Raw genomic sequence first — 57671 nt, forward strand, 5'->3', positions numbered from 1 at the left:
GTTGGATCAATGTTCCATTTTGTACTTGCCATATTTTTTATTTTATATGTTAATGATTAATTACAGCACAAATTTACAGGCACAGTTTCCCGTGACCAATGACCTATGATAATAAATGGATGTGATCTATGTCACAGTTTTAATAAAAATCACTGATATACAACAGTTTGGTATTTCTTCGGAAGAAGATTTGCCAAAAATGACCTTCTAGAGAGGTATTTACGAACCCGAAGTGATCTGGCTGCGAATACGACTAAGGGTTTCCCGTGTCACCCCAAGATAAGAAGCGATCATATGAAGCGGCACCCGCTGAATAACATCGGGGAATTCCTTCAGCATTTTTTGATAACGCTCCTCGGCCGTTGTACTAAAGGTGCCCATCAGTCGCCGCTGGGTGGCGATAAGGTTATTCTGAATGAGGATACGGAAATAACGTTCAAAGGCAGGAACTTCTTTCAGCAGTTGATCCCAGGACTCTTTGGTAATGAGCAGCAATTCACTATCCTCCAAAGCTTCAATATTATATTCTGAAGGTTCTCCCGTTAAAAAACTGTAGAGATCCCCACTCCACCAGCCCTGCATGGCAAACTGCAAAATGTGCTCACTTCCCTTTTCATCAATTGTATAGCTCCTTAGAAGACCTTTTTCGACAAAAGTGGTATAAATACAAGGTTCCCCCTCTTCAAATAAAAAACGTCTTTTTCGTAGTTTCTTCGGAAGGAACAGCGTTTTGGCATATTCAAATTCCTCCTCACTAATTGAGATAGTTTCATTGACTTTTTGCTGCAGAAAATCGAACATGGAAAAAGAAAAATTTAGATCATAAAGATAGATATTATTACTGAAGCCTTTTAACCCGCCTATCTCTTCCTCTTATTGCAGAATAAGCTTCTCAAATGATTTTTTAAAAATTCTCTGCACTTTAAAACTAGACCAACACTAAGATTTTTTCAGTTTTCATTTCCCCCTTCCCGGAAGCTGTGGCGGAAAAAAACCTGTATTTTGGTTTTTGTGTCGGTACCACGTGCTACAACCTGAAGGCCTGATTCTTTTCCCGGACTTTGACAATTAAGAATCTTCATTAAATTCTTATTATCTTTGAATTTCCCTTTTTGCGAGGGTCTCAATCCATGATAACATTTTTAAGATGAAAAAACTTTTTATACTTAGTCTCGGCCTTAGCCTTGTCGCCTGCGGAGAAAATGGCAAACAAGCCGAAAATATCGAACAGGTAACAGAAAACGATACTGTAGTACAAAATTCTCCTGTTACCATTCCCGAAGAGGAATTGACCACAGAAGAATACGAATATGAAGTCGTAGTTCCCGATCTTGACATCGCATGGGGGATGGACTTCCTGCCCGATGGCAGCATGCTTATTACAGAGAAAAACGGAGATCTTATCCACTTTCACAACGGTCAAAAGCAACTGGTAAAAGGAGCTCCTCAGGTATACAACCGTGGCCAGGGAGGATTTCTTGATGTAGCCGTAGGTCCTAATTATGAGAGCGACGGCTGGATATATTTTACTTACGCTTCTGAAGAAGGCGAAGGCGAAGGAGGAAACACTGCTTTAATGCGTGCAAAACTGGAGAACAATCAACTTACTAGTAAAGAAGTTCTTTATAAAGCCACTCCCAACACCACCCGCGGACAACATTTTGGTTCCCGGATTTCTTTTGACGGGCAGGGGCATTTATTCTTTAGTATTGGGGACCGTGGGGACCGCGATGTGAATCCACAGGACCTCACCCGTGACGGCGGAAAAGTTTACAGACTCAACCTTGACGGCAGCATCCCACAGGACAATCCTTTTGTGGGAAGGGAAAATGCAGTAGAAGCAGTTTATTCATACGGCCACAGGAATCCGCAGGGGATGATCTACAATGAAGAGACCGGCGAGGTATGGGTGCATGAACATGGTCCACAGGGAGGTGACGAGATCAATGCTGTAAAAAAAGGAGCAAACTATGGCTGGCCATTGGTAAGCTACGGAATTAACTATGATGGAACTTCCTTTACAGATGAAACTTCAGGACCAGATTTTGAAGATCCGCTTTATTATTGGGTTCCTTCTATTGCTCCAAGTGGTTTTGTACATGTAACATCAAATAAATATCCCGAGCTGCAGGGAGATCTTTTGGTTGGCTCGCTTAAGTTCCAGTACGTGGAACATTTAAAGCTTGACGGAAAAACTGTAATTGCACGGGAAAAGATCCTGGAACAAATTGGCCGCGTACGTGATATAATTCAGTCGCCTGCCGGGGACATTTATGTTTCAGTTGAAGGTAAAGGTATAGTTAGAATACTTCCGAAGCAGTCGTAATGAAGAAACTTTTAATGACTTGCCTGCTCGTAGTGGTTTTGAGCTGCAAGAATAATTCAGAAGAAAAAACAACTGCGATCTCACAGCAGGAATTTACACCCGAAATGAAAGAGAGTATTTCCAGGGGGGCACAACTCTATAACAACTTTTGCGCCTCCTGCCATCTATCGAGTGGCGAAGGAATTCAAGGCGTATTTCCACCCCTTCAGAACTCCGACTGGCTGGTAGAAAAGCGGAAAGAATCCATCCATGCCGTTAAATTTGGTCTTCGCGGTCCAATTGAAGTTAACGGGGTGGAATATGATAACCTCATGCCTCAATTGGGGCTTAGCGATCGTGAGGTTGCAGATGTTATGAACTACATCAACAATGCCTGGGGTAATAACGTGAGAGAGCCTGTGACAGAAGAAGAAGTGGCTGCCATAAAAAAATAAAACATACTTTTTACAACGGTAAATAATTACCTTTGCCGAAAATTTAGAATATGTTGATCATTGGAATCGCCGGTGGCACCGGTAGCGGAAAAACAACTGTAGTTAATCAGATCATCGAAGAGCTGAAGAACGAAGAAGTGGACGTCATATCCCAGGATTCTTACTACCAGGACACCAGCCATCTCACCTATGAGCAGCGTACTAAAATAAATTTTGACCACCCTAAATCGATAGATTTTGATCTTCTGGTATCCCACCTAAAAGATCTAAAGGCGGGAAAGAATATTCAGCAGCCGGTTTACTCGTTTAAGCAGCACAACCGCACTTCAGAAACTATTACCATTGAACCGCGCAAAGTGATCATAGTGGAAGGAATTCTTATCCTTACCCATCCCGATATTAGGGAAATGTTTGACATTAAGATCTACGTGCATGCCGATAGTGATGAGCGGCTCATTCGTCGCCTCAAACGCGACATCGCCGAAAGAGGTCGCGATCTGGAAGAGGTTCTAAACCGCTACCAAACTACCTTAAAACCCATGCATCAGCAGTTCATCGAACCAACAAAGGAGTTTGCCGATATCATTATTCCTACAAATCGTTACAACACAGTGGCTGTTGATATTGTTCAAACGATCATTCGCCAGCGTTTACTCTAATTTTGTATATTTCGGGATATGAAATGGAAAGACATCCGCAATAATAGATGGGTACGCATCATCGCCAACAAATATACATTGGTGCTGCTGGCCTTTAGTTTTTGGATGCTCTTCCTGGACAGCAACTCCTGGCTTATTCACCGTGAACTCGATCTTGAGATCGAAGATCTGAACAAAAACAGGGAATATTACCTCAACGAGATCTCGGGTGACCAGGCCATTATGGAAAATCTCAACGATTCCCTTGAACTTGAGAAATTTGCCCGGCGCGAGTACTTTATGAAGAGGGATAATGAAGAGATCTTTATCATTGAGTATAAGGAGGCAGAAGAGTAGTTTCTAAAAATTCGGTTTTGAGGTCCTTTTAATTTTATGAAAATGACAGAGAATTTATTCAAAGAATTTGAAGAAGTATCGGCCAAACAGTGGAAACAGAAGATACAATACGACCTAAAAGGTGCCGATTATAATGAAACTCTGGTTTGGAAATCGCTTGACGGGATCAACGTAAAACCTTTTTACCACCCCGATGAATCTCCCGAACCAGTACAGTTAAGCACTCCGCTTAAATGGAATATCACCGAGCAGATCTATGTTACTTCTGCTGAAAAAGCAAATAAAAAAGCTCTTGATGCTCTTAAGAAAGGTGCCGAAAGCATTTGGTTTATTCTTCCGTCGGAAGATGTTGATGTAAAAGGCCTTTTTTCGAACCTTGATCTTTCCAGTTTTCCTGTCTACCTGAAGCCTGAATTTGCTTCGGAAGAATTTTTTTTTCGACTGGATGAACAGCTAACTCCGGAATCCCGGGTTTTTCTTCAGTTTGATATTGTAGGAAACCTTGCCCGCAGCGGAAACTGGTATAAAGATCTGAAAGAAGATCACAGGGTGCTCGATTCACTGCTCCAAAAGTGTCAAAATTTGAAGTCTTTTCTTTCAGTTGACATGGCACTTTATCAAAATGCCGGGGCGACCATTCCGCAGCAACTGGCCTACGCATTAGCACATGTAAATGAGTACTTCAATCACATTCACGAAAAACCTGAAGTGTCAAAAAGGGCAAAATTTCAGTTTGTTGTTTCGGTGGGGGCAAATTACTTTTTCGAGATCGCCAAACTTCGAGCCCTTAGGCTACTGTTTTCTACTTTAAGCAGCGAGTACAACCTTAAAACCGACTGTGATATACTTGCACAGCCTTCCCGTCGTAACAAAACCTTATACGATTATAATGTCAATCTGCTGCGCACCACTACCGAATGTATGAGTGCGGTACTTGGCGGCGCAAACAGCGTATGTAATATGGCCTACGATGCCATTTACCATAAGAACAACGACTTTGGAAGCCGCGTTGCCCGTAACCAACTGCTGGTACTTAAGCATGAAAGTTATTTTGAAAAAGTGGCAAACCCGGCTGAGGGCAGTTATTATATCGAAACGCTTACCCACGAAATGGCCGACAAGGCTTTAGACATTTTCAAGAATATTGAAAATGGTGGAGGATTTGTTACTCAGTTAAAGGAAGGAATCATTCAGAAGAAGATTTCTGAAAGCGCTGCGAGGGAACAGGAAGAATTTGATGCCGGGAAGCTGGTGCTGGTTGGCACAAACAAATATCCAAATCCACAGGACAGGATGAAGGAGGAGCTGGAGCTGTATCCTTTCGTAAAGCAAAAGCCGCGAAAGACTTTGCTACAGCCTGTGATAGAAAAACGTTTATCAGAAAAAACCGAACAGGAAAGACTTAAGGAAGAGGAAAGTATTAACAGCGAAAAATAGAATATGAGAAGAAAGGATCTTCAGCATTTAAAGCTAAAAACTAAGGTAGAAAACGCAGTTAAACCTGAAAATTCTTATGCCTTTCAAGATCTGCCTCATTTAAAATTTGCTGCAGGTATTCCTCCATATTTACGGGGGCCATACAGTACCATGTATGTTACCCGCCCCTGGACCATTCGCCAGTACGCCGGATTCTCAACTGCTGAAGAAAGCAACGCCTTCTACCGCAGGAATCTTGCTGCCGGTCAAAAAGGACTTTCTGTTGCCTTCGACCTTCCCACTCACAGAGGTTATGACAGTGACCATGACCGGGTAGTAGGAGACGTGGGAAAAGCAGGAGTTGCAATAGATTCGGTGGAAGACATGAAGATCCTGTTCGACCAGATCCCGCTGGACAAGATGTCGGTTTCCATGACCATGAACGGTGCCGTACTGCCTATTTTGGCTTTTTATATTGTTGCAGCTGAAGAACAGGGTGTAAAACCCGAACAACTTTCAGGAACCATTCAAAATGACATTTTGAAGGAGTTTATGGTACGAAACACCTACATCTACCCTCCTACTCCTTCTATGAAGATCATTTCGGACATTTTTGAGTATACTTCCAGGAACATGCCTCGCTTCAATAGCATAAGTATTTCGGGATATCACATGCAGGAAGCGGGTGCCACTAGCGAAATAGAACTGGCATATACCCTGGCAGACGGCCTGGAATATATTCGCAAAGGCCTTAAAGCCGGAATGGACATTGACAGCTTCGCACCAAGACTTTCTTTTTTCTGGGGAATAGGCCTGGATCATTTCGCTGAAATCGCAAAAATGCGAGCTGCAAGAGCGCTTTGGGCAAAAATGGTAAAGCAGTTCAATCCCAAGAATGAAAAATCTCTCGCACTAAGGACCCACTGCCAAACCAGTGGCTGGAGCCTTACCGAGCAGGATCCTTTCAACAACGTAGCCCGCACCTCGATTGAAGCCGCAGCCGCAGCCTTTGGAGGAACACAAAGTTTACACACGAATGCATTAGATGAAGCCATTGCTTTACCAACAGATTTCTCTGCCAGAATCGCAAGAAATACGCAGTTACACCTGCAACAGGAAACCCAGATCACAAAAACTGTGGATCCATGGGCAGGAAGTTATTATGTAGAAGCTTTAACAGATAAAATTGCTCATAAAGCCTGGGAACTTATTGAAGAGGTAGAAAACCTGGGTGGAATGACCAAAGCCATTGAAGAAGGTATCCCAAAACTAAGGATTGAAGAAGCAGCGGCAATTAAACAGGCCCGGATCGACAGTTCACAAGACATTATTGTGGGGGTCAATAAATTCCGCAGGGAAAAAGAAGATCCTATAGTAACCATGGAAGTAGATAACCAAACGGTGCGCAGGCAACAAGTAGAGCGCCTAAAACAATTAAGGGAAGAAAGGAACCAGGAAGAAGTTAGGTCGGTCCTGGAAAAATTAACTTCTGCAGCCAAATCGGGCGAAGAAAATTTATTGGCTCTGGCCGTAGATGCTGCAAGGAAGAGAGCTACTCTTGGAGAGATAAGTGATGCACTTGAAGAAGCTTTCGGCAGATATAAAGCACAAATAAAATCATTTAGCGGCGTGTATTCAAAAGAGATAAAAGACGACTCTGCCTTTAAAAAGGCAAGAGAAATGGCTAATCAATTTGCCGAGCAGGAAGGCCGCCGGCCAAGGATCATGATCGCCAAAATGGGTCAGGATGGTCACGATCGCGGAGCAAAAGTTGTAGCCACAGGTTATGCCGATGTAGGTTTTGATGTGGATATAGGTCCCTTATTTCAAACTCCTGCCGAGGCTGCAAAACAAGCTGTAGAAAATGATGTACACATTCTGGGGGTTTCTTCCCTGGCTGCAGGTCACAAAACATTAGTGCCGCAGGTGATCGAAGAACTAAAGAAATATGGAAGGGAAGATATCATGGTGATCGTGGGCGGAGTGATCCCGTCCCAGGATTATCAATACCTTTTCGATGCCGGTGCAGTTGCGGTATTTGGCCCGGGCACAAAAATAAGCGAGGCAGCCATTCAACTATTGGAAATTCTAATTGATGAGAATTAGATAGGAAGGTTTAGGTTGTAGAGTTTAAATTTTAAATTTACATTTTCGGCTCTTTTTTCAGTTCTTACTTTAGGACATTTTACTTTAAACACAACTAAAAACTAAATAATGGATTTTACTCAAAAAATGCTTAGGGATGATGCTCTCAAAGGAAAAAACATAGTTGTAACCGGTGGTGGTAGCGGTCTTGGCAAGGCCATGACCAGATATTTTTTGGAGCTTGGCGCTAAAGTTGCCATTACCTCAAGAAACCTTGAAAAACTTGAGACCACCGCTAAGCAACTTGAAGAAGAAACTAAAGGGGAATGCCTGCCCCTCCAGTGTGACGTTAGACATTATGATCAGGTTGAGAATATGCTGCAGCAAACCGTCGAAAAATTTGGTTCTGTGGATATTTTGCTGAACAACGCTGCCGGAAATTTTATTTCTCCCACAGAACGGCTAAGTGCCAATGCCTTTGACACTATTATTGACATAGTTTTAAAAGGCAGCAAGAACTGCACTTTAGCTTTTGGAAAGCACTGGATCGACAAAGCAGAAAAAAACAAAACGGTTTTAAATATTGTCACTACTTACGCCTGGACAGGCTCTGCTTATGTAGTGCCAAGTGCCACCGCTAAAGCCGGGGTGCTTGCAATGACCAGGTCTCTGGCTGTGGAATGGGCAAAATACGGCATAAGAATGAATGCCATTGCTCCCGGGCCCTTTCCAACTAAAGGTGCCTGGGACAGGCTACTCCCGGGTGACCTGAAGGAGAAATTCGACCTCGCAAAGAAAGTTCCTCTCAAACGGGTTGGGGAACATCAGGAACTGGCTAATCTTGCTGCTTACCTTGTGTCAGATTTTTCAGCTTATGTAAATGGAGAAGTGATCACAATTGACGGTGGCGAATGGCTAAAAGGTGCAGGACAGTTCAACCTTCTTGAAGCTATTCCGGAGGAAATGTGGGATATGCTGGAGCAGATGATAAAGTCTAAAAAAAGTAATTAATTATCACTTTCTGAATTACTTTAAAAGGTTCTCAGAAAATAAATTTTTGGGAACCTTTTTTGGATATTATCGCCAGAATATTCAATAAAGAAAAAATCATTTAAACTATTAAGTCATTTTAATTACTATATTGAAAGCTTTAATAATCCTTTAACAAATAACCAATAATGAAAAAGCTCATTTTAGGAGGGATATTAGCCTTCTTATCTATTCCTTATGGAAATTTAACCGCTCAGGAAGCCCAATTGCAATCCACCACAATTCCCACAGATCCCTCTGTTAAAACCGGAGTTTTGGAAAATGGTCTTACCTATTACATCAAAAATAACGGTAAACCTGAGGATAAGCTTGAACTGAGGTTAGCGATCAATTCCGGTTCTCTCCTTGAAGATGATAATCAACAGGGACTTGCTCATTTTGTCGAGCACATGAACTTCAATGGAACCAAGAATTTCAAAAAGAATGAGCTGGTAGATTATCTCCAGAGCATTGGAGTAAAGTTTGGTGCAGATTTAAATGCTTACACCAGTTTTGACGAAACAGTATATATCTTACCTATTCCAAGCGACAATCCTGAAACTCTCGAGAAAGGTTTTCAAGTTCTTGAAGACTGGGCTCATAATGCAACCCTAACCGAAGAAGCAATTGATGGAGAGCGAGGAGTAGTTCTGGAAGAATACCGTCTTGGGTTGGGTCCAGACAAGAGGATGATGCAGGAATACCTGCCCAAACTCATGTACAATTCGCGATATGCAAACAGACTTCCTATTGGTAAAAAAGAAGTAATCGAGGGAGCAGATTACGAAACTGTGAGAAACTATTACAGAGACTGGTACAGACCAGATCTTATGGCAGTGGTAGCAGTAGGTGACCTCGACATAAACACAATTGAAGCTAAAATTAAAGAACATTTTTCCAGGCTGAAACCGGTGAAAAATCCCAGGGAAAGAAAGGTATTTAATTTACCAAATCACGAAGAAACTTTTATTTCTATAGCTTCTGATGAGGAAGCTCCGTTTAGTCGTGTGCAGGTTTATTATAAAGATTTAGAGGAAGCTAAAGATATTGTTACAGTTGCAGATTATAAGGCTCAAATGGTAAAAAGCCTATTTTCTACAATGATAAACAACCGTCTCAATGAACTTCGTAATAGTCCAAATCCACCTTTCACCTATGGCTTTTCATATCATGGCGGAACATTTGCCCGAACAAAAGACGCGTACCAGTCTACTGCTATGACGGGTGAAGGTAAGCAACTTGAGGCATTAAGAGCTTTGTTGGAAGAAAATGAAAGGGTTAAGCGATATGGCTTTAACCAAAGTGAATTAGATCGTGCTAAAAAAGAATATGAGGCGCGTTTGGAGCGGCAATATGAAAACAGAGACAAAGAGGAAAGCGACAGATTGGTAAATCAATATGTAAGTCATTTCCTGGATAACACTCCAATTCCGGGAATAGAATGGCAGTATGAGTTCACTCAAGAAAATCTTCCTGAAATTGACCTTCAGGATGTTAACGGACTAATCTCCAGTTTTCTTCATGACGATAATCGGGTAGTAATCTTAACCGGACCTAAGAAAGAAGGTCTAGAGCAAGTAAAAGAGGAGCAGGTATTGGCTCTACTGAATGAAGTGCAGACCGCCGATCTTGAAAAATACGAAGAAGAAAAACTCCGTGAAAATTTGATCACAGAAGCACCTCAACCGGGAAGCATTGTAAAAGAAATAGAAAATGAAAAAGTTGGCTTTAAAAAATTACAACTAAGCAATGGCGCTACAGTAGTTTATAAAAAAACAGATTTTAAGAACGACGAAGTGCTTTTTTCTGCATACAGCCCGGGAGGTTCATCTCTAATGTCCGATGAAACCTACCTTTCCACTGCACTAGCTAACAGCGGGTTACCTGAAGCAGGAATTGCCGATCTGTCTTTAAATGACATGAGCAAGATGCTTAGTGGTAAGATTGTATCCGTTCGACCTTCCATCTCCAGCTATTCCGAAAATTTAAGTGGTTCTTCAACTCCTAAGGATATGGAGACCTTATTTCAACTGGTACATTTATATTTTACAGACCTCAATAAAGATGAAGAAGCCTACAATTCCTTTGTATCTAAACAGAAAGGTTTTCTCGGAAATCTAATGGCAAATCCAAACTTTTACTTTCAGAACGAATTAGGGAAAATAAGGAACGAAGGAAATCCACGTTACATGGGATTCCCAACTGCTGAAAAATATGATGAGCAGAATTATGACCTTGCATATAAAAATTATCAGGAAAGATTTGCCAACGCAGCAGATTTTACCTTCTACTTCGTAGGAAACATAGATGAAGAAAAATTAAAAGATTTTTCCAAAACATATCTGGCAAGCCTGCCATCTTCAGGAGCAAAAGAAGAGTACCGGGCACCGGATTTTCGTCCTGATAATTCTTTTCAAAAAGCTATAGTTCATAAAGGTACAGATCCAAAAAGCCTGGTAAACATCAGGTGGAGTGGTGAAACCTCTTACGAATCATCAGAAGATTTTGCCATTGGAGCATTGGGGGAGATTCTTACAATTAAACTGGTAGAACAACTCCGGGAAGAAGAAGCGGGAGTATACGGTGTAGGGGCACGAGGAAATCTAAGCAAAATACCATACGGTTCGTATAGCTTTAGTATCTCCTTTCCCTGTGGGCCGGAAAACGTTGATAAATTAACAGAAGCAGCTCTAGCAGAGGTGAAAAAAATCAGGGAAGAAGGACCGACGGATAAAGACATGGCAAAACTGAAAGAAACATATACTGTAAAGCATAAGGAACAGGTTAAACAAAACCGTTACTGGTTGCAACAATTAGAAACTGCAGAGCGTGAAAACAGAGATATTGCCGAAATTCTGGAGTTCGAAGAAAAATTGAAAGCACTTTCCTCTAAAGACATTCAAGAGGTAGCACAGGAATATTTGAATGAGGATTACTTGCTGGGAATTTTAATGCCCGAAGTGGCGGAAAATGAACAGTAGATTTTTAGGCTAAACACATTCTATTCTAAGGTTTTAAACCGGCAGCAGCTCTCCAGAGTTACTGCCGGTTTTTTCTTTTATAACCTGTTAACAAAAGAATTTTATATACCTGCAATAAATTGTATTTTTACCCTTTAAATCCAAAATAATTGAATGGGTAAGATCATTGCCGTTGCAAATCAAAAAGGAGGTGTAGGGAAAACTACAACTTCGGTAAATCTGGCTGCATCCTTAGGGGTGTTAGAAAAAAAAGTTTTGCTCATCGATGCCGATCCTCAGGCGAATGCCACTTCGGGATTGGGAATAGATGTGGAGACAGTCGAGCTGGGCACTTACCAGTTACTGGAGCATTCCTGCAAGGCCGAAGAGGCCATCATGAAAACAGAATCTCCGAATCTTGATATCATTCCGGCGCATATCGATCTTGTTGCAATAGAAATTGAACTGGTTGACCAGGAAGAGCGGGAGTACATGCTTAAAAAAGCCATTGGGCACCTTCGGGAGAAATATGATTATGTTATTATTGATTGTGCGCCTTCCCTGGGTCTTTTAACTCTAAATGCCCTTACGGCAGCCGATTCTGTTATTATACCAATCCAGTGTGAGTATTTTGCTCTGGAAGGTCTGGGAAAGCTGCTTAATACGATCAAAAGTGTTCAGAAAATCCACAATGCCAAGTTGGATATTGAAGGCTTATTATTAACAATGTATGATTCGCGTTTAAGACTGTCCAACCAGGTAGTGGAGGAAGTGCAAAAGCATTTTGATGAAATGGTATTCAAGACAATCATTCAGCGAAATGTACGTTTAAGTGAAGCCCCCAGCTACGGGGAAAGTATAATAAACTATGATGCCGGCAGTAAGGGAGCAAGTAATTACCTTAGCCTGGCACACGAGATCATAAAGAAAAACTCATAGGAGAAGATGGCGAAGGCGACAAAGAAACAAGCTTTGGGACGGGGACTTTCAGCATTGCTGAAGGATCCTCAAAATGATATTAAATCGGCTGAAGATAAAAATGCCGATAAGCTGGTGGGGCATATTGTGGAATTGGAGCTGGACGCCATTGAGGTAAACCCTTTTCAACCCCGAACGAGTTTTAATGAAGAATCTTTGCGCGAGCTGGCATCTTCCATCAGGGAATTGGGAGTCATTCAGCCTATTACGGTAAGAAAGCTGGATTACAACAAATACCAGCTGGTATCGGGAGAAAGACGTTTTAGAGCTTCCAAACTGATTGGACTGGAAACGATTCCCGCGTATATCAGGATTGCCAATGACCAGGAATCGCTGGAAATGGCTCTTGTTGAGAATATCCAGAGACAGGATCTTGATCCCATCGAGATTTCACTTTCATACCAAAGGCTCATTGATGAAATTAATCTTACTCAGGAGCAATTAAGTGAACGAATTGGAAAAAATAGATCCACAATCGCCAATTACCTGAGGTTGCTAAAACTCGACCCAATTGTGCAGACGGGAATGCGTGACGGCTTCCTTAGCATGGGACATGGAAGGGCACTCATCAATATTGAAGATCCACAGGTCCAGTTGGAGGTTTATGAAAAAATTCTCGCTAACTCACTTTCTGTTAGAGAGACCGAAAAACTGGTAAGAAACCTGCAGGAGGGAAAACCTGAAGCGAAAACAACAGCCTCCACTCCCGTAGTTTCCAGGGATGTCAAGAAAAGCATCAAAGAGTTTTCAGAAAAACTTGGTGCAAAGGTGGATGTAAAGGTGTCAAAAAAGGGAAATGGAAAGCTAATTATTCCCTTTACTTCTGAAGAAGACCTAAATCGTATTAAAAAGATCATACAGGGTGAAGATTAAAAATCTCATACTACCCATAATATTTTCCCTGTTTTTCCTGAAGCTTTCTGCACAGGAGGATTCCCTGCTCATAGACCCGCAGCTCGTCATTGAGGAACCCGCATATAAAGCTTACGATCCACTCTCCCCTGCCCGCGCCGCATTTTATTCGGCAGTACTTCCGGGACTAGGTCAGGCCTACAACGGGAAATACTGGAAAATCCCTATTGTTTATACTGCTTTAGGAGTGGGAGTATATTTCTACCTGGAAAATGACCGGCAATATGACCGGTATCGCAGTGCATATAAAAGCAGACTTGCAGGAAATACCGATGATGAGTTCTATGATGAAAATGGTCAACAAAGGGTTTCGACAGACGCCCTGATTGAAGCCCAACGTTTTTACCAACGAAATAAAGAGGTTTCTGTAATGGTGACCCTGGGGCTTTATGCACTTAATATAATTGATGCAAACGTCGACGCGCACCTGCAACAATTCAATGTGAGTGAAGATCTTTCACTCCGGCCAAACCTGGATTACGATCAATTTACCGGTACCACAGGCTATGGTCTTACTTTAAATTTTAATTTTTAATGAAAATAGCTCTTTTAGGCTACGGAAAAATGGGTAAGACCATTGAAAGATTGGCTGTAGAACGCGGTCATGAGATTGTTCTAAAGATAAGTGACGACATTGAAAAAGCAGATCTTCAAAAAGCAGATGTCGCCATTGATTTTAGTGTGCCCGATGCTGCTTTTAAGAACATAACGACCTGCTTTGAAAAACAGGTTCCGGTAGTTTCGGGAACTACAGGATGGCTAAAACAGTATGATAAGGCCGTGGAAATTTGCAATGAAAATGAGGCTGCTTTTATTTACGCCTCCAACTTTAGCCTGGGTGTAAACCTGTTTTTTGAATTGAACAGGAACCTTGCGAAGCTAATGAGCAAATTTCCGGAATATAAGGTTGCTATTGAAGAGATCCACCACACTCAAAAACTGGATGCTCCAAGTGGTACTGCCATTACTCTAGCAGAACAGATCATGGAAAATTCAGAAAAAACCGGATGGCAGCTGGATAAAGCGGCGGACAATGAAATTCCTGTTACCGCTAAAAGAATTGAGAATGTTCCCGGCACCCACACAATTTCCTATAATTCTGAAGTTGACACGATTAAAATTGAGCATATAGCCCACTCCCGTGATGGTTTTGCACTGGGTGCTATTATAGCTGCCGAGTGGCTTCAGAATAAAAAAGGGGTTTACAGCATGAAAGATGTGCTGTTTAATGTAACAGATTAGCCATACGGTATACCAATAAATAAACTACGCTCATGACTTTTACAAACTGGATCCTGTTTGTCGCTTTAATTCAGCTAATTCATTTTGCAGGAACCTGGAGACTCTACAAAAAAGCAGGACGCAAAGCCTGGGAAGCAGCTATACCCGTATATAATGCCGTTATTTTGATGAAGATCATTAACCGGCCATGGTGGTGGGTTCTCCTGCTATTCATCCCAATTGTGAATCTTATTATGTTTCCTGTTATTTGGGTGGAGACAGTGCGTAGCTTTGGCCGCACTTCCACTACAGACACGGTACTGGCGGTGATCACCTGTGGGTTTTACATCTATTATCTTAATTATGTAAGTGATGTAAAATACCGTGAGAATCGCAGCCTGCACCCGGGCAGTGCTGCAGGTGAATGGATAAGTTCGATCCTGTTTGCCATTGTCGCTGCAACCATAGTTCACACTTACGTGATGCAGCCTTTTACAATTCCCACCTCCTCCCTTGAAAAAACTTTACTCGTGGGAGATTACCTGTTTGTGAGTAAATTCCATTATGGAGCACGTACGCCAATTACTTCGGTAGCGTTCCCGATGGTCCACGACACCATTCCTGTACTTGGGATTAAATCATATTGGAACAGGCCTCATATTCCCTATTTTAGAATACCGGGGTTTCAGGATATAGATCGCAATGACATTGTTGTTTTCAACTGGCCGGTGGATACCGTACGCCAGTTTAGGGATACTTCAGGAGAGCGTTACGATAAACCGGTAGACAAAAAATCTAATTATGTGAAAAGAGCAGTTGGTCTTCCCGGAGATTCCCTGGAGATCATTGATGGCAGGATCCATATAGACAATCAACCCTTGGAATTACCAGACCGCGCTAAACCGCAGTATTCATACACAGGGACTACAAAAGGCCAGGGATTTGATCCTTATACCCTGTACAAAATGTATGATATTACAGATGCTTTTTACCACGATCCAAACACCAATCAATTTTACATACAAGCTTTAACCGAAGAAACTTACGAAAGACTAAAGAACCATCCAAATGTAGCCTCGATCGAAAGGATCGTTAATCCTTCGGGACAGAAAGATGCGGGTATCTTCCCGAATAATAAAAGGTTCAACTGGAATCAGGATAATTTAGGCCCAATATATATTCCTAAAAAAGGAGCTACTGTAAAGATCACTCCTGAAACGGTAGGTTTTTACAGGCAAATTATCGAAACCTATGAAGGGCTGGAAATGGATAGACAAAGAAAGCTCACATTTAGTGGAGACAAGGTTCTTCTCAATGGCGCAGTTATAGATTCCTATACCTTTGAGCAGGATTACTATTTCATGATGGGTGACAACCGCCATAATAGTGAAGACAGCCGTTATTGGGGATATGTTCCCGAAAATCACATAGTGGGAAAACCGGTTTTTATATGGCTAAGTCTTGACCCCAATGCTTCAGGTCTTAGTAAGATTAGATGGGATAGAATGTTTACAACAGTAGGCGGACAGGGAGAACCTGTTTCTTATTTGCCTTACTTTCTGGTAGTTTTAGTGGGATTATTTGGATATAGTTTCTTCAGTAAAAAGAAGACCAAAAAATAACTTTTTTGATGCAGAAGCTCCTGTTACATCCCTCCTACTTTGGACCTGTTTCTCAATTTGTGGCAATGGTCAATGCAGAAGAAATTGTTTTTGAGAACGAAGATAATTATCAGAAACAGACTTACCGTAACCGCATGTACATCTATGGCGCAAACGGCAAATTACTACTTAATATACCTATTAAACATACCGGTGATAAATCTGGGCATCAAAAGTACCGGGATTTAAAAATTGAAAATGATTTTCCATGGCAAAAACAGCATTGGAAATCAATAGAAACCGTTTATCGTACCTCCCCGTTCTTTGAATTCTATGAAGATGAATTCTACCCGCTATACCATAAAAAGTTCGACTTTCTGATGGATTTTAATTACCACAGCCTTCATCTTACACTGGAGTGTTTGCAAATGGACCTAACCTATCAAAAAACCCGGGAATACTTTAAAACACCTTTAGAAGTAAAGGATGCACGTTTTCTTATAGAAGCTAAAAAAAAGCAAACCCAATCCTTCGAACCGTATAACCAGGTATTTCAGGAGAAATATGGTTTTCTGAATGACTTGAGTATCGTGGACTTAATCTTTAATGAAGGTCCTAACGCGCTGAATTATCTACAGCGGCAGGAAATTTCATTCCCCTAGCCTAAGAGTCGCAGTGATTGGAAAATGATCTGAATATGGAACCTCATAATTTCTAAAGGTGAGGATCTCCAATGACTCCTCCGGCAGAATAAAATCGATGCGCAGCGGAAATATCCCATATAGCTCAAAGGTCTTTCCGAAGCCATTTCCCGCTTCTTTATAGGCATCATTATGCCCAATATCCCTAAGCTCCTGGTAAATGTATGAATAAGCCGTATTATTGAAATCTCCAAGTATTATTGTGGGATATGGGCTGGAGAGCACAACATCTTTAACAAGTCTCATTTGTCGCTGCTGTCTCACGAAAGTTTGCCCCATACCAAGAAAGACTTTTTTTGACTGCTCCTTCTCAATAGTTCCCAGGTCGGGCTTAATTCCGAAAGACTGGAAATGCACATTCACCACTCTAATTGTATCTCCGTTTTTAACAATATCGGCAAAAGCAGCATTATTATTACTCTTAGTTGGAAAGTCGAGCGAACCGGAATTTATAATAGGAAATTTGGAAAATATTGCGAGCCCAAATTCGGCGTTCTTTTCTTTTAGTTTTATATACTTGTGAGGGAAGCTATTAGCAATATCCAACTCTCCTTTATAGTACTCCTGCATTGCCACCACATCTGCATCCTCCTTTTTTATAAAAGCTGCTATCTTCTGCGGAATATCCACATCTTCTGCCCAGCCATATTGATTGAACTGTCGCACATTATAGGTAAGGATCTTCAGCACATTGTCATCTACCAGGCCATCTTCATCTGAAGAAATCTCATATACCGAAGTGACGTGGTTAAAACCAATCAACAGGACCAGAAAAGAAAGAAGCGCCTGAGGCTTTAATCTAAACACCCAGAACAGCAGGCAAATGACATTAATAATGATCAAGAGCGGTACACCCAGACTAAATACCGAAAGCAGGGCAAAGCTACTGGGAGGAATGTAAGGCAGTAGATAAGCAAACAAAAGTGCTACCGCGAAAAGTATGTTAAGCAAGAACAAGAACCTGTCAAACCAGTTGAGACCTTTCATCAATTGTCTTTTCCTGCGTTGAATAAATAGTCCTTTTCCTGCTTGGTAAGGCTGTCATAACCACTTTTACTAATCTTGTCTAAAATAGCATCTATTTTTTCCTGTTCCTCTCTTTTGTTTCGGGCGCGAGTATTATAACCGGGAGAAGTATTCCCTGTAGTTTGCTTTTTGTGTACAGTCTTAAGATTGCTCTTTTTCTTTTGAGCACTGCTAGAAGAAAAAAGAGAACCTACCCAGTCAAGCAATTTTTCAAATCCTGCGGCGATATTATTGCCTTTTCCTAATTGTTTGGCGTAGAGATAACCAAAACCTGCTCCTCCCAGGTGAGCGAGATGTCCCCCTGGATTAGAAATAGGAATTTGGATTACATCCAGAACCACTAGGAAAGCGGCTATCCACCAAAGCTTGATACTACCAAGTAATATAAGTCTAACCCTCATGTGAGGAATATGGGTTGCAATACCAACAAGAATGGCCATTACAGCCGCAGAGGCACCTATAAGATAAGATCTTCCGGTTCCCTGGAAAGCAGGAAACAAATTGTAACTCGCCATGTAAACCAGGGCACCAAATATACCTCCCAAAAAGTAGAAATTCAGCAACTTTTTTGGCGAGAAATAATTGAGAAAATAGATACCCGAAAAATACAGGATCAACATGTTTGACAGCAAATGCCATATCCCACTGTGAAGAAAAGCATAAGTTATGATCGACCAGGGCTTAAAAAGGAATTCTCCCGGTTCTTTAGGAAAAACCAGCCACTCTAAAATAAAGTCTGCTTCAAAATTGAACAGAAAAGCGAGGGTTTTAAAAAAGAAAAACAGCACAAAAGCAAGAACATTGACCGCAATGAGCTTTTCGCTCACTGTAGCCATCTCGATCTTTGCTCTTATATTATTACTTCTCCTCATTAATCCCAGCGGTTTTGGTTAAACTGGTTCTTTTTCCAGTACCACATCATTATAAATCCAAACAAGGCACCTCCAATGTGTGCAAAGTGAGCGATCCCTCCTCCAAATATAGAATATCCAGTCAACCCGGAAAAGAGGTCAAGTGCAATTAATGCCGGAATAAAAAACTTTGCCTTAATAGGTACCGGTACAAACAGCAGAAACAGCTCTACATTAGGAAACATCATCCCAAACGCTACCAGTATACCATATATTGCGCCCGATGCTCCTACTACCGGGGTAATATAAGTTTGAAACATGGTCCTCAAAACATTCTGGTCCACCCCTTCGGGAATACTAAACTGGCCGTTGCTGACTATTGAAGCATAAGATTCACGCAAATACTGCTCTACCTCTCCGGCTCCCATTCCTGCGTCCAGCAGTGCACTGTATCCCGCCTGGAAGTGATAATAATTTACCAAAGTATGAATAATGGCCGCCCCTATTCCTGCCGAAAAATAGAAAAACAGGAACCTGTTCTTTCCCAGCACCTGTTCAATGGGACTTCCAAATGCCCACAGAGCATACATATTAAATAAAATATGGAATATGCTGCTTGGATCATGCATAAACATATGCGTGATCACCTGCCAAAATTGGAAATTATCATTTTCAATGAACCATAGGGAAAAAAGCTCATAGGCTTTATCTCCCAAAACCTGGCTCCCTATATAAACTATGACATTAATAATTAAAAGAACCTTTACGGTTTCGGTCATTCTTCCCATTTACATGAACTTTTTATCTAATTCGTCTACAGTTAAAGTAATAAATACAGGTTTATTAAACGGCGATAAAGTAGATTCTTTACAGGCAAAAAGGCTATTTACAATATTTTGTTGTTCTGCACTGTTTAACACTGTCCCCGATTTTACAGCCATTCCCCTAGCCAGGGATTTTGAAAGAGTGTCTACCTGTGAAAAACCCGATCCCGGCACTTCATTTTCCAGGTCCAAAAGCAGCTGTTCCAACAAGATCTCCACCTCACTTTCTGAAATTAAAGTAGGAATCCCGCTAATTTCTACTGAATCCTTTTTTACTTCTGAAAATATAAAACCGGTTTGCTCCAGGGAATCCTTGATCTCCTTGAGAAGCTCCATTTCATTGGTAGAAAACTGAATTTTTAACGGAAACAACAACTGTTGGCTAACTGCCGAAGTAACCGTAATATTTTTAAGTAATTCCTCATAAAGAATCCTGGTGTGCGCCCTTTGTTGATCGATTACCAGAATTCCGCTTTTTAAGGTGGTGACTATATACTTTTTGTTTAGCTGAAATGTAGTACTTCCGGTTTCTCCTGCATCTCCCAATCCAAATAGATTACCGGTGACCTCATCGCTTTCAAATTCCACCTGGGTAATTCCTGAAGAAGTTTCGTTCCCTTCCCCCTGTAAACCATTATAGAGACTTTGCCAGCTACCTGCAGCTTTTTCTCTACGAAAATTTGAAGAGTTATATCCACCTCCCGATCTTTCTGTGCGAAAAGGGTTAAAATTTGGGTCCACCTCTACTTTGGGAGGGGTTATTCCCTTCTGAGAAAACTCATAAGGGGTATCCAGGCTGGAATCCCTGTCAAAGTCCAGAACAGGCGCAACATTAAATTGCCCTAGGCTATGTTTTATTGAACTGCGTAAAATGGTATAAAGCGCATGCTCATCATCAAATTTGATCTCTGTCTTTGTGGGATGGATATTGATGTCGATACTCTTTGGATCAACATCCAGGTACAGGAAGTAACTTGGATAAGCTCTATCCTTTAACAGTCCTTCAAAAGCCGCAGTTACGGCATGATTGAGGTATGGACTTTTAATAAACCTTTCATTTACAAAAAAGAATTGCTCGCCCCTGCCTTTTTTGGCAAATTCAGGTTTACCCACATATCCGTGGATTTTCACTATTGCGGTATCCTCTTCTACAGGCACCAATTTTTCATTGGTCTTCCCGCCAAAAATGTTGACTATGCGCTGCCGGTAATTGGCTTCGGGCAGCTGGAATAATTCACTCCCATTGTGGAAAAGAGAAAACTGGATGGATGGATGCGCGAGGGCCACTCTTTGAAATTCATCAATAACATGTCGCAACTCTACAGTATCACTTTTAAGAAAGTTTCTGCGGGCAGGAATATTGTAAAAAAGGTTCTTTACACAAATTGTAGTTCCTACAGGAGTTACACAAACTTCCTGCGACACGACCTCACTACCCTCTATTTTTATACAGGTTCCTACTTCATCATCTTCCTGTCGCGATTTAAGCTCCACATGGGCAATCGCCGCAATAGACGCAAGGGCTTCCCCTCGAAAGCCTTTGGTTTTAAGACTAAAAAGATCTTCGGCTGTATTTATTTTGGAAGTTGCATGTCGCTCAAAACAGAGTCGGGCATCAGTAACACTCATTCCATTCCCATTATCGGTAACCTGGATGAGCGTCTTTCCTGCTTCCTTAACTAAAATCTTTATGTTAGTACCACCAGCATCAATGGAGTTTTCGAGTAGCTCCTTAATTACGGAAGCCGGCCTCTGTACCACTTCACCTGCTGCTATTTGATTGGCGACATGGTCGGGCAGGAGATGAATAACATCTGTCATTTAATAAGGATTGCTAAATATTGATAAATCAAAGTCTATGAACCACAGGAAAATAAGAACCAGGATGGCTATAATTACGAGTACCGTCTTATTGATCTCCCTGTTTCCACGGTGACGGCTACTTTCACGAGCCTGCTTCCATTGGCTGCCAAAATCTATGGCATTGGTAGCTTCTCTATACTTATTGAATTTGGAATCAAAATTAAAAACATTTCCGGTGTCCTTACCTTTATAGTAACGCGGCGTATAGTTATACCGATTGTTTTTCTTTCGAGCTGAAAAAATATTGAGTTTAAGCATTACTGTTCTTTATTTCCCGGAAACATCAAATTTACTTAAAAATGCTCAAAATTTCCGAAGATTAGGCGAGCAAACTCAACAACACAAAAACAGTGCCTTGATAAAAGAAGGATTACAAGCGGGAATCTTTGCGAAGTTGTGCCATTTTAATAGCCGCTACAGCCGCCTCAGCACCTTTATTCCCGTGCTTCCCTCCCGAGCGGTCAATAGCCTGTTGCATATTATGATCTGTCAAAACACAAAAGATCACAGGAATGTCGCTTTGCACATTGAGATCTTTGATCCCCTGGGAAACAGCTTCACAAACAAAATCAAAATGTTTGGTTTCCCCTTCGATCACACTACCAATTGCAATAATAGCATCGAGCATGTCGTAGGATTCCTGCATTTTTTTACACCCGTAGATCAATTCAAAACTTCCGGGAACATTCCAGCGAACAATTTTTCTCTCCAACACCTCATTTTCCAGAAGCACCTTTATAGCGCCCTGGCACATGTTTTCCGTGATATTTTCATTCCATTCAGAAACAACAATCCCAAACCTGAATTCCTTCGCGTTTGGGATTTTGTTCTTATCGTAGTTTGAAAGATTTTTTCCTTCTGTTGCCATAGTATTTTTTACTGTTGCATTGCCTGTGCCTGTCCCAGGTAAACCGCTACTCTGTTTGCTTCAACAGATTCGGGGTACTCATTCTGTATTCTCTCAAGATATTTTTCTGCAGTTGCACCATCTCCCAGTTTGATCGCTGTAACTGCAGCTTTCATAAGAAATTTAGGAGTAGTGAAATTGTTGTCTCTCATTGTGGCAGCCTCTTCGTAATATCCAAGAGCTTCTTCCGGCTGATCCAACTGAAGGAATGCATCTCCAATTCCACCTTTTGCAAGGGGAGCAAGGATCTGGTCATCACTCTCATAATCATCAAGAGCTTCGATCGCCTGTTGGTACTGGTTGGTATTAAGATAAGCCATACCCGCGTAATAGTGAGCTAAATTACCCGCATTTGTAGACCCGTAATTATCAATAATATCTACGAAACCATATTTACCCTGTCCTCCTGTCAAAGCCAGGTTGAAAAGAGAATCACTTTGTGCGCCAGATGCCTGCAGGGCATTGTCAAAATACTGCTGTGCCATGAACATCTCATTGGCAGCTTCGGCCTCTTTAGGTTCCTGGATGAATTCTTCATAAGCAAGATATCCAAGGATCGCCGCAGCAGCAACTCCAATAATTACAAAAATATATTTTTGGTTGCGAGCTACCCATGCTTCGGTCTTACTGGCCCCTTCATCAAGCGTATTAAATACCTCTGCAGTTGTTGATTCTTCTTCAACAGCATTTTGTCGCTCTTCTTTGTTATCGGGCTTATATCCTCTTTTCTTGTACGTTGCCATAAATAAACGTTAAATGAAGGGCAAAAATAGAATATTTCTTTAAAACTAAAAGGGAAATAAATTGTTTATTTGTGCTAATTTGCACTGTCTAAAGCCGCATCTGGCTTACGTATTTATTCTTCTGAATAGCAGTATCTTATGTTTCTCAAAACCCTTTCTTTACTCAACTACAAGAATTTTGACGCGGCCGATTTTGATTTTGACCCCAAGATCAATTGTATAGTAGGAAATAACGGAATGGGAAAAACGAATGTTTTAGACAGCATTTATCACCTTTCCTTCGGAAAAAGTTACTTCAACCCAATTACCAGCCAAAATATAAAACACGACGCCGATTTTTTTGTTGTAGATGGCATTTTTGAGAAGCAGGAGAGAGAAGAACAAATCATAGTAAGCGCAAAACGCGGACAAAAGAAAGTCATAAAGCGGAACAACAAACCTTACGAGAGATTCAGCGAACATATTGGTTTTATTCCCACAGTTATCATTTCCCCGGCAGATCGTGACCTTATAATTGAAGGTAGCGAAACCCGGCGCAAATTTCTCGACGGTGTCATTTCTCAAAGCGACAACAAATACCTCAATAACCTTATTGACTACGGAAAGATCCTCGCCCAGCGTAATTCCCTGCTGAAGTATTTTGCAGCCAACAACAGCTTTGACCGCGACACACTTTCAGTTTATGATATGCAATTGGAGGAACTGGGAAATAACCTGCACAAAAAGCGAAAGGCTTTCCTTGAAATCTTTATTCCAATATTTCAGAAGCGATATGCGGTTATTAGCAATGGCCGCGAGGAAGTAACCATCAGCTATAAAAGTCAGCTGGATGATGGGGATTTTAAAAATCAGCTTGAACAAAATCTTCAGAAGGACATGGCCCTGCAATATACAGGTGTGGGCACCCATAAGGATGACCTCATATTTGAAATTGAGGGTCATCCTATCAAGAAATTTGGATCCCAGGGACAGCAAAAGTCTTTTCTCATCGCTCTTAAACTTGCACAGTTTGATTTTATAAAAGAATTGAGTAAAGTCTCCCCTATCCTACTAATGGACGATATATTTGACAAGCTTGATGAGAACCGTGTAGCTCATATTGTAGACCTGGTTGCTACAGATGAGCTGGGACAGATCTTCATTAGCGACACCCATGACGACCGTACCGAAAAAGTTGTAAAAGGAACCGGACAAACCTATAAAATGTTTAACCTGTGAAAAAGGCCATTTTAATTCTCTTTTTAGGGATCACCTTAATATCATGTAGCAATTCCCCTCAGGAAAAGATCGACAACCTCAATGGATATTGGGAAATTACAAAGGCAGAACTGCCTGAAGGAATCACAAAGGAGTTCAAGTATTCCGAAATAGTAGATTATATTGAGGTAGACAGTACTTCAGGATTCAGAAAAAAAGTACGACCACAAATTGATGGCGGTTTTATTACTTCAAATGATGAAGAAATCTTTCAGGTAAAGCTTGAAAATGACAGTATTAATTTGTACTATTCTACTCCCTACGCAAACTGGAAGGAAACCCTACTTACTTCCGAAGAAAACAAACTAGTGGTTCTAAATCCCGATGGGATCATCTACACTTACAAACGATTTACCCCCTACTCCGGAAACTATGGCAAAGAGAATTAACGATCATATTAGCATAAGCGAAGCTCTCCAGGAATTTGTAAGCGACAACAAACTGCAAAAAGGCCTGGATAAGGTGCACGTACGGGAGGTTTGGAACAGCCAGATGGGTCCTGCCATCGAAAAATACACCACTTCCATCAAATTAGATCGCGACACTCTTCATGTACAGCTTAGTTCTTCTGTGCTTCGCGAAGAGTTAAGCTACGGAAAAGAAAAGATCGTAAAAATGCTCAACGAAGAGCTGGGAAAGGAGCTTATAAAAAAACTCATCCTGCGCTAGAATTTCGAGGTTTTAGGTTTTAAGCTGAATTCCGGTTACGTCATTCCGGCGAAGGAGGAATCTCTTTCTTATGACCTTATAATTTGAACTTCCCCTCTTAATTCCCCGAAAGTGACTCTGTAATTTCAATTGCTCCTGCCTTCTATCCACTGCCTTATTTAAATAAAAGAATCTTCTCATAACTTTTCAAAAAGGTCATTTTTTCCTTAACTTATTGAGCCTCAAAACAAAGTGAATAGGAATGGCTACCAAACAAGACATGATAGAGAATCAATTGAAAGGCCGCGGCATTTCAGACCCCAGGGTGCTCCAGGCGATGAAAGACGTTGATCGCTCCCTCTTTGTGCCCGAAGATCAACAGAATAACGTCTATGAAGACCGGCCGCTTCCTATAGGAAAAGATCAAACAATAAGTCAGCCGTACATTGTAGCTTATATGGCCGAGCAATTACAGTTGAAGAAAGACGAAAAAGTATTGGAAGTAGGTACCGGTTGTGGCTACAATGCCGCTGTGATCTCCAGGCTCACAAATCACGTTTATAGTGTTGAGATCATTAAATGGCTGGCAGATCTGGCCAAAGAAAACCTGGTAAAGACAAACTATGACAATATAACTACAAAACACGGTGACGGGTATTCGGGTTGGGAAGAAGTCGCTCCTTTTGATGCTATTTTTTTGACGGCCGCACCACCGACCATTCCCAAACCTTTAAAAGAGCAATTAAAAGTTGGGGGGCGTCTTTTAGCTCCCGTGGGGCGGCTAAACCAGAAATTGGTCATGCTGTACAAGACGGGTGAAGACACCTTTGAGAAGAAAAATTTGCTACCTGTACGTTTTGTTCCGATGACAGGAAAAGCAGATAAAGGTGGAACTTACGGAAAATAAAAAAACCACCCAAAAAGGTGGTTTTTCAATATAATTTCTAAAAAGGTCTTAGAACATTTCCCTTCCGGCAAAATGGAAAGCACCTTCTAATTGTGCATTTTCATCGCTATCACTTCCATGAACGGCGTTTTCACCTACAGAAGCAGCATATTTTTTTCTAATGGTGCCTTCGGCAGCATCTTCAGGATTTGTAGCCCCAATAAGAGTTCTAAAATCTTCAACAGCGTTCTCTTTTTCAAGAATAGCGGCAACAATTGGCCCACGGCTCATAAATTCAACCAATTCCCCGTAAAATGGACGCTCACTGTGCACTTCGTAGAATTTTTCGGCATCGCGACTGGTCATTTGCGTTAGCTTCATCGCAACAATTCTAAATCCTGAAGCAGTGATCTGCTCTAAAATAGCTCCAATGTGTCCTTTTTCAACTGCATCGGGCTTAATCATGGTGAAAGTTCTATTTCCTGCCATTTGTTCAATTTTTTAATTCGGGTGCAAAAATAGTCAAAACAATGCCATTTACAAGGCGCTTAGGCTTTTATTGAATAAAGCTCTTAAAACTGTCATTTTTGGAATCCGTTCAAACTTTTCGAATCTTCAAATATTCGGTATCTTCGCCCTCTATGACAAATAAAGATATTTCACGGGTAAAGGAGTTGCTAGAGGGGAACAAAAAGATAGTTATTGTCCCTCACAAAGGACCCGATGGTGATGCTATGGGCTCTACCCTGGCACTTAAGATCCTGCTTGAGCACCTGGACCACCATGTTCAACTTATAGCACCTAATGATTATCCAAATTTTCTGAAATGGATGCCTTACCAGGATGAGGTCCTAATCTATGACAGGGATCCAAAAAAATGTGATGATTATATTGCTGAAGCAGATGTTATCTTCACCCTTGATTTCAACCACCTTTCACGGGCAGGTGAAATGTATAAGCCACTAAAGGAAGCAAAGGCTTCTTTTATCATGATAGATCATCACCAGCAACCCGATGATTATGCCGAGGTTACTTATAGCGATGTAAGCATGTGCTCCACCTGCCAAATGGTGTACCACTTTATTGAGAATATAGGTTTAGACGAAAAGATCACTCCACAGATCGCCACCTGTCTCTACACCGGGATCATGACCGATACCGGCTCTTTTAGATATCGATCCACTACCAGCCTCACCCACCGCGTGATCGCCGATCTTATTGAAAAAGGTGCAGACAATACTTCCATTCATGAGAATATTTTTGACACAAGTTCTTACGGCCAATTGCAGTTACTGGGTTGTGCCCTACAAAACCTCAAAGTAGTTGAAGGTTTGAGAACCGCATATATTACCCTGTCACAGGAGGAACTAGACAGACATAACTTCAAAAAAGGAGATACCGAAGGCTTTGTAAACTACGGACTTTCTTTGGAAGGGATCGTCTTTGCTGCCATCTTTATAGAAAATGAAGCCGAAAAGATCGTCAAGATATCTTTTCGTTCAAAAGGTACGTTTTCAGTCAATGATTTTGCCAGGCGTTACTTCGATGGCGGCGGTCATATCAATGCCGCGGGAGGGAAAAGCGATCTCTCTCTGCAAGAGACAGTTGATAAATTTATTAGTATCTTGCCCAACTACAAAACGAACCTGGCACTATGAAAGTGAAATTTTTAATGCTGTTGGCAGGCCTGCTGCTATTTTCCTGTAAATCGCCTGAAGCCAGAAGGCCGGTAATCCAAAAATCGGGTTCCTATATAAATGAAGCTGTAGAACGCAATCGCAAGATCGTAGCCCAAGAGGAATCCCGTATTCAAAAGATCATTGAGAAAGATTCCACAAGGGAATATTTATCCTCACCTAACGGTTTCTGGTACTACTACAACACAAAAGATACTACCTCAACCAGGACTCCCCAGTTTGGTGAGGTGGTAGAATTCGACTACAACCTTAAGACCCTTGACGGCCAGAATATCTATAGTGATGAAGAGATCATTCCCCGTACTTATACCATTGACAAAGAACAGCTTTTTAGCGGACTGAGACAGGGGCTTAAACTCATGAAAGAAGGAGAAACAGTTACCTTCCTCTTCCCTTCTCACAAAGCCTTTGGGTATTACGGCGACAAGAACAGAATAGGAAAAGATGTGCCGGTGATCTCCACCGTGACCCTTATCGATATTTCAGAAGAACCTGAAACCAATCAGATTAATAACAACTAAATCAATAATCCAGAAATGAAAAAAATCAGTTTTTTGCTTTTTTGCAGTGCCCTTTTTGCCTTTACTTCCTGCAATGAAGAATACCCCGAACTTGAAGACGGTATGTACGCCGAATTTAAAACTAACAAAGGACCTTTTGTAGCAGAACTATATTATGAAGCAACGCCAATGACCGTTGCCAGTTTTGTTTCCCTTGCCGAAGGGGAAAGCACCATGGCCGATGAGCAGTACCGTGATAAGCCTTTTTATGACGGGCTTGTTTTTCACCGCGTTATTGGTGATTTCATGATCCAGGGAGGTGATCCTGAGGGAACCGGAACAGGTGGACCCGGGTACAAATTTCCAAACGAGATCGTAGATACTTTAACTCATAATTCCGCAGGAATACTTTCCATGGCTAACTCTGGACCCAACTCGAACGGAAGCCAGTTTTTTATCACCCTTAAAGAAACTCCCTGGTTAAATGGTCTTCACACCGTTTTTGGTGAGGTAGTAAAAGGTCAGGATGTAATTGATGCCATTGGGAAACTCGAAACAGGACCTAACGATCGTCCTTTGGAAGATGTGGTAATGCAGGAAGTGAAGATCATTCGCAAAGGAAAAGGCGCTAAAAACTTCAATGCTTCAGAAGTTCTTTCTGAAGAACTACAGGTATTCCAGGCTGAAGCCGAGGCCAAGAACAAGGAAATGGAAGAAAAACGTGCTGCTAACCTTCAGCATTATGAAGAGATAAAAGCTGAAGCAAAAGAGCTGGAAAGTGGTCTTAAGTATACCATTCTTGAAGAAGGAGAAGGTCCTCAACCACAACAGGGGGACACTGTTCGCGTAAACTATAAAGGCTATTTAAGCTCCGGTGATCTTTTTGACACCAATATCGCTGAAGTAGCCGAAGAAGCGGGAACGCTTAATGAAAGAAGGCAGCAAATGGGAGGTTATGCTCCTATGCCTATGCTATACAGCAAAGATGCACCTATGATTCCCGGGTTTAAAGAAGGAGTTCAGCAAATGCAGGTAGGAGACAAAGCAGTTTTATTCATTCCTTCTCATTTAGGATATGGAGACCGCGGTTCTCCGCCGGTAATCCCACCATCTGCCGACTTAATTTTTGAAGTTGAGCTGGTAGATATTAAGGAATAAGTAATAAAATTTCCACCAAAAAAACCTCCCAAAAATGATATTTTTGGGAGGTTTTTTCCTTTAGAGCTTCCGGTATTTATTTCTTCTCCGGAATATTTTTTAAAACTTCCAGCACATATTTCCAGTACTTCTGTGCAGAAGAAATGCTTGCTCTTTCATCGGGAGAGTGAGCTCCACGAATCGTTGGTCCAAAGGAGATCATATCCATTTCGGGATAATTTTTTCCGAGGATCCCACATTCAAGTCCGGCGTGACAGGCGGCAATATCGGGCTCATCGGTGTTCATCTTTCTGTAAAGATCATCCAGTACCTTCAAAATGGGAGAGTCCATATTTGGTGCCCATCCCGGATAAGTGCCTGAAAGTTCTACTTCAAAACCGGCAAGTTCAAAGCCTGCACGTAAGCTGTTGGCAAGATCTATTTTTGAAGATTCCACAGAAGAACGCGTCAAACAAAGCACCTCTATTTTGCCATTTTTGACAGTAACACGGGCTACATTATTAGATGTTTCCACCAGACCTTCAATATCGGGGCTCATCCTGTACACTCCATTATGTGCAGCATAAACAGATTTTAGCAATAACTCCTGAACTCCAAGTTCCATCACTTTCTGAGGCGCTTCAATTTCAGAAACTTCTATATGCAGTTTTGGCTCGAGCGACTTATATTCCTGCTGAATTTCCTGAATAAGTTTTCCAATTTCAGAAGTAAAATCTTCCTTTTGAATTTTATCTACCACCACTACAGCCTTACTCTCCCGCGGAATGGCATTTCGAAGTCCGCCGCCGTTGATCTCTGCCAGCCTCATTCCAAATTTTTCATAGCCTCCGAAGAGGATTCGGTTCATCAACTTATTGGCGTTTCCAAGACCTTTAATAATATCCATACCGGAATGTCCACCCTGAAGGCCTTTCACCACTACGCTGTAGGCAATAGTGTCCTTAGGAACAGGCTCTTCCTTATAATTGCGAGAGGCAGTAATATCAACTCCCCCGGCACAGCCAATACCTATTTCATTATCTTCTTCGGTATCAAGATTAAGCAGGATGTCACCTTTAAGAATACCGGGTTTTAAACCCATAGCGCCTGTCATTCCTGTTTCCTCATCTATAGTAAAAAGAGCTTCAAGGGCAGGGTGTGCGATCTTGTCACTTTCAAGGATGGCCATCATTGTTGCCACCCCCAGGCCGTTATCGGCACCAAGGGTTGTCCCACGCGCACGTACCCAGTCACCGTCCACATACATTTCAATTCCCTGATTCTCAAAATCGAAATTGGAATCGCTGTTCTTTTGATGCACCATGTCCAGATGAGACTGCAGCACTACCGCCTGTTTATTCTCCATTCCCGGAGTAGCGGGTTTTCTAATAATAACATTTCCAACCTCATCAACTTCAGTTTCCAGACCGAGGTCATTCCCGAATTTTTTCATGAACTCGATCACGCGTTCTTCCTTTTTTGAAGGCCTGGGAACAGCGTTGAGATCGGCAAATTTATTCCAGAGTGGCTTTGGCTCCAAAGCTCTTATTTCTTCATTCATTTTATTGGTTTTTAAGTTTGAGAACAAAGATAGGAAGAAATGAGAGTTTACTTTGTTTTGCTACAAATCCACGAATGCACTTTTGCGTGGGCAGAGAGAAAGTATGGATTATTTTTGCCACGATTTAACAAAAGATCTTTCCCTTTAAAAAAAATCAATCTTCTAATAAGACATTTATTCCGGGAATAAAATGGTTGTATTTTAACTCAAAATCCGCTCTGCGAAATCAGCGGGAAAGCAAGTAATTCATGAATTCGTGGCATCTTATCATCCTAATCTCACTACTCCATTCTCACTACTCTCTACTATCACCTAAAAAACCTATTTTTGAAAGGTGAAGAAAAGAGCAGCAATAATCCTCGCATTGTTTTTACCTGTCCAGATCATTCTAATAGAGATCCTGGGCAACTATCCTCTTTTTGTGGAGAATTGGTATAGTAACTGGGTTTATCCTATTACCTCTGCCCTGCTTCGAAGAGCCCTCGGGTTTCTTCCTTTTTCGCTGGGAGATTTCCTTTATACCTTACTCGTGATCATGCTAATAAGGTGGATAGTTCTACGCATCAGGCAAAGATTTAAGGAGCCTAAGCGCTGGATCCTTAACTCTCTGGCTATGCTTTCCCTTATTTACTTTTGCTTTAATCTCTTCTGGGGTTTTAACTATTACCGGCTACCACTACACACTGCGCTGGAGATCGACAATGATTATAATACAGAAGAACTTGTAGAACTTACCAGGGATCTAATAGCTACCTCCAACGAACTACATTTCTCTATTACCGGCAATGATTCTGTAAAGGTGGATATCCCTTACTCAAAGGGGGAGATTCTCAAGCTATCGGTTGAAGGATATAGCAATATAGAGGATGATTTTCCAGAACTCGATTACAATATCCCCAGCCTTAAACGCTCTCTTTACAGCATCCCGCTCACATATATGGGCTTTAATGGTTATCTTAATCCGCTTACGAACGAGGGACAGGTGAATACGCGAATAGTTCCTTATAAGATTCCTACTACTGCCAGTCATGAAATAGGTCACCAGCTGGGTTTTGCCAAGGAAAATGAAGCTAATTTCCTCGCCTGTCTCACTACTATGAACCACCCCGATAAATATTTCAACTATTCGGGTTACACCTTTGCCCTGAGTTACTGCCTTAGCGAACTTTACCGACGGGATCCTGAACTTGCTGAACAACTTGCGCAAACATTGAATTTCGGGATCAAGGAGAATTACCGGGAAGTTCAGGAATTCTGGGAAAGGCATAAAAATCCTTTTGAACCCATTTTCATGTTCACCTATAACTCCTTTTTAGTGGCTAATAATCAGCCCGAAGGCATGCGCAGTTACAGCTATGTGGTGGCGCTTTTGGTGAATTACCACAAAAGCAGGGGGAAATTATAATTAGTTTGTTATTCTCATTTTTTTGCTAACTTACCTGCTCAAAATACCAATCCTATAACAATTTTATGAGAATTAAACTTTTATTCTGCCTGCTGCTTAGTGCCGTAACGGGGCTGCAGGCACAGGAGTATTTTCCAAAAAATGATGCCGTAAAGGCACAGGAAAACACCAACTTCACCGTCCTTAAAAATGCCAACATTTATGTAGATCCTTCCACTGTTGTTCAAAATGGGATGCTAGCCATTAGAAACGGAAAGATCACAGCAGTTGGAAAAAACATTAAAATTCCTGAAAATTCTGTAGTCATTGATCTTAAAGGAAAAACAGTTTACCCTTCCTTTATTGACCTTTACTCAAGTTTTGGGATCGAAAAACCAAAGAGCAATGGTGGTAGCCCCTACAGCGGGAATCCGCAGTACGATGCCGACAGGGAAGGTTATTACTGGAATGACCACATTAGGCCCGAAACTTCGGCTTTGGAAAGCTTTGAATACAATAAAGAAGAAGCCGAAAAGCTTAGAAAATTAGGCTTCGGAGTGGTGAATACTCATATGCCCGATGGAATTGTTCGCGGTACGGGAATGCTGGTCGCTTTAAATTCCGAAGGAACTGAAGGAGACAGGATCCTGGATCAGGAATCTGCTCAATATTTTTCCTTTGAAAAAAGTGCTAAATCCAAACAGGTTTATCCCTCTTCCAAAATGGGGGCCATGGCTTTGCTAAGGCAAACTTACCTCGATGCCGACTGGTATGCGAAAGGCAATGCAGATAATAAAGACCTTGCCCTCGAAGCTTTTAACGGGAATAAAAATCTGTTACAGATCTTTAAGACAGATAACCTGCTTGATGAATTACGTGCCGATAAAGTAGGTGACGAAGTGGGGGTGCAATATGTTATCGTGGGAAGCGGAAAAGAATTTGAGCGCCTGGATGCGATAAAAGCAACCAATGCCTCGTATATAGTGCCGGTAAACTTCCCCGAACCTTTCGACATGGAAGATCCTTACCTGGCAAACTACGCCACTCTTGGGGATATGAAAGAATGGAACCAAGCCCCTGCCAATCTCAAAATGCTCTCTGAAAAACAGGTTCCTTACTCCATTACTTCTCATGATGCCGAAAAGAACTTCAGGGAAAATCTTATAAAGGCAGTAGCTTATGGTTTGGATAAAAAAGACGCGCTTGCAGCACTAACCACGGTTCCTGCAAAATTGATTGGCCACGAAAATAAACTGGGTACACTGAAAGAAGGTGCCTGGGCCAATTTGATCATTACCTCCGGAGATTACTTCGACAAGGAAACTACGATTTATGAAAACTGGGTACAGGGAAAAAGGGGAGTCATTGAAGATATTGACCTGGTAAACCTCAACGGCACATACGATGTCAAGGTTGGAAGCAGTAGTTATAAGATAAAGATCACCGGAGAACCTTCAAAGCCTAAGGCCGAAGTAACTACCAACAACAGCAAGGTAGGTTCAAAGATCAATTATAAGAACAACTGGGTGAACATCCTGCTTTCGGCGCCCGACACTACAAAAACTGAATATACCAGGTTAAGCGCCAGAGTTCCTGATAACGCAAAAAACTTCAGCGGAAAAGCCATTTTAGGAGATGGTACAGAAACATCCTTTACCGCCACAAAAACTGCTGAAGCTTCAGAGAAAAAAGACCAGGATCCCGGTGATAATCCTGAAGTACTGCCGGTAACTTTCCCGAATATGGCCTTTGGATTTCAAAACCTTCCGAAGCAACAGGATTTCCTTTTTAAAAATGCCACTGTGTGGACCAACGAAGCGCAGGGGATCATGGAGAACACCGATGTGCTTGTGAAAAATGGTAAGATTGCCGGGGTGGGTAAAAATCTTAGCGCACGTGGGGCAACTGTGATCGATGCCACAGGAAAACACCTTACTACCGGAATTATTGATGAGCACTCTCACCTTGCTGCATCTGCTGTGAATGAGGCGGGTCACAACTCCTCTGCCGAGGTGCAAATGGAAGATGTTGTAGACCCCGATGATATTGGGATCTACCGCAATCTGGCCGGTGGGGTGACCACTATGCAGCTGTTGCATGGATCGGCCAATCCAATTGGAGGACAATCGGCCATTCTAAAAATGAAATGGGGAGCAACCCCTCAGGAAATGATCATTGACAATTCGCCAAAGTTTATAAAATTCGCTTTGGGTGAAAATGTAAAGCAGGCAAACTGGGACAGCAATTCCCGTTTTCCGCAAACCCGAATGGGTGTGGAACAGGTATTTAAGGATTACTTCACCCGTGCCCATGAATATGAAGCATTAAAGAACAGCGGGAAATCTTATCGCAAAGATATTGAAATGGAGACAATCCTGGAGATCCTTAATGGAGAGCGCTTTGTGACTGCACACTCTTATGTGCAAAGTGAGATCAATATGTTGATGAAGGTAGCTGAAGAATATGGCTTTAATATCAACACCTTTACCCATATCCTTGAAGGTTATAAAGTAGCCGACAAGATGGCCGAACACGGTGTGGGAGGATCTACCTTTTCTGACTGGTGGGCCTACAAATACGAGGTTAAAGATGCCATTCCGCAGAATGCAGCTATTATGCATAACGCCGGAGTAACCGTGGCCATTAATAGTGATGACGCCGAAATGAGCCGCAGATTAAACCAGGAGGCGGCAAAAAGTGTAAAGTACGGAGACATTTCTGAAGAGGAAGCGTGGAAATTTGTAACCCTGAATCCGGCAAAACTACTGCACATCGAGGACAGGGTAGGAAGTATCAAAGAAGGAAAAGATGCCGACCTGGTACTGTGGGATGCCCATCCCCTTTCAGTTTACGCCAAGCCGGAAAAAACCCTCATTGAAGGAGTCGTGTATTTTGATATCGAACGAGATCAACAGCTGCGTAAGGAGGTAGAAAAGCAAAAGAACCTGCTGACAACCCAAATGCTGAAAGCCAAAAACAATGGCTTAAAGACTCAGCCGGTGAAAGATTCAAAAAAAGAAGAAATGCACTGTGACACCCTTTAAAATTAGAAGCATGAAAAACATAACAAAATATATCCTGCCGGTCCTGCTCTTTATTGCAGGTTCGGTGACAGCACAACAAACTCCGGCGCCAGAACAGGACAGGGCAATAAGCATTGTAGGTGCCACTGCCCACATTGGAAATGGAGAAGTAATAGAAAATAGTGTCATTATCTTCCAGAATGGAAAACTTACCACGGTGACCGACGTTAATTCTACCAACCGGCAGTACCCGGGAATGGTGATCGATGCCAAAAGCAAACATGTTTATCCCGGCTTTATTGCTCCAAATTCCACTCTTGGTCTAGTAGAGATCGATGCAGTAGTACAGTCCGATGATGAAGATGAACTTGGAGAGCTCCTGCCACATGTTCGCAGTCTGATTGCATATAATGCCGAGAGCCAGGTCGTGGAAAGTATGCGACCAAACGGAGTACTTGTGGGCCAGATTACCCCGCGTGGCGGCAGGATCTCGGGCACCTCTTCCATCGTACAATTTGATGCGTGGAACTGGGAAGATGCCGTATTAAAAGAAGATGACGGCCTTCACATCAACTGGCCAAACAGCGTACGCAGAGGCCGCTGGTGGTTGGGTGAAGATCCGGGTATAAAACCTAATGATGATTATTCAAAAGACCTGCAGGAGCTAACTTCTTTCTTCCAAAATGCCAAAGCATATCTGGCAGGACCACAGGAAAAAGCTAACCTCCCATTCCAGGCAATGAAAGATGTCTTTAACGGAAAGAAAAGAGTATACATTCATGCAAATTCCGAGAAGGAGATCATAGACATGCTGGCTTTTGTTAAATCACAGGATCTGGAAAAGGTGGTGCTGGTTGGAGGATACGATGCTTTCAAGATCGCCGATCAAATTAAAACAGCAAATATTCCGGTTTTGGTAGGTCGGGTACATGAGACCCCTCAACTCGAGGATCAGGATTATGATCTGCCATACAAGCTGGCATATTTGCTTAATGAGGAAGGAATCCTTGTGGGGCTTGAAACCAGTGGTGGTATGGAAAGAATGAACAGCCGTAATTTACCATTTTACGCAGGTACCGTTACCGGCTACGGCGTCAATAAAGAAGAAGCTTTAAAGATGATCACTTCCAATACCGCGAAGATCCTTGGGATTGATAATAGCCTTGGAACTCTGGAAGCAGGCAAGGATGCTACCCTTTTTATAAGTGACGGCGACGCGCTTGATATGCGTACCAACAAGATCTCGAAAGCTTTTATTCAGGGCCGTGAAATAAGCCTGGAAAGTCACCAGACCGAACTGGCAAAAAGATACACCGATAAATACGGACAGCAGGAAAAGAAATAGTTCCTGAAAATGCCATTTTTAAGAGGAGAGGTTGTCAAATTCCTGATTCCCGTCAACCTAAACTTGTTTCAGGTTCTAATTAGCCACTAATGCAGGTTAATTAGATTCTGAAATAAATTCAGAATGACGCGATGTCAAATTCCTTTTGACAACCTCTGTTTTTATACCTTAAATTCTTCCGAATTGAGCACTACCTGTGTAGAAGGCAGGACCGGTTTGTCATCATCTTCGGCGGTAATAAAAATACGAATAGGCTCGTAGGCGGTACTGGTTTGTAATTCCCCATTATTCTTACGGTTAATGTTGAGATTGCCAATATTTATGGTACCGTGCTTTTTGGTTACCATCCAGACCACATAATGCCGTCGCGAAGGAGTAAGCCTGTCCGGACTTGCAAGGTTACTCACCTCCAGGTCGATTTCATAATTTTTGTTGTCATCCTTTTCCACCTTAACAACAGCTTCGGCTGCCGGTACTATTTCCGAAACCGGAAATGTCACTTTCTTGCTACAGGCGCTAATCAAAATAGCGGCAAAAATAAAACTCAGGATCCTAAAGGCATCTTTTAAGGGAAGAGGCTTCTTTTTGGTGTCTTTTTTTTCCATTTCTCTGTTTTCCAGTTAATTTACCTCTTTTTTTTCAATTTGGGAAATCATGAAGGTTCCCGGTCACCACAATACCCACTCAATCTCTAAGTTTTCTATCTTTGTACCATGCATAAATTTATAAGCAGTCTTCAAAATCAAGTGGTAAAAAGGATCCTCCAGTTGCAGGAGAAAGCCCGTGCCAGGAAAAAAGAGAATGCCTTTGTGGTGGAAGGTGTTCGGGAAATTGATCTGGCCCTAAAAGGAGGCTTTAAGATGCTCGAGCTTTACTACAATTCTGATCTCTTTCCTGCTGAAAAGGCTAAAAATTTAATTTCTTCTGTTTCAGGAGCTGTGGATGTGACCGATCTTTCTTCGGAAGTATATCAAAAGATCGCTTACCGCGGAAGTACAGAAGGAGTGATCGCGATCTTCGCCACCAAAGAACTTTCCCTCGACCACCTGACTTTCAAGAATAAAAATCCGCTGATCCTCATCGCCGAAGCCCCCGAAAAGCCCGGAAACATCGGCGCTTTATTGCGTACAGCCGATGCTGCGGCTGTGGATGCCGTTCTCATTGCCAATCCACACACCGATATGTTCAACCCAAACATCATTCGCAGCAGTGTGGGCTGTGTCTTCACCAATAAAATCGCTACCGGAAGCACTTCAGAAATCATATCATTTTTAAAGGAGCGTGAAATTGCCATTTTTGGAGCTGCATTACAGGCTTCTGTTCCTTACCACATGATAGATTTTACCGGCGGCAGTGCAATCGTTGTTGGCACTGAAGCCACGGGATTGAGTGATGAATGGCTACAAAACACCACCCAGAATATTCTTATTCCCATGGAGGGAGAGATCGATTCCATGAATTTATCGGTTGCTGCAGGGATCTTGATCTTTGAGGCGAAAAGGCAGCGGCGCTGAAGCGCCATTCCGGGTTCAAAATTTAAAATTCAAGATTTTTTTGTTGCGGGTTGCGGGTTGCGGGTTGCGGGTTGCGGGTTGCGGGTTGCGAAAAAAATAATTTGTGGATTCGCGGCAAATTTTTCTGATCACTGAGCAGTGACCACTGAACACTTTATCTTCTTGTCTCTCCAAAACAGATTCTGCTTATCTTAGCCTCTTAGAAAATATTAGAAATTGACTGCAGATACTCTTTTTTTCATCATAGTTAGTATAATCCTCATCGATTTTTTTATCGATAAGGTCCTTGATGCCTTAAATGCAAAGCATTATAATGATCCTGTACCCGATTTGCTGCAGGATGTTTTTGATGAAGAGGAGTATGAAAAGTCGCAGCGATACAAGAAGGCAAACTACAAATTCGGGATCGTTTCTTCCACATTTTCTCTTGTTGTACTGCTACTGTTCCTGTTCCTGGATGGTTTTGATCTTGTGGACAGTATTGGAAGATCTGTTTCAGATAATGCTATTGTCATTGCTCTTATTTTCTTCGGCATCATCATGATTGGGAGCGACCTGCTGTCCCTCCCCTTCTCGTGGTATCATACCTTTGTGATAGAAGAGCGTTTTGGTTTTAATAAAACCAAGCCCAAAACATTCTTTTTAGACAAACTAAAAGGCTGGGGAATGATGATCATTCTCGGCGGCGGTATCCTCGCTCTGATCGTATGGTTCTATCAATTCGCGGGAGACGACTTCTGGTGGTATGCATGGATCCTGGTGGCAGTTTTCAGCATCTTTCTAAACATGTTTTATGCAAGGCTTATAGTTCCGTTGTTCAATAAACAGACTCCCCTTCCTGAAGGTTCTCTTCGGGATAAAATCGAAGCTTATGCACAAAAAGAAGGATTTACTTTGGAGAAGATCTTTGTGATCGACGGTTCTAAGAGAAGTACAAAGGCAAATGCTTATTTTTCAGGCTTCGGGAATGAGAAGAGGGTGACCCTGTATGATACTCTAATAAATGATCTTGAAGAAGAGGAGATAGTCGCAGTGCTGGCTCATGAAGTGGGACATTATAAGAAAAACCACATTATCATCAACCTCATTATTAGTATACTTACCACCGGACTAACCCTGTGGATCCTTTCCCTTTTTGTTGGAAACCCGCTACTTTCAGCAGCACTTGGTGTGGAAAAACCCGGTTTTCATATTGGACTTGTTGCGTTTGGGATCCTGTACAGCCCAATTTCGGAAATTACAGGGATCATCATGAACTACCTCTCCCGAAAGTTTGAATATCAGGCCGATAATTTCGCAAAGCGTACGTATAAGGCACAACCTTTGATTACAGGTTTAAAGAAGCTGTCAAAAAACAGCCTGAGCAATCTTACCCCGCACCCCGCGTACGTCTTTGTACATTATTCTCATCCACCGCTGTACAAACGTTTCAGGAATTTGCTGGGCTAATTAAATTGCCTGTTTTCAATCTTAATTGTACTTTTAATTCATGATGACGGAAGCCGCTATAGAAAAAGAAAACAAGGAGATTGCCCAGCAGTACAAGAAACTGCTGCGCATTAGCTACCAAACCCTTTCCGAAGAAGACAAAAAGTTAATTCGGCAGGCATTTGATGTGGCGGTAGATGCTCATAAAGACCAGCGAAGAAAATCGGGGGAAGCTTATATTTTTCATCCTATTGCTGTGGCCAAGATCGTAGCTTCAGAAATTGGGTTAGATGCAACCTCTATTGCTGCTGCCCTGCTTCACGATGTGGTTGAAGACACTGCTTATTCTCTGGAAGACATCAGGAAAACCTTTGGAGATACGGTTGCCAGAATTGTGGACGGTCTCACCAAGATCTCTCACCTTGAACATGACAAAGATGTTTCCCTGCAGGCAGAAAATTTCAGAAAGATGCTGCTTACCCTAAACGATGACGTACGGGTAATTATCATCAAGATCGCCGACCGCCTGCACAATATGCAGACGATGGATTCCATGCGCACAGACAAGCAGGAGAAAATAGCTTCAGAAACCCTCTATATCTACGCTCCCCTCGCCCACCGGATTGGCCTGTACAACATCAAAACCGAACTTGAGGACCTGGGCCTTAAATATACAGAACCGGAAGTGTACAACGAAATCCTGCAAAAAATACGAGAGAGTAAAGAACAGCAGGATAAATATATTGATGAATTTACACAGGTGATCAAGGATTCCCTGGATAAAGAAAACATGAAGTACACCATCAAGGGACGGCCTAAATCCATTTTCTCCATCAGGCGGAAAATGAAGAATCAAAATGTCACTTTTGATGAGGTCTACGATAAATTTGCCGTGAGGATCATCTATGGTAGTGATCCTGCCAATGAAAAGTTCCTGGCCTGGAAGATCTATTCTATAGTTACAGACCATTTTCGACCTAATCCAACGCGTCTTCGGGACTGGATATCCTCTCCAAAATCTACCGGATATGAAGCCCTGCACATAACCGTAATGGGACCAAAAGGCCGATGGGTAGAGGTGCAAATTAGAAGTGAACGCATGAATGAGATCGCCGAGAAAGGTTATGCGGCCCATTATAAATATAAACAGGGAAACGGGGAAGATGGACTGGAGGAATGGGTGAACAAACTTCAGGAGGCACTGGAAAATTCAGAAGTCAATGCTGTAGATTTTGTAGAACAATTTAAACTTAACCTCTATTCAAAGGAGATTTTCGTTTTTACGCCACAGGGGGAATTAAAATCTCTTCCGAAGGGAGCCACTCCATTGGATTTTGCTTTCAGTATTCACACAGAAGTTGGATTACGTACCCGGGGAGCACGAGTTAATGGGAAATTGGTTCCACTTAGTACTACGCTTAACAGCGGGGACCAGGTGGAGATAATAACTTCAGAAAAAGCCAAACCCAATTCCAACTGGCTGGATTATGCAACCACGGCACGAGCCCGCGCCAAGATCAAATCTTCCCTTAAAGAGGAAAAGAAAGATATTGCCGAAGAAGGGAAAGCTATTCTCACAAGAAAACTGCGGGCACAGAAGATACCTTTCAATGAGAAAACGGTTAACGAGCTGGTCATATTTTTTAAATTAAAGACAAGCCTGGATCTTTTTTACAGGGTTGGAGCCGGTATTATTGATAACCAAAAATTAAAGGATTATGCCGCTTCCAGAAGTAATGCCCTGGTTAGTTTCTTTAAAAGTAAAATTAGGCGTACTCCCACAATTGAGGATATCGATAAAGATGAGATCACGGCCAAATACGATCAACTGGTTTTTGGACGCGAAGAAGAAGTACTGGATTACAAATTGGCCAATTGCTGTAATCCTATCCCCGGTGATAGTGTCTTTGGTTTTATTACCGTAAGCGAGGGAATAAAGGTCCATAAAAAGGACTGTCCCAATGCCATACAACTACAGAGCAATTTCGCCTACAGGATCATACAGGCAAAGTGGAAAGATTCTACCCAGGAAGAATTTAAAGTTGTGATAAAACTAACGGGGATAGACAACATTGGACTGGTGAACGATGTGACCCGGGAGATCTCCAATAATATGAATGTCAACATTAAAAACATTAATTTTGACAGTAGGGACGGGATATTTACCGGCAGGATAACCGTGGTCGTTAAGAACAACAATATCCTAAAAAAATTAATGGAGCACCTTAAAAAAATAAACGGTATAGATAAGGTCTCACGTGAATAATCTTATACCTTTGCACCCATAATATGAGCAAGAAATCTATTAGTAAAAACGACCAGGCAGTTGTAAAAAATGTTTTTACAAAATACCTGGAGGAGAAAGGACATCGCAAAACTCCCGAGCGTTTTGCCATTCTGCAGGAGATCTATAACAGTGATGAACATTTTGACATAGAATCTCTGTACATCAAAATGAAAAATAAAAAGTACAGGGTAAGCCGGGCGACGCTGTACAATACCATTGAACTTCTTCTGGAATGCGGCCTTGTGAGAAAACACCAGTTTGGAAACAATCAGGCGCAGTACGAAAAATCATATTTTGACCGTAATCACGATCATATTATCTTAACCGACACCGGGGAGGTAATAGAATTTTGCGATCCACGTATTCAGTCGATCAAGCAAACAATCGAGGAGGTCTTTGATATCGAAATAAGCACACATTCTTTATATTTTTACGGAAACAAAAAAACAACCGAATAACCTGAATTTTATGGCAGTAGACTTACTTCTTGGATTACAATGGGGAGATGAAGGAAAAGGAAAAATAGTAGATGTATTTACCAAACAATATGACATCATCGCCCGCTTCCAGGGAGGCCCAAACGCAGGACACACTTTAGAGTTTGATGGCCAAAAACACGTGCTTCACACAATTCCCTCGGGCATCTTTCATGAAAATGCAATTAACTTGGTTGGGAACGGCGTGGTAATAGACCCAGTGATCTTCAAGAGGGAACTTGACAACTTAACCAAATCGGGAGTTGATTACACGAAAAAACTTATCATTTCCAGGAAAGCACATTTGATCCTGCCTACGCATCGTTTGCTTGATGCAGCCAGTGAAGCTTCAAAAGGAAAAGCAAAAATTGGTTCCACGCTTAAAGGAATTGGTCCTACTTATATGGATAAGACCGGCAGGAATGGAATTCGAGTGGGAGACCTTGAGCTAAGCGACTGGAAGGAAAAATACCGCAACCTTGCCGATAAGCATGAGGCCATGATAAGCTTCTACAATGTTGATGTACAGTACGACCTTGGGGAACTGGAATCTGAATTCTTTAAGGCAATCGAAACGCTTAAATCCCTGCAGTTTATAGACAGCGAGGAATATTTATACCAGGCCCAGAAAAACGGAAAATCAATTCTTGCTGAAGGCGCCCAGGGATCTTTACTTGATATCGACTTTGGGACTTATCCCTTTGTCACTTCGTCCAATACCACCGCAGCAGGAGCCTGCACCGGTTTGGGTGTAGCTCCCGGACAGATCAAGGAAGTCTTTGGAATATTTAAAGCTTACACGACCCGTGTAGGCAGCGGCCCCTTCCCTACCGAACTTTTTGATGAAGACGGTGAAACTATGGGACGTGTGGGAAAAGAATTTGGCGCAACAACCGGAAGAGCCCGCCGCTGCGGATGGCTTGACATGGTGGCCTTAAAATATGCAGTACAGGTAAGCGGGGTTACTCAACTCATCATGATGAAAGCCGATGTTTTGAGCGGTTTTGATACCTTAAAAATATGTACCGCCTATAATTATAGAGGAGAAGAGATCACACACCTGCCCTACAATTTAGAGCATGAAAATGTAACTCCTATTTATACACATTTTAAAGGTTGGGAAAAAGATCTTACTCAGCTTTCATCGCCAGATGAATTACCACAAGAGCTTAAAGAGTACATATCATTTATTGAAAAAGAACTTGAGATCCCGATAAAGATCGTGTCTGTAGGTCCCGACAGGCTTCAGACCATCGAACTTTAAGAAGTTTCAAAAAGAGCATTTTAGAAAGGTGTTGCGAAAGCAACACCTTTTTTTGTTATTAGAGAGAAAACCTTCTTCATCTCTAATTGAGACATTTGGCTATCAAACATCATTCTGAATTTATTTCAAAATCTTAGATTGATCTTTCCACCTCCGATTAGAACCTGAAGCAAGTTCAGATTAATGAATGGTTTGTAATTATGGTTATCTTTCCTGAAGAGAGTAGCTACCTCATCAATAGAAAAGGGATAAACTTAAATTATATAGGTTTTACAAAACGATCCAGTGCCATTTTCTGTTTTACCCCTGCCCAAAAGGAGCCGGAAAATGAATTGAAAACATGAAATTCAAATTAGCTTCTGGAAAATTAACGTCAAGATCTTCTGATCGAGTAGAAAAAAGTTTTGCATCATGGACATTATTTTTTACTGCACCAAAAAAATTTCTTGCACATAAAAATTAAATAATTAACTTTGAATTGCAAAGTACTTTTTAAATGAAAAGAAAAGAAGAAGACTATATGCAGGATCTTCGGGAGATACGTTCCATTATGGAACGCTCCACAAAGTTCCTTTCCCTTAGCGGAATATCGGGAGTTCTGGCAGGGCTATATGCTTTGGCCGGTGCTTACTTAGCATTTGAGATCTTTAATGATCAGGAGGAGCTGGTACATGGAATTCCCGTCGGAGAGCAGGTTTGGGATCTCCTATTTATAGGATTTACAGTACTGGTACTTGCCATAGGTACCGCTGTACTTTTCTCGGTTAGAAAGGCTAAAAAGCGGGAAGAAAAAGTGTGGAATTCGGCGGCCAGGAGAATGCTGGTGAACATGGCAGTTCCTTTAGTGGCAGGAGGCATATTGGTACTTGTGCTTTTGTTTAAAGGTTTATTACTATTAATGGCTCCAATGACGCTCATATTTTACGGTTTGGCCCTTTACAACGCAAGTAAATTCACCTTTAGTGATGTGAAATATTTTGGTTTTGTACAAGTAGTACTGGGATTACTCGCGGTTAGCTTCACGCAATACAGCCTCCTGTTTTGGGCGTTTGGTTTCGGCGTGATGCATATTATTTATGGGATCTATGTGAACTATAAGTACGAAAGGTGAAAATATCTATAGATGGTTTGCATAAGGCATTTGAGAGTAGGATTAGGCTCGGCATTATGTCGGCCCTGGCTGTAAATGATACGCTGGATTTCTCCTCGCTAAAAGATTATCTCAACGTGACCGACGGGAACCTGGCAAGTCACCTGAAAGCGCTGGAAAAAGAGGGATTTTTGACGGTTCAGAAATCATTTATTGACAGAAAACCGAATACTAAATATTCTATGACAAAAGATGGAAGAAAAGCTTTCGAAGAACATCTTACAGCACTGGAAAATTTAATTAAAACCCAGAAATAAAATTTTTTGCACCTGTACTTTGTAATTCAAAGTACTTTATTAAAGTTCATAACGACAAAGACTGACCCACGAATAATTTATCAAACTAATATTAATTAACTAAACACCTATGATCATGAAAAACAAAAGACTCACGGGAATTATGCTCACCGCAACCGCTATTCTAATCCTGCCTTTAATCGCAATGCAGTTTACTCAAGAAGTGGACTGGGACCTGCGGGATTTTATAATTATGGGTATTTTGCTGTACGGCACCAGCCTTTGCATTGAGCTGGTGATGAGAAAGGTAAAAAGTACTGAAAAACGACTGCTTTATTGTGGAGCAATCTTGGGGGCACTCTTCCTCGTTTGGGCAGAACTGGCTGTAGGAATCTTTGGTACTCCCTTCGCCGGCAGTTAATTTGTTTAACTTCTGAAAAAAAATTATTATGAAAATATTATTAAACCTGACTATAGTGTTAAGTTGGTTCCTGGGGTTGGTCATTTTCACCTTCGGAATCCTGAATCTCGTACTAGTACATCCTGTACCCGGAACGGTCTACATCCTCCTTTCCCTGCTCTTCTTTCCTCCCGTTGAAGGATTTTTTAAGCGGAAGTTGGGGTTTTCAATTCCTTTTCCCGCATTGCTGGTGCTGGCGCTTGTGATCTTCTGGTTTACTCTTGGAATAAGTGATCTGGCGGAAATGTACGGTTTGTAATTTGAGACAGGTGATGCCTGAATGGCAAAAGCACAAAGAGCAATGGCGGGATTCTTGCATAATCCTCCTTAAATGAAAAGTTTAAGCTAATGGAATATTTTGTTGATGAAGATTCGATAGTGCGTAAGATATGGGGAAAGAGTGATACCATTCTTTTCATTTTTGCCGGTGCCTCTGCCGAATTTGCTCTCAACAAGGCCGTGGACTGGCTCTACTTTACCGGAAGACTCCCTGCCGATCCTCTGGGGAGGTTGTTCTCCACCGTATCTTATGCGAGGCAGATCGTTTTCCTGCCAAAAAAGGATGCGCTGGCGGCGATTAGCAGGATCAATACTGTACATGCTAATGTGGAGAACAAGCGCAGAAGCCAAATCCCCCAATGGGCTTACCGCGATGTGCTGTATATGCTCATTGGGTATTCCATTCGTGCCTATGAACTGCTGGAACACAAACTTACGGAAGCCGAAAAAGAGGAAGTGTTTAATGTTTTTTACCGTGTTGGCCTGGAAATGGGAATCAAGGATCTTCCGTCAAACTACAGGGACTGGCTGCCCGACCGGAAAGAACATTTGTATAGCGACCTCGAAAAAGGCAAATACAGCGTAGATCTTTACAGGCAATATCGCAAGCACCTCGGTCCAGTGCGTTACTGGTTTCTCTTGCAGGTTCAGGAGCTAGTTTGTCCTGCGCGGGTAAAGGAGTTGCTCGAACTAAAATCCAATGCGGTCATCCCACCGGCTTTGACAGCCTACAAAGCGAGCCGAAATTTTAAAATGGATTACTTCATAAAATCCCTGCTCCTTCCGTCAGATTACAAAGAAGAGATCATGGAACTGGACAGGTTTGGAGAAAAAAAAGGTAGACCCGCCGAAGTGTAAATTCTGTTCTGAAGAGGACTCCAAAAAAGGCATTTTTGGAACACCTTATTTTTGCTGCAATAGACGCGCAGCAGCTTTGAAACTATTCTTAAAAACCTATGTTAAGCAGGTGAAGTTTCAGAAATAATTGTGAAACCTGAAATAAAACCACCTCTTATCACCGAAAATCAAATGAATCTGAAGATAAACCTAAGGAATTCTCTCCCCCAGCCAGGAAAAAAGGTTATCAGAAAATAAACTCAGCTTCAAATAGCTCTGTAATTTTATTACCTACCAAGATCCTGCCTTTTTCGTGGCTTCGGAATTAATTCTGAATACCCGGAATAACCCAATAATACAGTTGTAAAATTTAAAAAATAAACCTAATTCCTTTATCTTGCCGGCCTGTCCAAAATTAAAGCTATGAAAGAGAATAAAGTGCTGAATTATATTGAAGAAGTCTTAGAAAATATGCCTGCTGACTGGTTGAGGCTAACTACCCATCGACTGGATATTTATGATGAAAAGCTGGCAAAAACTCAATTTTTAGACCGGTTTGAGAACCTGTTTGAAGCCAATAATTCTGAAACATCAGCACTAAGTGAGTTACCAACCGCCTTTGATTATATTCGGTTAGGTCACCCCTTATCCTCTATTCTTGAATGGTCAATTGCAGGATTAAATGGTCTAAAGCCGGAAAATGTCATTAGTTTCTCATCAAGGACGGTTCCCGTTCTGGCGGTCCTTAGAAAGAACCTGTTGGAAAACAAGAATACACAAATATGTTATACGGGAAAATTACCCGAATTTTTTGATCCTGAAGCCCTAAAGCGTGTTTACGGTTATAATTTTGAATTAAAGCAAGTTGAGAACCTGGAAGAAATATCGGGATATGACGGAAGTACTATTTTCTTCTCCCCGCAGGATGAAATAGGTAAAATTGAGCTTAATTCACATATCGACTTTTTTATTAGTGTGCACTCTCACCTGGGAAGCATTTTACTGGTAAATGGCGACCAAAATGAGAGCTATATTTCAGAAATTCAGCATGTAAGGAGAAGAGAAACTATTGCAATGACCCCTGCCGATTCATTTTCTGCCTTGCAGCAGTTAGTAGGAAAATCTACTGCTAACCGGCAGGAAAATACTATTGAGGCAAATAAGGTTAAGGTTATAGAGTCAATTAAAAAGATCACCGGCACCAACACAAAGGCTTTACTTGCTTCTAGTGGATTATCTATCCAGTATGCTATCATGATGGGCCTTATTGATGATGCACTAGAAAAGCATAAAGGCAAAGACATCAAATTTATTGTTCCCCCAAATTGTTACGGTGGAACGAACGACCAGGCGAGACGGGTTGCTGCATGTATTGATAATGTTGAAGTAGTGGACCTGCCTGTTGATGGTGACAATGATATGGTTCAAAGTATTGACACTGTATTGGACAGGATCGCTAAAGAAAATGCTGTCCCTTATATCATCGCTGAAATCCCAACTAATCCAAGGGTCGAAGTTCCTGATCTACAAAAATTAAAAGAGGTTTTAAGTAAAGTCCGTAAAAGTGCATCAGGCGAAGTTGCCATCGATCCGGTTTTTATTTTAGATCAAACTTTTTGTCCTAATGTACAGTTCCTGGCTAAGGACGGAATACTCTCCGACATAAGAACCATTTCATATGTTAGTGGATCAAAATTTCCAAGTGGAGGAAAATGTACTGCCGGTTATTGTGTAGCCAATGATAAGGCCGAAGCTTTATTGGAGAAGATTGAAAAGCATTTGATACTTTGTGATAACGAGGCTACAGGTCTTCAGGTTCAATTATTAGCAGAGCAACTGCCTTCAATGAATCAAAGGATTAAAGATGCTTATAAAAATACCCGTGAATTTGTAAACTTCATTAAGAAGACCTTACCAACGGCGAAGATCAATTTTGTTTCGGAAGAATTGGCTCAGGCAGGATTTACTCCCTCTGTATTTTCATTGGATCTTCCAACAAAAGGAGAAACAGATGAAGAAAGAGAAGCTTATAAAAGGAAATTGAATCAAAAATTGATCGATATGATGATCAGCGAAATCCCGAATGAGAGCAAGTATTGTGTGAGCTATGGACAGTTAAAAGGATGTTACTGGACTATCCCTGCGACATCTACCCAGGGAACGACTAAAGAAGACGATAAAGATTATATCGCCAGGGTATCATTGTCTCCCAATTTGGATCTTGAACATCATAAAAAAGTCTTTAAAGATTTTGTTGAACAAATTTGATTAAGGACGAGGAAATTACGGAAGTAATTTAGATGCTAAAATTCAAAAAGACTCAGACCTTAAGCGAGATATTGTTTAGGTTACGAGGGGAGATAAATAAAAATTGACAAGCTCAATATAAACCAGATGCATACAAGACGATTAACAACGATCTTAGTCGGGCTAATCCTAATTATTTCCAATATTAGCTGTGATCAAATCACAAAAAAAGAAGTTCGGGGAAATATAAATCCTCACGAAAGAATTGAAGTAGTTAAGGATAATTTCATTTTAACAAAAGTTGAAAATACAGGGGCTGCATTAAGCTTCGGATCAAATTTTCATCCTACTGTCAAGCTATTCATTTTTCAGCTAATGCCAGTTCTCGTGTTGATTTACTTATGTTACTATTTGTACAAAAGTGAAAATATCTCAAAGCTTAATTTCGTTGCATTCACATTTTTCATTGGAGGAGGAATAGGGAATATTATTGATCGTGTCCTGTATAATTCGGTAACAGATTTTATGTTTCTAAAATTAGGACCTCTTCATACCGGTGTTTTTAATATGGCAGATGTCTCGGTTACAATTGCGGCCTTTCTGTTAATAATTGGTTCTTTTAAAAAGGAAGATAAAAAGGAACGCCTCAGCTTATAAGCGCCCGAACTTAGTGCTGTAAACTTTCTTTTCAGGAAAAATTTACTGCTATAGAAGAAGCTGATAATCCCATCCTTAAAAGATTTCCCGCTGCCGCCAATTTCCTTCAGAATTCACTACTTTTGAAGCAAATTTCTTTTGGTGAAGTACGTCCAGATCTTATGCCTTTTCGCAGTCCTTTTTACATGGGGACCAAATAGTTATGCCCAGGAGGGTAAGAAGATTAGGTACGAGAGTGAGCGCACCTTAAAAAATGAGGAAAAATATCCAGGGGCTTTTATCCTTAGCAAAGTGAACGAGCAGGTGCATTTCATCCACCAGGGAATCGAGGTCTGGGCAGACCAGGCGATTCATTATGCCGAAGAGAACTTCTTTAAAGCCTACGGAAATGTACGTATGGAGCAGGGGGATACCATCACCATGACCAGCCAGTATGCAGAATACAATGGAAATACACGTTTTGCATTTGCCAGCGGAAATGTTTTCATGCGCAACCCGCAAACGAGCCTGGAAACAGATACGCTTTTCTTTGATCGGGAAAAACAACAGGCTTATTACCGCAGTGGAGGAACTATCCGGGATACGGCCAGTGTTCTAAAAAGCCGTATTGGACGCTATTATCTTGAAGATGAAAAATACACCTTCGCATCTGAAGTTGTGATCACCAATCCCGATTATGTGCTCACTTCAAACCACCTCGACTTTTATTCTGAAACCGGAGGTGCTTATTTCTATGGCCCCACTACCATCAAGAGTGACCAGTCCACAATTTATGCTGAAAGAGGTTACTATGACACCCGCGGGGACACAGGCTATTTTGTAAAGAATTCCAGAATCGACTATGAAAACCGCATTTTAGAGGGGGATAGCCTTTACTTTAACCGAAACACAAATTTTGCTTCGGCTACCAATAATATCAAAGTTACAGACACCATAAATGAAAGTGTGATTCGCGGCCATTATGCCGAAGTTTTTCGGGAGAAAGATTCGGTATTCATAACCAAACGCGCAGTAGCCGTAAGCGCACAGGAACAGGATTCGATCTACATCCACGCCGATACGTTGATGGTCACGGGAAAAGCGGAAGACAGGCTGATACGGGGATTTTATGATGTTCGTATGTTCAAAAGCAACATGAGCGGCAAGAGTGATTCCATTCATGTGCGGGAAAGAACGGGGCTTACACAAATGCTCGGGCGGCCGGTGATCTGGTCAGAGAACAACCAGCTCACAGGAGACACCATTCATTTGCTCACCAATGTAGAGACCGAAGAAATGGACTCTCTAAAGGTTTTCGACAATGCTTTTATGATTCAAAAGGACAGCATTAGTGGTTACAATCAACTAAAGGGATTACAGATGTACGGCAAATTCAACGACAACAGTTTGCAGCAGGTAGACCTGGTTAAGAATACCGAGACGCTTTATTACATGAGGAATGATCCCGGTGAATTGATTGGGATCAATAAAACCCTTTCCAGCTCGATTTCAGTATTTCTTGAAGAGCAAAAGGTGACAGATGTATTTTATTACAACCAAATCGACGGCATACTCTTCCCCGAAAGTGAACTGCCAGAAAATGACCGCACCCTCAAAGGCTTTAATTGGCGAGGTGAAGAACGCCCTCTTTCTGTAGAGGATCTCTTCGCTGACGATCCCGATCATGAGCCGGTGAAAATTGAAGGAATTCCGCTACCCGAAGAAGAAGAGAACTTTTTCGACAACGAACCCGGAAATGGGCCGCTTCTCAACGAGAAAAGTCGTTTAAAGGAAACAGATCTTCAGGAAAGACCTTCTGACACAATTTCTGGTGCCACCGAAAAAGCTGCTCAACCAGAACCACTTTTAAGGCAGGAGGAAATCGACAGTCTTCCCGTTCAGGATAGTGTGCAACCGGCGCCAGGCCAAATGCCGCGCCCGACAAAACAGCAGGATACCATCTCCCCTGCCGCGGGTACACTTCCTAAAAAAGAATAAAGATTTGAAACAGGATTTTTTGAAATATCAGGCGCAAACATCGCCTTATCCGCTGGCGCTGGAGGTTTCGCATGCTTCCAGTTCATACATCTATGATTCCGCCGGAAAAAGTTATCTGGACTTTGTGGCAGGGGTTTCGGCCTGTACCCTTGGTCACTGCCATCCCAGGGTGGTAAATGCAATAAAGCAGCAGGCAGAAAAATACCTTCACGTAATGGTGTATGGCGAATATGCACAAGGCCCGGCAGTAGACCTTTGCAAATTGCTGGCCTCTCACCTGCCTGCGCCGCTGGAAAAAACATACCTGACAAATTCGGGTACCGAAGCTATTGAAGGCGCCTTAAAACTGGCGCGCCGCTATACGGGAAGAACTGGAATTATTGCGGCAAAAAGCGCCTATCATGGAAATACGATGGGATCTTTAAGCCTAATGACTTTCGAGGAACGGCAAAAACCATTTCGCCCACTTATTGGAGACGTTTCGTGGATAGAATTTAATCGCGAGGAAGACCTGAAAAATATCACTGAACATACTGCGGGAGTTATCCTGGAAAGTATTCAGGGTGGGGCGGGATTTATTCAGCCGCAAAATGATTACCTCAAAAAAGTAAAGGCCAGATGTGAAGAAGTAGGCGCTCTGCTTATTCTTGATGAAATTCAGCCGGGGTTTGGCCGCACCGGAAAACTCTTTGGGTTCGAGAATTTTGATATGGTGCCCGATATTGTTGTGATGGGAAAAGGCATGGGTGGCGGAATGCCAATTGGAGCCTTTACCTCCTCTTCAGCAATAATGGATACGCTGAGTGATAATCCCAAAATGGGCCATATAACGACTTTTGGAGGGAATCCGGTGATAGCGGCAGCAGCATTGGCGACGCTTCAGGAATTGACAGAAAGTATTCTTATTGAACAAACCCTTCAAAAAGAGCAATTATTCAGGAAATTATTGGTGCACCCGTTAATTTCGGAAGTTCGCGGGCGCGGATTAATGTTGGCACCAATCTTGACTTCAGAAGAAAAAGTGAACGAATTGGTGATTCGGGCTCAGAATAAAGGCCTAATTTTGTTCTGGTTACTTTTCGAAGGAAAGGCCGTAAGGATCACTCCACCGCTAACAATCTCAATGGATGAGATAAAAAAAGGTTGCGGCATAATTATTGAAACATTAGACTCTTTATTGCAGTAAACCTGTGGTGTTAATTACTTTGTTAACAACAAATTTGTACTTTACCACGGTCGCTGTAGAACATTTATAACTTTAATACTGTAGAAATCAGTAAAAACTGCTTATGCTATTAAGCCATAACGAAGAAAACAATTTCTCCCTTACTCGTTTTGAATCGATGCTGAAGACAAATGATGTCTTATTTTTTGACTCCGAGGAGTTTGAAGGTATAATTCATTTCTATTTAGAGAATGGAAAAATTGCCCTTGCCAAGAAAGCTGTTAAACTGGGACTTTCACAACACCCTACCTCGGTAAACCTTAAATTACTTAAGGTTGAGATCCTTGTATTTGAAGACAAGCTTGACCAGGCCGAAGAAATACTGAACGAAATCTATGATCTGGAACCCTCTAACGAGGAAGTCTATATCCAAAAGGCCAACATACTATCCAAAAAGGACCAGCACCAGGAAGCTATTCATATGCTTGAGGTTGCTCTGGAAATGACGTATGATGAAGCCGATGTTTATTCCCTGCTGGGAATGGAATACCTGTTCCTGGAAGATTTTGAAAATGCGAAACAGAACTTTATGAAGTGCCTGGAAGCCGATGAGGAAGATTACTCGGCCCTGTACAACATCATGTATTGTTTCGATTTTCTTGAACAGAAGCAGGGAGCTATCGATTATCTTACAAAATTCCTTGACGGGAATCCATATTCTGAAGTAGGTTGGCACCAGCTGGGAAAACAATATTTCGATCTCAAGAACTATGTAAAGGCATTATCTGCCTATGAATTCGCGATCATTAGTGATGATACTTTTATAGGCGCTTACCTTGAAAAAGGAAAAGTGCTGGAAAAACTGGGCAGATATAACGAAGCCATTGAGAACTACACCATTACCATGGATCTTGATGACCCAACCTCCTTTGCTTATTTAAGGATTGGAAAATGCTACGAAAAACTGGGACTGGATGAATTGGCGTTAAAGAATTACCGTCAAACGGTTCATGAAGATCCCTTGTTGGACAAAGGCTGGATTGCCATCACCGACTTCTTTTACAAAAAAGGAAACCATCGTAAAGCCCTTTACTACATCAATAAAGCTATCAACATTGACAGCGAGAACGTATTGTACTGGAAAAGGTATGCCCGCATCAATAACAAATTGGAGCAACTTGAGGAGGCCGAAAGAGGTTACCGCAGGGCTCTTGAGCTGGGAAACTACGAATTGGAAACCTGGATCAAGCGATGCGATGTTCTTATTAACCTTGGAGAATTTGAAGCTGCAGTACAAAACCTGTTACAGGCTGTTGAGTTCTATCCTGAAACAGCCGAGATAGAATACCGTCTTGCCGGGCTGTATTTCATGCTGCACGAACCGGAAAAGGGTAATACGCACTTAAATAATGCCCTCAAGATGGATTCTGAATATTACATCATCATTGAGGAGCTTTTCCCTTCAATTTTCGCGAGGAAATCGGTGAAGGAGAAAATAAAAATGCACCTTAAATCTTGCAGTTAATTCTTTAACTTTGCGCACTTCAAAATTAGACAATGCGTAGAAGTTTTAAAGATTACCTTATTCTTACAGCAAAAGGAATGGCTATGGGAGCCGCAGATGTGGTTCCCGGAGTTTCCGGTGGTACCATAGCTTTTATTTCGGGTATATATGAGGAGCTCATTTCTACCATTAGCGGTGTGAAGATCGGGCTTTTGCAAACCTGGAAAAAGGACGGCTTCAAAGCCATGTGGACAGAGCTTAACGGGAACTTCATTGTTGCCCTGTTAGGTGGTATTCTGTTCAGCATCTTTACGGTGATGCGGCTTACAAATTATTTGCTGGAAGAACATCCAATTCTCATCTGGTCCTTCTTTTTTGGATTGGTCCTGGCAAGTGTATACTATGTCGCCAAACAGATTAAAAAATGGACTTTTAATGTATTTCTTTTTCTGGTCATTGGTGCCGGGGTGGCTCTTTACATCACTTCCCTGCCCCCGCTAACCGCAGCCGCAAGTGATCTCTATTTATTTTTTGCCGGGGCAATAGCAATTTGTGCCATGATACTGCCGGGAATTTCGGGAGCGTTTATTTTGGTTCTATTAGGCGCATATAAAACTGTTAGTGAAGCCGCTCACGAATTCGACCTGAAGATCCTGGGCATTGTAGCTTTGGGGGCAGTGTTTGGATTGCTATCTTTTTCACGTCTCCTCAAATGGCTTTTTGCGAATTACAGCACTCTTACCCTCGCCACTTTGACAGGTTTTATTGCCGGTTCGTTAAATAAGATCTGGCCATGGAAGCTGCAACTGGAAACAGTAAGGATCGGGGACAAGATAATTACCCTTAGAGACGAATCTGTAATGCCGTGGAATTTTGAAGCAGAACCTCATACCCTACCGGCAATGGTTCTTATGCTTGCAGGGTTTGCCCTTATTCTTATCTTAGAGGGCCTCGCAGAAAAAAAGCCGGTGCAGGAAAATGCAGCAAACCCGAACGTATAGCGATAAAGTATTTCTGGTCATCAAAGGCATCTTGATGGGTGCCGCAAATAAAGTTCCCGGAGTTTCCGGAGGAATGGTCGCATTTGTTGGAGGTTTTTACGAGGAATTCATTTTTTCCCTGAGGCGTTTCAACATAAATTCCCTCAAACTTATTGTAAACGGAAGGTTTCGCAGCCTGTGGTACTACACAAACGGTCGCTTCCTTTCCCTGCTCATCCTGGGGATGGTGATAAGTTATTTTTCCGTTTCCCTGTTGCTGGATTACCTAATCACCCACTATGAACTCTACGTCTGGGCCTCTTTTTTCGGGATGATCCTGGGCTCGATCTACTACATAAGCAAGGATTTTGAGGAATGGAACCGCCGCAACATAGGTTTTATGCTGCTGGGTATCATTGCCGGAGTGAGCATTAGTTTTCTCGAACCTGCCGCTCAGAATGACAACCTGTGGTTTGTCTTTTTCTGCGGAATTGTAGGAGTCTCAGGCATGACGCTACCTGGCCTTTCGGGTTCGTTTATTCTCATCCTGTTGGGCAATTATGTACTGCTCCTGGTAGATTCTGTAAATGCTCTTTACCTTACTTTATCTGAAATTTTTCAGCTGGATTTTTCTTTTCTGAATAATGAAGACAGATTACGCCTGCTAGAGGTGTTGCTCGTATTTACAGCAGGATCAATCACCGGACTCGTCTCTTTATCTCATATTTTAGGCTACCTGCTGAAGCAATATAAAAACGCCACATTTGCAGTGATCATTGGATTTATCACGGGTTCCCTGGGAGTTGTGTGGCCTTGGAAAGAAGCTGAATTTCGTAAGGATACCGAAGGTGTTTTTCTACTTGACCAAAAGGGCAACAAGATCATAGATAATTATGACAGGTATATTCCGCAACTCGATGAGCTTAGTACCTGGATCGCAATTTTCTTTATACTTGCGGGAACTTTCCTGGTCCTTTGGCTGGCTATAGCCGAACTTAAAAACAGAAAATCTTATGCGTAAATTTGGGCTGGTAGGCCGCAACATTTCCTATTCTTTCTCGCGGAAGTTTTTTTCTGAAAAATTTGAACGGGAAGGTATTGCCGCTGTTTATGAAAACTTCGATCTGGAAGACATCAAGGAGTTTCCTGAAGTTATTATTAACAACCCGGAACTAAAAGGGCTGAATGTAACCATTCCATACAAGGAAACGATTTTGCCTTTTTTGGATAACCTTGACCCGATTGCCGAAGAAATAGGGGCGGTAAACACTATTAAAGTTTCTGGAGATGGCCAATTAACGGGCTATAATACCGATTATTTCGGCTTTACTGAAGCACTTAAACCTCACCTGAAGCCACATCATCAAAACGCATTTATCCTTGGTACCGGCGGTGCTTCCAAAGCAATCGATTACGCCCTGAGATCTTTGAACATAAACACAAGATTTGTTTCCCGGTCACCTTCCAAAAATGCCATTTCGTATGAAGATCTTTCTAAAGAAAACCTTGCCACACATACTGTGATCGTCAATACCACACCCCTTGGCACCTACCCAAAAATTGAAGAATTTCCGGCCCTTCCTGTACAGCATCTTAATACACAGCACCTGCTTTTTGATCTTATTTACAACCCTTCAAAAACCGCATTAATGCAGCTGGCCGAATCTGGCGGAGCCACCGTTCTAAACGGGCAGAAAATGCTGGAACTTCAGGCTTTGAAAGCCTGGGAAATTTGGATCCGGGGATAGCCGCTTCAGCTCATTTTTCCGTTTATAAATAGCCGCAATCCCTTGTTAGGTACGCGGGGAGTTGTTATCTTTCACGTTTATTACTGAATAGTGAACCTTAACATTGAAAGATATGTCTGAGAAAGATAAACTGTCCAACCAGGAGCAGCCGGAGAAAGAGAATAATGACTTGAATTCCCAAGCCGAAAATCCTGTAAATAAGACAGAAAAAACAGCTGAAAAACCTTCCGAAGAAAAGGAAGATAAAGACCACATTGCCGATGCTATGGTAGATGAAGGAAAATCTGCCGAAGAAAAGAGAAATGCCGAACCCGGCACCTCTGCAGAAGCGGCTTTGGATAGTGATGATGAGGAGGAAGGAGAAACGGCTTCTCAGAAAAAAGAAACTACAGCATCTGCTGCAAAAAAACCTGTTTCAGAAGTGAAAACTTCAGACAAAACAGAAGATAAAGATTCTATTGAAGATGCTATGGTAGATGAAGCACAGTCGACCGAAGATAAGAAAACGGCCGAACCTGCCACTTCTCCCGAAGCAGCTTTGGAGACAGATGATGAAGACGCAGAGAAAGCAGCTTCAGCTTCTAAGGAAAAAGAAACTGGGGAGAAGACTTCGGGTGAAAAATCTGAGGCCAAAAATCCATTTTTTGACTCCTCCAGTCCGGGTACTTCAGACGAAAAGGTAGAGAAGGAATCTTCCGAAGAAAGTGAAGAGGAAGAAAGTCCTGCGCCGAAGAAAGCCCGCGATGCACAAAGCGAGATGGAAGAATCTGTAGCCGAAGAAAGTGAAGACGAGACTGCAGGAGAGCGCCACGGTATTGAGAAGAAGGATTACCATGCGATGAGCAAGGAAGCCCTGGCCGATGAGCTGGAAAAACTTCTAAAAAATGAAAAGGTACAGGCTATCAAAGAGCACGTGGAAGAAATACGTGCCGAGTTCAATGCCAAGTTGGACGAGGAGATAGAAGAAAAAAAGGAAGAATTTCTTGCCGATGGCGGAAATATCATTGATTTCCACTACTCTACCCCTTTAAAGAAGAGATTTAATTCCCTGTATTTCGATTACAAGGAAAAACGAAATAAATATTACCAGCAACTCAAGCAGGACCTCAACAAGAACCTGGAGAGAAGACTGGAAATAATTGAAGAATTAAA

The 57671-nt window shown here is 41.8% G+C and carries 55 protein-coding genes (2 of these 55 cut by a window edge); 43 read left to right on the forward strand and 12 right to left on the reverse strand.

Annotated features, from left to right (window positions below; all coding sequences use genetic code 11):
* Together LA313_RS15915 and LA313_RS15920 are read right to left on the reverse strand one after the other, a co-directional pair.
* On the reverse strand, window positions 1-32 hold the beginning of the coding sequence (locus LA313_RS15915; protein WP_228916765.1) for a YceI family protein. It extends 496 nt beyond the left edge of the window; the window shows 32 of its 528 coding nt (coding positions 1-32); it begins with the start codon at window positions 30-32; its stop codon lies beyond the left edge, outside the window.
* Between the two features lie 187 nt (window positions 33-219).
* Window positions 220-801, reverse strand: a complete 582-nt coding sequence (locus LA313_RS15920; RefSeq protein WP_228916766.1) for a Crp/Fnr family transcriptional regulator — start codon at window positions 799-801, stop codon at window positions 220-222.
* A gap of 346 nt (window positions 802-1147) precedes the next feature.
* On the opposite strand from LA313_RS15920, the gene LA313_RS15925 reads away from it, so the two are divergent.
* From LA313_RS15925 to LA313_RS15990, 14 genes are all read left to right on the forward strand, one after another.
* Complete coding sequence (locus LA313_RS15925; protein ID WP_228916767.1) at window positions 1148-2326, forward strand: PQQ-dependent sugar dehydrogenase; 1179 nt, start codon at window positions 1148-1150, stop codon at window positions 2324-2326.
* Window positions 2326-2760 (forward strand): c-type cytochrome, encoded by a 435-nt coding sequence (locus LA313_RS15930; RefSeq protein ID WP_228916769.1) that lies wholly within the window; start codon window positions 2326-2328, stop codon window positions 2758-2760. Before LA313_RS15925 ends, LA313_RS15930 begins: the two co-directional genes overlap by 1 nt.
* A 50-nt stretch (window positions 2761-2810) precedes the next feature.
* Window positions 2811-3419 (forward strand): uridine kinase, encoded by a 609-nt coding sequence (gene udk, locus LA313_RS15935; protein ID WP_228916772.1) that lies wholly within the window; start codon window positions 2811-2813, stop codon window positions 3417-3419.
* Between the two features lie 18 nt (window positions 3420-3437).
* Entirely contained in the window at window positions 3438-3755 is a 318-nt protein-coding gene (locus LA313_RS15940) for an FtsB family cell division protein (RefSeq protein WP_228916775.1), read from the forward strand.
* A 42-nt stretch (window positions 3756-3797) separates the two neighbouring features.
* Window positions 3798-5192 carry a methylmalonyl-CoA mutase subunit beta gene (locus LA313_RS15945; RefSeq protein ID WP_228916776.1) on the forward strand — a complete coding sequence of 465 codons (1395 nt, stop codon included), beginning with the start codon at window positions 3798-3800 and terminating at the stop codon, window positions 5190-5192.
* 3 nt (window positions 5193-5195) lie between these two features.
* Window positions 5196-7277 carry a methylmalonyl-CoA mutase gene (scpA, locus tag LA313_RS15950; RefSeq protein ID WP_228916778.1) on the forward strand — a complete coding sequence of 694 codons (2082 nt, stop codon included), beginning with the start codon at window positions 5196-5198 and terminating at the stop codon, window positions 7275-7277.
* Between the two features lie 108 nt (window positions 7278-7385).
* Entirely contained in the window at window positions 7386-8267 is an 882-nt protein-coding gene (locus LA313_RS15955) for an SDR family oxidoreductase (protein WP_228916780.1), read from the forward strand.
* A 167-nt stretch (window positions 8268-8434) separates the two neighbouring features.
* On the forward strand, window positions 8435-11266 hold the full coding sequence (locus tag LA313_RS15960; RefSeq protein ID WP_228916781.1) for a M16 family metallopeptidase: 2832 nt from the start codon (window positions 8435-8437) through the stop codon (window positions 11264-11266).
* 153 nt (window positions 11267-11419) lie between these two features.
* Window positions 11420-12184, forward strand: a complete 765-nt coding sequence (locus tag LA313_RS15965) for a ParA family protein (protein ID WP_228916784.1) — start codon at window positions 11420-11422, stop codon at window positions 12182-12184.
* Window positions 12185-12190: 6 nt separating this feature from the next.
* Entirely contained in the window at window positions 12191-13096 is a 906-nt protein-coding gene (locus LA313_RS15970) for a ParB/RepB/Spo0J family partition protein (RefSeq protein WP_228916786.1), read from the forward strand.
* Window positions 13086-13670: a DUF5683 domain-containing protein gene (locus LA313_RS15975; RefSeq protein ID WP_228916788.1), complete on the forward strand. Its 585-nt coding sequence runs from the start codon at window positions 13086-13088 to the stop codon at window positions 13668-13670. Before LA313_RS15970 ends, LA313_RS15975 begins: the two co-directional genes overlap by 11 nt.
* Complete coding sequence (gene dapB / locus LA313_RS15980) at window positions 13670-14377, forward strand: 4-hydroxy-tetrahydrodipicolinate reductase (protein ID WP_228916790.1); 708 nt, start codon at window positions 13670-13672, stop codon at window positions 14375-14377. The genes LA313_RS15975 and dapB overlap by 1 nt, the downstream gene beginning before the upstream one ends.
* A 32-nt stretch (window positions 14378-14409) precedes the next feature.
* Complete coding sequence (gene lepB, locus LA313_RS15985; RefSeq protein ID WP_228916792.1) at window positions 14410-15978, forward strand: signal peptidase I; 1569 nt, start codon at window positions 14410-14412, stop codon at window positions 15976-15978.
* 8 nt (window positions 15979-15986) lie between these two features.
* On the forward strand, window positions 15987-16619 hold the full coding sequence (locus LA313_RS15990) for a WbqC family protein (protein ID WP_228916794.1): 633 nt from the start codon (window positions 15987-15989) through the stop codon (window positions 16617-16619).
* Here LA313_RS15990 and LA313_RS15995 read toward each other — a convergent pair.
* From LA313_RS15995 to LA313_RS16025, 7 genes are all read right to left on the reverse strand, one after another.
* On the reverse strand, window positions 16608-17645 hold the full coding sequence (locus LA313_RS15995) for an endonuclease/exonuclease/phosphatase family protein (protein WP_228916796.1): 1038 nt from the start codon (window positions 17643-17645) through the stop codon (window positions 16608-16610). The genes LA313_RS15990 and LA313_RS15995 overlap by 12 nt on opposite strands.
* Complete coding sequence (locus LA313_RS16000; protein WP_228916798.1) at window positions 17645-18556, reverse strand: rhomboid family intramembrane serine protease; 912 nt, start codon at window positions 18554-18556, stop codon at window positions 17645-17647. The genes LA313_RS15995 and LA313_RS16000 overlap by 1 nt, the downstream gene beginning before the upstream one ends.
* On the reverse strand, window positions 18556-19323 hold the full coding sequence (locus LA313_RS16005; RefSeq protein ID WP_228916799.1) for a rhomboid family intramembrane serine protease: 768 nt from the start codon (window positions 19321-19323) through the stop codon (window positions 18556-18558). The genes LA313_RS16000 and LA313_RS16005 overlap by 1 nt, the downstream gene beginning before the upstream one ends.
* Window positions 19324-21180, reverse strand: a complete 1857-nt coding sequence (gene mutL, locus LA313_RS16010; RefSeq protein ID WP_228916801.1) for a DNA mismatch repair endonuclease MutL — start codon at window positions 21178-21180, stop codon at window positions 19324-19326.
* Complete coding sequence (locus LA313_RS16015; RefSeq protein ID WP_228916802.1) at window positions 21181-21480, reverse strand: hypothetical protein; 300 nt, start codon at window positions 21478-21480, stop codon at window positions 21181-21183.
* 112 nt (window positions 21481-21592) lie between these two features.
* A complete protein-coding gene (ribH, locus tag LA313_RS16020) occupies window positions 21593-22090 on the reverse strand; it encodes a 6,7-dimethyl-8-ribityllumazine synthase (protein ID WP_228916804.1) in 498 nt (165 codons plus the stop codon).
* Window positions 22091-22098: 8 nt separating this feature from the next.
* The gene (locus tag LA313_RS16025) at window positions 22099-22872 is read right to left on the reverse strand and encodes a tetratricopeptide repeat protein (protein WP_228916807.1); all 774 of its coding nucleotides are present in this window, start codon (window positions 22870-22872) and stop codon (window positions 22099-22101) included.
* Between the two features lie 138 nt (window positions 22873-23010).
* Between LA313_RS16025 and recF the strand changes: the two genes are divergently transcribed.
* The 4 genes from recF to LA313_RS16045 all read left to right on the forward strand — a co-directional run bounded on the left by recF (window position 23011) and on the right by LA313_RS16045 (window position 25684).
* On the forward strand, window positions 23011-24090 hold the full coding sequence (gene recF / locus LA313_RS16030; RefSeq protein ID WP_228916809.1) for a DNA replication/repair protein RecF: 1080 nt from the start codon (window positions 23011-23013) through the stop codon (window positions 24088-24090).
* Entirely contained in the window at window positions 24087-24518 is a 432-nt protein-coding gene (locus LA313_RS16035; protein ID WP_228916811.1) for a lipocalin family protein, read from the forward strand. The genes recF and LA313_RS16035 overlap by 4 nt, the downstream gene beginning before the upstream one ends.
* Window positions 24502-24798 carry a DUF721 domain-containing protein gene (locus LA313_RS16040; RefSeq protein WP_228916813.1) on the forward strand — a complete coding sequence of 99 codons (297 nt, stop codon included), beginning with the start codon at window positions 24502-24504 and terminating at the stop codon, window positions 24796-24798. Before LA313_RS16035 ends, LA313_RS16040 begins: the two co-directional genes overlap by 17 nt.
* A 241-nt stretch (window positions 24799-25039) precedes the next feature.
* A complete protein-coding gene (locus LA313_RS16045; RefSeq protein WP_228916815.1) occupies window positions 25040-25684 on the forward strand; it encodes a protein-L-isoaspartate(D-aspartate) O-methyltransferase in 645 nt (214 codons plus the stop codon).
* A 48-nt stretch (window positions 25685-25732) separates the two neighbouring features.
* On the opposite strand, the gene LA313_RS16050 is transcribed toward LA313_RS16045, so the two are convergent.
* Complete coding sequence (locus LA313_RS16050; protein WP_228916817.1) at window positions 25733-26152, reverse strand: nucleoside-diphosphate kinase; 420 nt, start codon at window positions 26150-26152, stop codon at window positions 25733-25735.
* A 152-nt stretch (window positions 26153-26304) separates the two neighbouring features.
* On the opposite strand from LA313_RS16050, the gene LA313_RS16055 reads away from it, so the two are divergent.
* The 3 genes from LA313_RS16055 to LA313_RS16065 are packed head-to-tail and all read left to right on the forward strand — an operon-like array spanning window position 26305 to window position 29018.
* On the forward strand, window positions 26305-27321 hold the full coding sequence (locus tag LA313_RS16055; RefSeq protein WP_228916819.1) for a DHH family phosphoesterase: 1017 nt from the start codon (window positions 26305-26307) through the stop codon (window positions 27319-27321).
* Window positions 27318-27881 (forward strand): gliding motility-associated peptidyl-prolyl isomerase GldI, encoded by a 564-nt coding sequence (gldI, locus tag LA313_RS16060; protein ID WP_228916821.1) that lies wholly within the window; start codon window positions 27318-27320, stop codon window positions 27879-27881. Before LA313_RS16055 ends, gldI begins: the two co-directional genes overlap by 4 nt.
* A 15-nt stretch (window positions 27882-27896) precedes the next feature.
* On the forward strand, window positions 27897-29018 hold the full coding sequence (locus LA313_RS16065) for a peptidylprolyl isomerase (RefSeq protein WP_228916823.1): 1122 nt from the start codon (window positions 27897-27899) through the stop codon (window positions 29016-29018).
* A 76-nt stretch (window positions 29019-29094) separates the two neighbouring features.
* Here LA313_RS16065 and LA313_RS16070 read toward each other — a convergent pair whose 3' ends face one another.
* Window positions 29095-30558: an aminoacyl-histidine dipeptidase gene (locus tag LA313_RS16070; protein WP_228916825.1), complete on the reverse strand. Its 1464-nt coding sequence runs from the start codon at window positions 30556-30558 to the stop codon at window positions 29095-29097.
* Window positions 30559-30892: 334 nt separating this feature from the next.
* Here LA313_RS16070 and LA313_RS16075 point away from each other — a divergent pair, with 334 nt between their 5' ends.
* The 3 genes from LA313_RS16075 (at window position 30893) to LA313_RS16085 (ending at window position 36310) form a co-directional block, all read left to right on the forward strand.
* Window positions 30893-31963 carry a DUF3810 domain-containing protein gene (locus LA313_RS16075; RefSeq protein WP_228916827.1) on the forward strand — a complete coding sequence of 357 codons (1071 nt, stop codon included), beginning with the start codon at window positions 30893-30895 and terminating at the stop codon, window positions 31961-31963.
* A 65-nt stretch (window positions 31964-32028) separates the two neighbouring features.
* Window positions 32029-34986: an amidohydrolase family protein gene (locus LA313_RS16080; protein WP_228916829.1), complete on the forward strand. Its 2958-nt coding sequence runs from the start codon at window positions 32029-32031 to the stop codon at window positions 34984-34986.
* Window positions 34987-34996: 10 nt separating this feature from the next.
* Window positions 34997-36310, forward strand: coding sequence for an amidohydrolase family protein (locus tag LA313_RS16085; protein ID WP_228916831.1), 1314 nt, complete (start codon window positions 34997-34999; stop codon window positions 36308-36310).
* Window positions 36311-36471: 161 nt separating this feature from the next.
* Here the strand turns inward: LA313_RS16085 and LA313_RS16090 are convergent, their stop codons facing one another.
* Entirely contained in the window at window positions 36472-36915 is a 444-nt protein-coding gene (locus LA313_RS16090; protein WP_228916833.1) for a hypothetical protein, read from the reverse strand.
* Between the two features lie 108 nt (window positions 36916-37023).
* Between LA313_RS16090 and LA313_RS16095 the strand changes: the two genes are divergently transcribed.
* The 19 genes from LA313_RS16095 to LA313_RS16185 all read left to right on the forward strand — a co-directional run.
* On the forward strand, window positions 37024-37824 hold the full coding sequence (locus tag LA313_RS16095; protein ID WP_228916835.1) for a TrmH family RNA methyltransferase: 801 nt from the start codon (window positions 37024-37026) through the stop codon (window positions 37822-37824).
* 216 nt (window positions 37825-38040) lie between these two features.
* Window positions 38041-39273 carry a M48 family metallopeptidase gene (locus LA313_RS16100; protein WP_228916837.1) on the forward strand — a complete coding sequence of 411 codons (1233 nt, stop codon included), beginning with the start codon at window positions 38041-38043 and terminating at the stop codon, window positions 39271-39273.
* A gap of 43 nt (window positions 39274-39316) precedes the next feature.
* Window positions 39317-41518 carry a RelA/SpoT family protein gene (locus tag LA313_RS16105; RefSeq protein WP_228916937.1) on the forward strand — a complete coding sequence of 734 codons (2202 nt, stop codon included), beginning with the start codon at window positions 39317-39319 and terminating at the stop codon, window positions 41516-41518.
* 23 nt (window positions 41519-41541) lie between these two features.
* The gene (locus LA313_RS16110; protein ID WP_228916839.1) at window positions 41542-41997 is read left to right on the forward strand and encodes a Fur family transcriptional regulator; all 456 of its coding nucleotides are present in this window, start codon (window positions 41542-41544) and stop codon (window positions 41995-41997) included.
* Between the two features lie 10 nt (window positions 41998-42007).
* A complete protein-coding gene (locus LA313_RS16115; RefSeq protein WP_228916841.1) occupies window positions 42008-43279 on the forward strand; it encodes an adenylosuccinate synthase in 1272 nt (423 codons plus the stop codon).
* 496 nt (window positions 43280-43775) lie between these two features.
* Window positions 43776-44390: a hypothetical protein gene (locus LA313_RS16120; protein WP_228916843.1), complete on the forward strand. Its 615-nt coding sequence runs from the start codon at window positions 43776-43778 to the stop codon at window positions 44388-44390.
* The gene (locus tag LA313_RS16125) at window positions 44387-44686 is read left to right on the forward strand and encodes a winged helix-turn-helix domain-containing protein (RefSeq protein ID WP_228916845.1); all 300 of its coding nucleotides are present in this window, start codon (window positions 44387-44389) and stop codon (window positions 44684-44686) included. The genes LA313_RS16120 and LA313_RS16125 overlap by 4 nt, the downstream gene beginning before the upstream one ends.
* 115 nt (window positions 44687-44801) lie before the next feature.
* Entirely contained in the window at window positions 44802-45086 is a 285-nt protein-coding gene (locus LA313_RS16130) for a hypothetical protein (protein ID WP_228916847.1), read from the forward strand.
* A 28-nt stretch (window positions 45087-45114) separates the two neighbouring features.
* Window positions 45115-45384, forward strand: a complete 270-nt coding sequence (locus tag LA313_RS16135; RefSeq protein ID WP_228916850.1) for a hypothetical protein — start codon at window positions 45115-45117, stop codon at window positions 45382-45384.
* A gap of 89 nt (window positions 45385-45473) precedes the next feature.
* Complete coding sequence (locus LA313_RS16140; protein ID WP_228916852.1) at window positions 45474-46262, forward strand: oxygenase MpaB family protein; 789 nt, start codon at window positions 45474-45476, stop codon at window positions 46260-46262.
* A gap of 402 nt (window positions 46263-46664) precedes the next feature.
* A complete protein-coding gene (locus tag LA313_RS16145) occupies window positions 46665-48509 on the forward strand; it encodes a PLP-dependent transferase (protein ID WP_228916855.1) in 1845 nt (614 codons plus the stop codon).
* A gap of 126 nt (window positions 48510-48635) precedes the next feature.
* Window positions 48636-49145, forward strand: coding sequence for a signal peptidase II (lspA, locus tag LA313_RS16150; RefSeq protein WP_228916857.1), 510 nt, complete (start codon window positions 48636-48638; stop codon window positions 49143-49145).
* A 141-nt stretch (window positions 49146-49286) separates the two neighbouring features.
* On the forward strand, window positions 49287-51122 hold the full coding sequence (locus LA313_RS16155; protein ID WP_228916859.1) for an OstA-like protein: 1836 nt from the start codon (window positions 49287-49289) through the stop codon (window positions 51120-51122).
* 4 nt (window positions 51123-51126) lie between these two features.
* Window positions 51127-52308, forward strand: coding sequence for an aspartate aminotransferase family protein (locus LA313_RS16160; protein ID WP_228916862.1), 1182 nt, complete (start codon window positions 51127-51129; stop codon window positions 52306-52308).
* A 103-nt stretch (window positions 52309-52411) separates the two neighbouring features.
* The gene (locus LA313_RS16165; RefSeq protein WP_228916863.1) at window positions 52412-53812 is read left to right on the forward strand and encodes a tetratricopeptide repeat protein; all 1401 of its coding nucleotides are present in this window, start codon (window positions 52412-52414) and stop codon (window positions 53810-53812) included.
* 32 nt (window positions 53813-53844) lie between these two features.
* Window positions 53845-54792, forward strand: coding sequence for a DUF368 domain-containing protein (locus tag LA313_RS16170; protein WP_228916865.1), 948 nt, complete (start codon window positions 53845-53847; stop codon window positions 54790-54792).
* The gene (locus LA313_RS16175; protein WP_228916867.1) at window positions 54770-55792 is read left to right on the forward strand and encodes a DUF368 domain-containing protein; all 1023 of its coding nucleotides are present in this window, start codon (window positions 54770-54772) and stop codon (window positions 55790-55792) included. Before LA313_RS16170 ends, LA313_RS16175 begins: the two co-directional genes overlap by 23 nt.
* Complete coding sequence (locus tag LA313_RS16180) at window positions 55785-56519, forward strand: shikimate dehydrogenase family protein (protein WP_228916869.1); 735 nt, start codon at window positions 55785-55787, stop codon at window positions 56517-56519. Before LA313_RS16175 ends, LA313_RS16180 begins: the two co-directional genes overlap by 8 nt.
* Before the next feature lie 112 nt (window positions 56520-56631).
* Window positions 56632-57671, forward strand: the start of a protein-coding gene (locus LA313_RS16185) for a DUF349 domain-containing protein (RefSeq protein WP_228916871.1). The gene runs 1387 nt beyond the window's last position; only the first 1040 of its 2427 coding nucleotides appear in the window; the start codon lies at window positions 56632-56634; its stop codon lies off the right edge, out of view.

This window comes from Salinimicrobium sediminilitoris (assembly GCF_020866905.1).
Lineage (GTDB): Bacteria > Bacteroidota > Bacteroidia > Flavobacteriales > Flavobacteriaceae > Salinimicrobium > Salinimicrobium sediminilitoris.

Coding starts and splice junctions, on each gene's coding strand:
- LA313_RS16165 (WP_228916863.1), top strand. CDS start 52,412: ATGCTATTAAGCCATAACGAAGAAAACAATTTCTCCCTTACTCGTTTT.
- LA313_RS15930 (WP_228916769.1), top strand. CDS start 2,326: ATGAAGAAACTTTTAATGACTTGCCTGCTCGTAGTGGTTTTGAGCTGC.
- LA313_RS16015 (WP_228916802.1), bottom strand. CDS start 21,480: ATGCTTAAACTCAATATTTTTTCAGCTCGAAAGAAAAACAATCGGTAT.
- LA313_RS16170 (WP_228916865.1), top strand. CDS start 53,845: ATGCGTAGAAGTTTTAAAGATTACCTTATTCTTACAGCAAAAGGAATG.
- LA313_RS16000 (WP_228916798.1), bottom strand. CDS start 18,556: ATGAGGAGAAGTAATAATATAAGAGCAAAGATCGAGATGGCTACAGTG.
- LA313_RS16120 (WP_228916843.1), top strand. CDS start 43,776: ATGAAAAGAAAAGAAGAAGACTATATGCAGGATCTTCGGGAGATACGT.
- ribH (WP_228916804.1), bottom strand. CDS start 22,090: ATGGCAACAGAAGGAAAAAATCTTTCAAACTACGATAAGAACAAAATC.
- LA313_RS16005 (WP_228916799.1), bottom strand. CDS start 19,323: ATGGGAAGAATGACCGAAACCGTAAAGGTTCTTTTAATTATTAATGTC.
- LA313_RS16045 (WP_228916815.1), top strand. CDS start 25,040: ATGGCTACCAAACAAGACATGATAGAGAATCAATTGAAAGGCCGCGGC.
- mutL (WP_228916801.1), bottom strand. CDS start 21,180: ATGACAGATGTTATTCATCTCCTGCCCGACCATGTCGCCAATCAAATA.
- LA313_RS16130 (WP_228916847.1), top strand. CDS start 44,802: ATGAAAAACAAAAGACTCACGGGAATTATGCTCACCGCAACCGCTATT.
- lepB (WP_228916792.1), top strand. CDS start 14,410: ATGACTTTTACAAACTGGATCCTGTTTGTCGCTTTAATTCAGCTAATT.
- LA313_RS15990 (WP_228916794.1), top strand. CDS start 15,987: ATGCAGAAGCTCCTGTTACATCCCTCCTACTTTGGACCTGTTTCTCAA.
- LA313_RS16140 (WP_228916852.1), top strand. CDS start 45,474: ATGGAATATTTTGTTGATGAAGATTCGATAGTGCGTAAGATATGGGGA.
- LA313_RS15970 (WP_228916786.1), top strand. CDS start 12,191: ATGGCGAAGGCGACAAAGAAACAAGCTTTGGGACGGGGACTTTCAGCA.
- lspA (WP_228916857.1), top strand. CDS start 48,636: ATGCATACAAGACGATTAACAACGATCTTAGTCGGGCTAATCCTAATT.
- LA313_RS16105 (WP_228916937.1), top strand. CDS start 39,317: ATGACGGAAGCCGCTATAGAAAAAGAAAACAAGGAGATTGCCCAGCAG.
- LA313_RS15955 (WP_228916780.1), top strand. CDS start 7,386: ATGGATTTTACTCAAAAAATGCTTAGGGATGATGCTCTCAAAGGAAAA.
- scpA (WP_228916778.1), top strand. CDS start 5,196: ATGAGAAGAAAGGATCTTCAGCATTTAAAGCTAAAAACTAAGGTAGAA.
- LA313_RS15920 (WP_228916766.1), bottom strand. CDS start 801: ATGTTCGATTTTCTGCAGCAAAAAGTCAATGAAACTATCTCAATTAGT.
- recF (WP_228916809.1), top strand. CDS start 23,011: ATGTTTCTCAAAACCCTTTCTTTACTCAACTACAAGAATTTTGACGCG.
- LA313_RS16175 (WP_228916867.1), top strand. CDS start 54,770: ATGCAGCAAACCCGAACGTATAGCGATAAAGTATTTCTGGTCATCAAA.
- LA313_RS15940 (WP_228916775.1), top strand. CDS start 3,438: ATGAAATGGAAAGACATCCGCAATAATAGATGGGTACGCATCATCGCC.
- LA313_RS15995 (WP_228916796.1), bottom strand. CDS start 17,645: ATGAAAGGTCTCAACTGGTTTGACAGGTTCTTGTTCTTGCTTAACATA.
- LA313_RS16050 (WP_228916817.1), bottom strand. CDS start 26,152: ATGGCAGGAAATAGAACTTTCACCATGATTAAGCCCGATGCAGTTGAA.
- LA313_RS16040 (WP_228916813.1), top strand. CDS start 24,502: ATGGCAAAGAGAATTAACGATCATATTAGCATAAGCGAAGCTCTCCAG.
- LA313_RS16115 (WP_228916841.1), top strand. CDS start 42,008: ATGGCAGTAGACTTACTTCTTGGATTACAATGGGGAGATGAAGGAAAA.
- LA313_RS16070 (WP_228916825.1), bottom strand. CDS start 30,558: ATGAATGAAGAAATAAGAGCTTTGGAGCCAAAGCCACTCTGGAATAAA.
- LA313_RS16180 (WP_228916869.1), top strand. CDS start 55,785: ATGCGTAAATTTGGGCTGGTAGGCCGCAACATTTCCTATTCTTTCTCG.
- LA313_RS15945 (WP_228916776.1), top strand. CDS start 3,798: ATGACAGAGAATTTATTCAAAGAATTTGAAGAAGTATCGGCCAAACAG.
- LA313_RS16145 (WP_228916855.1), top strand. CDS start 46,665: ATGAAAGAGAATAAAGTGCTGAATTATATTGAAGAAGTCTTAGAAAAT.
- LA313_RS16025 (WP_228916807.1), bottom strand. CDS start 22,872: ATGGCAACGTACAAGAAAAGAGGATATAAGCCCGATAACAAAGAAGAG.
- udk (WP_228916772.1), top strand. CDS start 2,811: ATGTTGATCATTGGAATCGCCGGTGGCACCGGTAGCGGAAAAACAACT.
- LA313_RS16080 (WP_228916829.1), top strand. CDS start 32,029: ATGAGAATTAAACTTTTATTCTGCCTGCTGCTTAGTGCCGTAACGGGG.
- gldI (WP_228916821.1), top strand. CDS start 27,318: ATGAAAGTGAAATTTTTAATGCTGTTGGCAGGCCTGCTGCTATTTTCC.
- LA313_RS15965 (WP_228916784.1), top strand. CDS start 11,420: ATGGGTAAGATCATTGCCGTTGCAAATCAAAAAGGAGGTGTAGGGAAA.
- LA313_RS16135 (WP_228916850.1), top strand. CDS start 45,115: ATGAAAATATTATTAAACCTGACTATAGTGTTAAGTTGGTTCCTGGGG.
- LA313_RS16095 (WP_228916835.1), top strand. CDS start 37,024: ATGCATAAATTTATAAGCAGTCTTCAAAATCAAGTGGTAAAAAGGATC.
- LA313_RS15960 (WP_228916781.1), top strand. CDS start 8,435: ATGAAAAAGCTCATTTTAGGAGGGATATTAGCCTTCTTATCTATTCCT.
- LA313_RS16055 (WP_228916819.1), top strand. CDS start 26,305: ATGACAAATAAAGATATTTCACGGGTAAAGGAGTTGCTAGAGGGGAAC.
- LA313_RS16065 (WP_228916823.1), top strand. CDS start 27,897: ATGAAAAAAATCAGTTTTTTGCTTTTTTGCAGTGCCCTTTTTGCCTTT.
- LA313_RS16085 (WP_228916831.1), top strand. CDS start 34,997: ATGAAAAACATAACAAAATATATCCTGCCGGTCCTGCTCTTTATTGCA.
- dapB (WP_228916790.1), top strand. CDS start 13,670: ATGAAAATAGCTCTTTTAGGCTACGGAAAAATGGGTAAGACCATTGAA.
- LA313_RS16090 (WP_228916833.1), bottom strand. CDS start 36,915: ATGGAAAAAAAAGACACCAAAAAGAAGCCTCTTCCCTTAAAAGATGCC.
- LA313_RS16110 (WP_228916839.1), top strand. CDS start 41,542: ATGAGCAAGAAATCTATTAGTAAAAACGACCAGGCAGTTGTAAAAAAT.
- LA313_RS15925 (WP_228916767.1), top strand. CDS start 1,148: ATGAAAAAACTTTTTATACTTAGTCTCGGCCTTAGCCTTGTCGCCTGC.